Raw genomic sequence first — 57,671 nt, 5'->3', positions numbered from 1 at the left:
AAAGAACAATTTGAAACAGATTCAATGGAGGGCGTATTTCTCAAATTGGCTCGCCAAGCCAAGCGTGGGGAATAATTTTTTAATTAAAACTAACGGCTCATAAGTAGCTGTTTATAATTAGTTTATACCTTCAAAACCTTTGAAGTTTGACCCCATTCGGGGTCAGATATTGGTAGTAGTCAATATATTTTCTATCAATATTCGACCCCGAATAGGGTCGAACAAAACCACAAAATAATATAAACTATTTTTCACCATGTGCTTAGCTTTCAATATATGAAACTATTCTTCTCCTTCATACGCAAAGAATTTTGGCACGTATTACGTGATACCAGAAGTTTAGTCATTTTGCTCGGAATGCCTGTAATGATGATGCTTTTGTTTGGTTTTGCCTTATCAAATGAGGTTAAAAATTCAAATATTGGCATTTTAGATTTATCGCATGATGAAAGTACGCAATTATTAACCAACCGTTTCGACCAAAGTAGGTACTTTTCTGTTACAAAAAATCTAACTCATGAAAGTCAAATTGAAGAAGCATTCCGAAAAAATGAGTTAAGAATGGTCGTGATTTTTCCTCCGAAATTTCGAGAGAGTTTGTTGCATACAAATCAAGCACAAATTCGATTAGTGGGCGATGCAACTGACCCAAATACTTCAAACATCATGATTAATTATGCTTCGGCGATTCTTCGAGATTATCAGAACGAGATCTTTGGCGAGCAGAAATTTCCCTATCAAATTAATGTAGAAAGTAGTATGCTTTATAACCCCAAGTTAAGTAGCAGTTTCAACTTTGTGCCAGGAGTAATGACTTTGATTTTGATGTTGTTGGGAGCCATGATGACCTCTGTTTCGATTGTAAAAGAGAAAGAAAAAGGCACGATGGAAATCTTATTGGTTTCGCCTATGAGGCCTCTGATGGTGGTTATTACGAAGGCCATTCCATATCTTTTATTGTGCTTTATTGATGTACTTTTGATTTTAGTTTTGGCTTACACCGTGCTTGACATGCCACTTCGAGGGAATATTCTTTTGCTTTTGGCCGAGAGTATCTTATTTATTTTCACAACGCTTTCATTGGGCTTATTAATCTCAAATTTAGTAGATAAGCAACAAACAGCCATGTTTATTTCTTTGGTAGGTCTCATGATGCCCGCATTGATTTTCAGTGGATTTATGTTTCCGCTCGAAAATATGCCGCTTCCAATGCAAATTATTAGTAATCTGATTCCTACAAAATGGTATTACAGCATTGTAAGCAGTATCATGGTGAAAGGCTTAGGAATTAAATTTATCTGGAAACAAACCTTGATTTTAGTTGCCATGACGGTTTTCTATCTTGCGGTAGCGATGAAGAAATTTAAAATTAGATTGGAATAAACTTGAGGCGAAAATTTGATTCAATTACGGTTAGACTTCTAAAGCTTGCAAAACTTCCAAAGTCTTGGAAAACTAATTCAACATTAACATGAGAAATCTTTCATTCATATTACAAAAAGAATTTCGGCAGATTTTTAGAGATAAAACCATTCTTCGGATGATGTTTATCATGCCCATTCTACAATTAATTATCATTCCATTGGCAGCCGACTATGAGATAAAACACTTATCCATTAGTGTCATTGACCAAGACCATTCGACTTATTCGAAGCGATTGACTTCAAAACTTACGTCTTCGGGTTATTTTCGATTGGTGCAATATGATAATTCGTATAGCAAAGCTCTTGAAAATGTAGGAAATGGTAAAACCGATTTGATTCTTACGATTCCTGCCCACTTTGAGCGTGATTTAATCAAAGAAAATAAAGCCACTTTAGCTTTGGCCGCTGATGCCGTAAGTAATACAAAAGCAGGTTTGGGGTCCTCTTTTGCTACTCAAATTATTAACGATTTTAATAATGAGATTAGAGAAGAATGGATACGCTTGCCGAGGTTCAATGATTTGCCACAAATTCAGATTACGAATGTCAACTGGTATAATCCGCACATTGATTATCACCTGTTTATGGTTCCGGGAATCTTGGCCATTTTAGTTACTATGGTTGGAAGTTTTTTGGCAAGTTTGAATATTGTTTCTGAGAAAGAAATCGGTACAATTGAGCAAATAAACGTAACGCCCATCAAAAAACATGAATTTATATTAGGAAAACTCATTCCGTTTTGGGTTTTAGGTATGATTAGCGTTACGATGGGTATGCTGGTAGCTTTTGCTATTTTCAGAATCATTCCACAAGGTTCATATTTGTTAATTTACTTGTTTTCGGGAGTGTATTTGTTGAGCGTGCTTGGTATCGGGCTATTACTCAGCACATTCTCAGATTCGCAGCAACAAGCTACACTTTTTGCCTTTTTCTTTATGATGGTATTTGTATTAATGAGTGGTTTATATACGCCCATTGATAGTATGCCAACTTGGGCAAAAGTAATAGCCTATTGCAATCCGCCAATGTATTTTGTTAAAGTTATCCGTTCGATATTTATCAAAGGAAGTGGCTTTACTGATATGCTACCAGAATTTGGTGCAATCGTAGTTTTCGCTATTTTCTTTAATCTTTTAGCAATTCTGAATTACCGCAAACGTAGTGCGTAAACTTATTTCAGCGTAAAACTATTCAAAAATGGCTCGATAAAAGGCTGATAAGCAGGGTATTTAGAGGTTTCGGCAGAGAACGTAACAATATAAACCTTGCTTGATTTGACGTAGTAATATTGTCGCCAAGTTTGTTTATGGGTGTCTTTTTCGCCTGAGTACGTTACTCTGATTACATTCGATTTTAGCTTCTTTTTCTCAATAACTTTGAAGTTTTTGACGACCTTTGGCAAATAGCCAATCGAATAAGTGGCATATTGGTCGGCAGTGTAGCTTGCTGAAGGTAGGGGATTGAAAGTAAGATTAATACTTTCAGTATAGCCATCAGGCCATGAAAGTGTATCGGCTGGAGATAAAATCGAACATTCATTAACTGCACAGCCCGCCTTTAATCGCCAAGAGCTTGGATAGTCGATTTTATAAGGTTTAAAGTCTAATACTTTTATGCTATCCGTTAGTGATGAAGCATTGGCCGTAAATCCAATGAAGATAAAGAGTGAAATGAAAAGTTTTTTCATGTTTTAGAAAATAATAAAATTAAATTTCAAGTGTCTTTCTTTTTTGGGCCACTGATTTTATAAATCAAATAACCAAAGCCTACCAAGAAATGTAAAATAATCACCGCTCCGACTATGTAATATGTTGTCATTTTTGAAAATTTATTTTTTCAAAAATAGCTACTCTTTTTGCTTTGAAATATGATTTACATCACCCAATAAATTGGGGGGATATTAAGGAAGGCTTCATTTTTAGCGAAGTCTTCCTTTCTCTAAAACGGATATCCAATAGCAAAATGAAACACGGGGAAATATTCATTATTTCTACCCAGTTTCAGATTATCGAGTACAAATCTTTCTCCAGTTGCTTTTGCAGGGTCAAAAACTTTCACTCCCCAGTCGAAACGAGCAACAAAATAATCTAAGTCAAGGCGAATACCCGCACCAGTACCAACCGCAAATTCTTTATAAAATCGTGTCCAATCAAAATTTGCTTGGTTATATTTTGTGTCAATCTGATACCATTTCCAGACATTTCCCGCATCAACGAAAAAGCCAGCATTCCAGTTACCAATGAATCTGAACATATATTTGCGGTATTCGATGCTCGTTTCGAGCAGAATATCACCTGGTTGTTGCGAGAAACGGTTATTGATTGTTGTCCCCAAAGCCGAACCAGGCCCGAGTGTACGTGGTCGCCAAGCTCGAATACTGTTAGGCCCACCAATAAAGAAATTTTTCTCAAACGGCATTGCTTGGTTTTGTCCGTAGGGGTGTGCAACGCCCAAATTGAGGCGGTACGCCCACGAGTCACGCTTATTGATAGGAATGTATTTTCTGAAATCTACATTTAGTTTAATAAACCTAAAATATGCCCGTTTTACTGTATCCAAGGGGAAAATTTGGTCAATAAAATTGATTTTATCTTTGTTCGGGAAAAAGTTTAAAGCCGTACCACCCGACTCAACAAAAAAGCGTAAGTATCTGGCTCGAATATTTTTACCTTGTTCTTGATTATTAAATACATAAGTTGCATTGATACTTGATACAAACTGAGGGTCGTAAAGTACTTTCAGATTTGGATTATCTAATAAAACCTGCTCAAAACTTTCACTTTTGTAAGGAGTATTTATTAAGTTAATATCGAACGGAGAAATCAAAACCGTTTCATATTTTGAGCGTTGCCATGAGTAATTACCTGTCAGACGAAATACTTGTCGTTCAAATAATCTTTGTTTGGAATTATTAAAACTGACCGCCAGCTGTGTACGTGGACTTTTCAGACTTAAAAGATTTGAAAATTTACTCAAAAATATAATTTTAGGAATATTTAATGCCAGATTTGCCCCCAGTTCTCGGCTTCTTTGAGTCGTGGAATCCAACCCTGGTTGTCCTTCGAGATTGGCTCGAATCCCAAGTTCGGTAGTTTCCAAGATACTCAATAAATTTCTGGCACGTAACGACACACTTGCCCCTCCTCCCAAAATATTATTGATATTGTTAAGGTCGAAATTATAGGCCGTCGTATATTTCGGATTGGTCGGAGCAATAATATCGGCTCTTAGTTTATTATCAGGCAATTGTGTGAATTTTACATTGGCAAAAGCAAATTGGTCGAGGCCATAAAGTTGACGATTAGTTTCGTTGACCAACGAGGCTTTAAACAACTGATTGGGACGAATCAGAATTTTCTTATCAAGAATTTTAGCTGGAAATTTCTTGCCAATAAAAGTGTATCGAATACTGTTGAGTTCGACATTGGTTGTATCAATCTTTTGAGAATTATCAGTCGAAGCATCGGCCGAAATAAAGTTGATAGATTCGAGCGTAAATTGGTCGTGTTGGTCTTTCTGAGCTGGATTACGAATATTTACCGCCAAATTTACTTTAAAACCACGCTTGATATAGTCGGTCGTGTCAATTTGAATACTGATATAGTTTTTTGAAACAAAATTAAAGTAACCATTATCTTTCAATAAGCTCTCGATTCGTAATTTTTCAGCATCAATATTATTAAAATCTACGTTGTCATTTCGCTGTAAAAGACTTTTTCGAGCATGAATTTTCAAGAGCGAATCAACCTTTCTGTCTTCAACAATATAGCTAATTGTATCGAGCAAATATGGCCTTTTTTCATCGACCAAGTACGTGATTTTGATGCGTTTATTCGTGTTTACCGAGTCGATTTGATATTTCACTTTGCTATCAAAAAAGCCCTTACTGTATAAATATTCGTTGATACTTTTGCTTGTTCTGTTGATAGCACTTTCGGTAATGATGGCAGGTGCTTCGCCAATATTTTTCATCCACCAGTTTTCTTTGGTGTCGAGTCTATCACGGTAAACACTTACTTTGCTTTGATATTTCTTTCTTTTTCTCTCAATCTTTGCGTCATAATTTACTGGATTTGGTAAGTTATTGAGTTTTGCTTGCCATTTTTCGAGCCTTTCAGTTATTTTAGTTTCATTATACATTGATTTGCCAAGATTGTAAAATGCAACATAAGGCGTTACAGGAAGGTATAAAATGCGTCGATTGGGTTTTTGAGTAGGCGGAATGAGTAATTCGAGTTCTTCGGTTGAAATTTCTTTATTACCTTTGAATTCAAAATTATTTAAGCGGTATTCGTCCCTTTCCAACTGAACGGTGCGAGTACACGAACTGATGATAGAAATCAACACGCAAGCGTAAGAAATGTTATAAAACAGGTTTTTATTAAATATCAGTCTGAGACGTGATACTATCTTTCGAATCATAATTGATTGATTATCAGTTTTTCTATCTAAAATTTTTAGTTATAAATCGTAAATCTTTGAATAGATGTTTTCAAAACAACAGCAAAAGTACGTTCAATCCTTACAAATAAAAAAATATCGACAAGAACATCAACGATTTTTGGTTGAAGGTGCAAAAAGCGTACAAGAATTATTGAAGTCTGATTTAGAAACAGAGTTGTTGTTGTGTACGCCCAAATTCTATGCTGAAAACGAAAAAATCTTAAAAAAAATATCTGTTGAACAGATTCCGCAGACAGAACTCGAAAAGCTCGGAACACTTCAAAGCAATGATGCGGCTTTAGCAGTGGTAAAAATGAGAGAAAATGTCCCTTTAATTGCTGATGCCGATGAGTTTGCTTTAGTTTTAGACGACATCCGTGACCCTGGAAACCTCGGCACGATTCTACGTATTGCCGATTGGTACGGCATCAAAAAGGTAATTTGCTCGGAAACAACCGTCGATTTTTATAACCCAAAAGTAGTTTCAGCTTCGATGGGTTCGTTTACAAGAATAAGAGTTTATTATTCTGAAATTTCAAAATATTTTGAAAATTTTGTAAAAATAATCAATTCTAATAATTCAAGTAAAAAAGTAATTATTGAAAATATTGATAAAAATAATAATATTGAAATTATTGGAACTTTTTTGGATTCTGAAAATGTTCATCATTTTGATTTCCCGAGTAGTGGTTATATAGTTTTAGGAAATGAATCGAATGGAATAGGAGAGGAGGTTGAAAAATTGATTACTAAAAAAATAACAATTCCGAGATTTGGAGAGGCCGAGTCTCTGAATGTGGGAATTGCTACGGCGGTGGTTTTGGATAATTTGCGAAGACGAGAATAAAAAAGTAATGCAGAGAACCGCAGTTTTCTGCATTACTTTTTCTTAAGTTTAGTTACAAGTACCAATTTCAGCTTTAAAAACAGCACCGACATTCACCGAAAATCCAGCTTCTAAATTTATACTTCTTCCAGCACTGAAAGCTGTATTTCCACCAGTTTGTATTTTGTTAGTTGCGGTAATTTTCTCTCCTGCTTTTTTATTAATAAGTGCAGAAATATCATCGCTTGGACTTTGTAGCGTCATATTTCTTGGGTTAACCTTGAATCCTGTGCTACTCAAATTGCTCATTTGTGAAGGTTTCGTGGCAAAAATCCTTGTTTTATACCCACTTCCCGCTGGAATATTTGCGGGAATTTGACAACTTACGATGCCCGCACTTGTACTTTCACCGATTTTGATAGGAGTTTCGAACGAGCCATTGGCATCTGAAAGCTGAATTTCAAATACATTTCCAGTTATAAAATTACCAGTAGTTGTAAAACTCACATCAAGCGAACTTCCTGCACAAAGTTCGATGAAACTATTTTGAGTCATCGTAATTGAAGTGCTATTACCAACAATGGTAAAATGAATGGTTTGTGGACCAAACATGATATTTCCTTGAGCGTATTCTTGAGAGTAACCTGTTACAGTAAGGGTGTATTCCCCGACTGGGAAGATTGGACCAAAAATATGGAACCATCTATTTTCAAAAGGAGAGTATGGATATATATTTTCGATAATATCTCGGTTATAGAGTGGCTCGGGGCCAGTCATTTGTATGCGTACACTGGGCGTGTTTACAGTATCGAGTTGACAGATTGGTGTTACAATAATACCTGTATTGATACTCATAGCATTAATTGTCATACCATCAGTTATTGGGAAAAAATATTCAAAATTATCACCTGCCTTTACGTAATCATATTTGAACATTTGTGTACATGGATTAACCACGACATTGCTGATGGCCGTAGCCGTACAGCCATTTGTACTTGTTACTGTGACCGTATAAATGCCTCTATCATCTAAATTTGCATTAAGTATCGAGACATTAGCATTGGTAGAGAGAAAATCATTAGGTCCACGCCACAAATAGGTAATTCCACCAGAGGCTGACAATTGTATTTTCTGTCCAATTTCGTAAGGGCCAGTATTGGTGGTACTTGCGGTTGGGTTTGTTAGAAATTGGACGTTAAGGATATTTCCTCTTGGACTAAGACCGCAAATATTTTCACAAACAGCAGTGTAAGTACCAGCAGTTGTGACATTTAGTGTAGACCCAGTACTGTTAGTGTTCCATCTAACTTGACCATTACAACCAGTTGCGATTAAAGTTTTGGAGGTTTCGTTACAGAGAATTGGTGAAGATAAAATGATATTTGGAGTTATTGGGCTTCGACCAGCCCTTATGACTATACTATTAGAGTTTTGACTTTCTCCACATATATTTGAACAAGTAGCAGTATATGTTCCACCATTATTGACTTCAAGATAAACGCTTGATTCTCCAGTATTCCATTTTATTTGACCATTACAGCCAGATGCACTAAGAGTTGCTCTTTCTCCATCACAAATGATTGTTTTATTTGAAGTAATTATTGGTGCGGAAGGAGAAAATCCTTTAGTGATTGTCACTACGTTACTTCCGAGACTTGTTCCACAGAAATTACTACAAGTCGCTGAAAATGTTCCTGTCGAATTTACTTGGATAAATGAGCCAGTAGCACCATTACTCCAATTGATAGAGCCACTACAACCAACTGCTGTTAATCGTGCTATCTCAGTGTTGCAAATTGAGGTTTTATCAGTAGTTATTATTGGAGCAGACGGAGTTAAGTTTTTGGTAATAATAATTTGATTAGATGCAGTACTTGTACCGCAACTATTTAAACAGACGGCTGTATATGTACCATTTGAAGAAACAATCAGACTTGTTCCTGTTGAGTTATTGTTCCATAGAATGCTACCGTTGCAACCCGTTGCTGTCAATGTGGCGGTTTCAGAATCGCAAATAGAAGTTTTATCTGTGGTAATACTGGGTTTGGTTGGTAGTGGATTGATAATAACATTAATAGAAGTAGTAGCAGAACAGGCAAAATTATTTGAAACTGTAACAGTATATGAACCCATGTAGTCTGATTTTGCGTTTACTCTATCTAATTTAAGAGTTTCAGAGGGGGCATAGTTAGTAGAAGTGAATCCATTTGGGCCAGTCCAAGAATACAATACACCTCCACTAACAGTAATACTTAGAGTTTGTTCTTCACAGACTGGACTGTTTGATGAGATTGTTGTAATAGGAGTTGCTTTTACTTCGTACACTAAGCTTGTTCGCTCAGACTCACACCCAGTATTATTATCTTTCTTACTTACATAGTAATTTGTCGTTCCAACAGCGTTTGTCGGTGGAGTGGGTGCTATACTACTACCTATTCCTCCAGTAGAATTATTTCCATACCATAATATAGTAAAATTACTTCCTTGTGCATTGGCAGTTAAAGATTGTGTAGGCGTATTTTGGCATATACTAAGAGGAGTTGTTAGTGGGGGAACTGGCTTTGAATTTATAGTTACAATTATTTCAGCTCTACTGGATTCACAACCAGTAAGGTTATTGATTTGACTTACATAATATTTTTTTATGTCTGCAATTGTTGGGTTTATTGTAGGAGCAGTCGTTGAACTAACACCACCAGTAGAACTATTGCCGTACCAAATTAGTGTATGATTTATTAAAGCTGTTGCTGTTAATGTCGTATTTGGACCTTCAGCACATAAGACTTTGTTTTCTATTATTGGCTGAATAGGATTAGGATTTACAATTACACTAACTGTTGATGTTACAGAACAATTATACTGATTGGTAATTCTCACTGTATATGTGCCTTGATTAGCAATTTGAGCATTTTGAATGACAGGATTTGCGAGTGTTGATGCAAATCCTTGTGGGCCTTGCCATGAGTAACTTGTTCCTCCAGTGGATGCTAAATTAATATTTTGTTCTGCACAGACTGGACTATTTGAAACACTATTTGGAAGTGGGTAAGAAGCAATTTCAACAGTTTGTGAGGTTTTTGTACTAACACAATTTGGTGCCCCCCCCGATTCACAAGTTACGAAATAGGTAGTCGAAGCAGATAAATTTGGCGTTGTGAAAGTTCCAGAACCCAAGATGGTGGTTGAAGTACTTGATTCATACCATTTAGCCGTACCAGTTGAGCAAGAAGCTGTTAGTGAAGCGGTTGAGCCACTACAAATGGTTTGTCCCGCTACCATTGGTGGGTTAGGTAAGTCATTAACGGTAACATTTTGCGAAGTTCTTGCACTCACACAGTTCGGCGACCCACCTGATTCACAAGTTACGAAATAGGTAGTCGAAGCAGATAAATTTGGCGTTGTGAAAGTTCCAGCACCCAAAACGGTTGTTGAAGTACTCGACTCATACCATTTAGCCGTACCAGTTGAGCAAGAAGCTGTTAGTGAAGCGGTTGAGCCACTACAAATGGTTTGTCCCGCCGCCATTGGTGGGTTAGGTAAGTCATTTACGGTAACATTTTGCGAAGTTCTTGCACTCACACAATTGGGTATTCCCCCCGATTCACAAGCCACGAAATAGGTAGTCGAAGCAGATAAATTTGGCGTTGTGAAAGTTCCAGAACCCAAGATGGTGGTTGAAGTACTTGATTCATACCATTTAGCCGTACCAGTTGAGCAAGAAGCTGTTAGTGAAGCGGTTGAGCCACTACAAATGGTTTGTCCCGCTACCGTTGGTGGGTTAGGTAAGTTATTAACGGTAACATTTTGCGAAGTTCTTGCACTCACACAGTTCGGCGACCCACCTGATTCACAAGCTATGAAATAAGTAATCGAAGCAGATAAATTCGGAGTTGTGAAAGAACCGCTACCTAAGACGGTTGTGGAAGTATTCGATTCATACCATTTAGCCGTTCCAGTTGCACAAGAAGCTGTTAGTGAAGCGGTTGAGCCACTACAAATGGTTTGTCCCGCCGCCACTGGTGGGTTAGGTAAGTCATTTACGGTAACGGTTTGCGAGGTTCTTGTACTCACACAATTGGGTGTTCCCCCCGATTCACAAGCTACGAAATAGGTAGTTGGAGTAGTTAAATTTGGCGTTGTGAAAGTTCCAGCACCCAAAACGGTTGTTGAAGTACTCGATTCATACCATTTAGCTGTACCAGTTGAGCAAGAAGCTGTTAGTGAAGCAGTTGAGCCACTACAACTGGTTTGTCCCGCCGCCACTGGTGGGTTAGGTAAGTCATTAACGGTAACGGTTTGCGAGGTTCTTGTACTCACACAATTGGGTATTCCCCCCGATTCACAAGCCACGAAATAGGTAGTAGGAGTAGTTAAATTTGGCGTTGTGAAAGAACCGCTACCTAAGACGGTTGTAGAAGTATTCGATTCATACCATTTAGCCGTTCCAGTTGCACAAGAAGCTGTTAGTGAAGCGGTTGAGCCACTACAAATGGTTTGTCCCGCTACCGTTGGTGGATTTGGGATTTCAATGACTGTTATTGTTTGTTCAACTCTATTACTTACGCATGTTTCAGATATTTCACAAGATACACTGTAAGTTTTATTCGGAGAACTTACATTATTAACCACTAAACTTCCACTACCTAAAGGCGTAGAGGAAGTTACAGATTCATACCAATATGCCGTACCTGTTGCACATGTTGCTGCTAAGGTTACATTAGTTCCAGTACAGGCTATTACATTGCTTGCAGTTGGTACATCGGGTGTTACACAAGCAGGAGCTTCAATATTTAGTAGATAGTCATGCACTTCACCACCACAATACATACCACAAGCATTGTCTGGGTCTATGTTACAACCATCACCCAAATCATTCGCAGCCACTACTAAAACTCTAAATTTCAAATCTGTACCTGTAAGTGCATCAGTAGGAATCGTTATACTACCCGAAGCACTTTCGGGTGGGCCATAACCAGGTTTATAGATTTCAGTAGAGTTATTATAGTATAATCTTTCTCCTGTATCTGCAAAATCACCGTCATTATTTTTGTCGAGCCAAATTGAGAAAAAAGCACTTGTATTATCAGAGCCAGCAGAGCTATAAACTGTTAAATCGAAATTATAACTATTTCCTGCTGTAACATTTATTGCTGTACTACTTGATGGGCTTAAACAACCTGTTTCTAAATCATTTATTAAAGTTGTTACGGGAGAAACCGATGAAAGTGAAAAAGAATGAAGCGAAATCGAGCATCCATTTAAAAATATAAGTGGACATATCGGTACTGGTGAGACATTTAATGTATAATCATGTATTTCTCCACCGCAATAAGTACCGCAAGCATCTGATGGGTCTGTATTGCAACCGATTCCTAAGTCATTAGCGGCTACTACTAATACCCTAAATTTTAAATCAACTCCAGTAGTGGCATCTGCAGGAATGGTAATTACGTCAGATGCAAATTCATCAGGTCCAAAGCCAGGTTTAAATATTTCAATACTATTGTTGTAATAGAGTCTTTCGCCTGTATCAGCAAAATCACCATCGTTGTTTTTATCCAACCAAATAGAAAAGAAAGCACTTGTATTATCTGACCCTGCACTACTAAAAACACTTAAATCGAAATTATAGGTATAACCTGCAGTTACGTTAATAACACTACTGGTACTTGGCCCAAAACATTGGGTGTCGGTATCTTCAATCAGAATAGTGGAAGTAGGGCTATAGCGTAAACCAAAACTATGTAGTGCAATCGAACACTCATCATTGAAAGTTGGCGTACACTGCCCAAATGAATGTTGTAAACCCAAAATTGTGATGAGTACAGTGATGATGTGAATTGTAGTATATTTTTTTTTCATGGCTTTTAAGTAAGGGAAAAGATTGTGAATACTTGGCCTTGTGGTAAAATAATTTCTTTTGATGCGTAATTGTCTAAAAACTTGCTCTTACCTTATACACTTTAGTTGATTTTTAGCCATTATTGACTTCGAAAGCTTGTTGTAGAAAAGATAGTTTATCAAAATTATGCCGATAAAATACTATTGGCAAGAAAAGGGGAAATTACTTGCTCGTTTTTTTAGGCAATGAAATAAAGAGTCAATTTTTGAGGTTTTTCGGCAGTTGTCTGAAACATATATTTCAGATGTGAATGCACTTGTTTAATTATTACTAAGTAATTTCATTATATTTGGTTTCAAAAAATCAACTCTCAACCTTATACATCGAATGAAAAAAATAGTATTATTTGCTTGTGCTGTTCTGACGTTTTTTGTCACAAAAGCTCAAACCCAGCTTACTTCTTCTGTTTCATCAAAACCTCTCACGGTTGCATCCAGTCCCGAATCAGTTGGAATTTCTTCCGAAAGGCTTAAACGTATCGACAACGCTTTAAACCAACTTGTGGAGCAGAATAAATTACCAGGAATGGTAGCTTTGTTTACTAAAAATGGACAAATTGTTTATCAAAAAGCTTTTGGCTACTCTGATTTTCAGACCAAAAAGCCCATGAAAACTGACGATATTTTCAGAATAGCCTCAATGACCAAAGCTATTACCTCAACAGCCGTCATGATGCTTTATGAAGAAGGGAAATTTTCACTCGATGACCCCATTTCGAAGTTTATTTCCGAGTTCAAAAATCCTCGTGTATTGAAATCGTTCAAATTTGCCGATACTACTTATACGAGCGAGCCAGCAAAGTCAGAAATTACGATTCGTCATTTACTTACCCATACTTCTGGGCTGGGCTATGGCGTAATTGATGGCGATGAAAGTTTTAAGATGATGTATAAAAAAGCTGGGATTGTTGATTTGTTCACAACTAATCCTGTCAAGATTGGAGAAAATATCAAAAAATTGGCAAAACTTCCGTTGCATCATAACCCTGGCGAGAAGTTTACTTATAGTGAAGGACTTGATGTTTTAGGCTATTTCATTGAAATTGTTTCGGGACAGCCCTTTGATGAGTATTTGAAACAACACCTTTTCGAGCCACTCGGAATGCAGGATACTTATTTTTATATACCAGATGCAAAAAAAGACCGTTTGGTGTATATCCATAAACCCGATAGTGCCAAAACTTGGGTGCGTTATCCTGTTACGTTTTATGACCCAAATTATCCAATTTCGGGTGCTAAAATCTTCTTTTCGGGTGGAGCTGGGTTATCATCAACCGCTAAAGACTATGCTACTTTTCTCCAAATGTTGCTCAATGGCGGCACAATGAATGGTAAACGTTTCCTAAGCCGAACAACCGTAGAATTATTGACGGCTACCAATCAAACTGGCGAACTTTATGGTGGCCCAAAAGGTGAGAGTTTCTTTAGTTTGGGTTTTAGTGTTATTAGTCCAGTTGGGCAATTAAAAGGTAATGGAAGTGCAGGAAGATTTAACTGGGGAGGGTATTTTAATACCAATTATTGGGCAGACCCAAAAGAAAAAATCATCATGGTATTAATGAAGCAAACCCAAGCAGCAGCCGATGGTGGCTCTGAAGCCCTCTTTACTCGCATGATTTATCAATCAATTGATGATTAATCTCAGGATTTTAGCTTGTATTTATCTACACAACTTCCTTTTTGGTCGTTTATAGACAGATTTGAACTAAACTTTACTTAGTTTAAATCTGTCTAAATATCGTTAATAAAAAATCAAGGACGATATTGTCTTTAAACACCAAATCATATATGAAAAAGCTGCTACTTCAAACCTTCTTACTTATCTTTTCATTTATCGCTACTTTTGCTCAGACTGCTGAGCTTACTGGGGTCGTGCAAGACGCCCAAAGCAATGTTGGAATCTCAGGAGCGAGTGTATTATTGATAAATGCAAGAGATTCTACTCAAAGAAAAGGAATCTTAGCCGATGTTGATGGTAACTTTAAACTTACAAACGTAAAGTCGGGTAATTATCGTCTCAGGGTATCATCGATTGGCTACACAAATTTTGAAACAAGAGTTGCGGTCGGAAATTCTCCAAAAAATCTTGGAATTTTAAGACTAACCGAAAATGCCAACCAACTCGGCGAAGTTACGGTTCGTGAAAAACAAGTGCGTGTCGAGCAGAAAGGCGATACGATACAATATAATGCAGGGGCATTTAAGACAAATCCTGATGCTACGGTCGAAGACTTAGTAAAGAAAATGCCAGGCGTAACTATTGAAAACGGTGTTGTAAAAGCACAAGGCGAAGAAGTCAAAAAAGTGACTGTTGATGGCCAAGAATTCTTCGGCGATGATGCCGCATTGGCTCTAAAAAATCTACCTGCCGAAATTGTTGATAAAGTACAAGTCTTTGACCGCTTGAGCGAACAGTCTCAATTTACTGGCTTTGATGATGGCAATGCAGTAAAAACTATCAATATCACTACTCGACAAAATAAAAATAACGGTCAATTCGGAAAAGTATATGCAGGTGTTGGCGACGACCAACGTTATCAGTCTGGCGTGAGTGTTAATTTCTTCAAGAAAGACCAACGTCTAACAATTATTGGATTATCAAATAATATTAATCAACAAAACTTTTCGAATCAAGATATTCTTGGCGTACTTGGTAGCTCAGGTGGAGGCGGAGGTATGCAATTTGGCGGTGGCGGCGGAGGTGGTCGTCCACAAGGTGGTGGCGGTGGAGGAGGACCTCGTGGAGGCGGTGGTGGCGGAGGCGGTTTTGGTGGGGGCGGAGATGCCAGTAATTTTATGGTTGGTCAACAACCAGGCATTGCCAAAACGACTTCAATTGGCTTAAATTATAGCGATAATCTGGGCAAAAAAGTAAAACTCAGTACCAGTTATTTTTTCAATGCTGCTAATAATGGTAATCAAAGCATTACGTCTCGTGAGTATTTGGGTACAGTGCCACAAATGTATAACGATACCAGCACAACCCAAAATAAAAACTTGAATCACCGAGCCAACATTCGTTTAGAATACACGATTGATAAAAACAATTCAATCATTTTTACCCCTCGAATCAGCTGGCAAAATAATGATGCCTTATCGGGACTCACAAGCCAGACTTATTTAAGAACGCAACCGATAAATACGAACCTTACAAGCAGGAATTCTTCAAATAATGGGTTCAATTTTTCGGGAGAAGTATTGTTTCGTCACCGTTTTGCTAAAAATGGTAGAACTTTCTCGATAAATCTTGGTAATAATACGAGCGACCAAACTGGCTTGACTTCTCAATATTCTATTAGCCGATATTTCACGCCTAAAGACACCACACAGATTGTAAATCAACAAACACAGTCGCAGACAAATAGTAACCGTACATCATTGGGGCTGACTTACACAGAACCAGTTGGCAAGACTGGACAAATACAGCTCGACCACAACGTGAGTTATACACTCAGCATCTCTGACCGTGAAGTAAATGCCTATGATGAGAAACTATTGACCTACACAGTTTTGAAACCTTCATTAAGCAGTGTTTTTGATAATTCATATCTGACCAATCGTACGGGTGTAAGCTATCGTTTACGTGGAAAACAAGGAATGTTTACGATGGGAGCAACTTACCAAAACGCTCAACTCGCCAGCGAGCAGACATATCCGATTGCTCAAGACGTAAAATATTCATTCAATAGTATTTTACCCAATGCGATGTTTAATTACCGATTTGAAAATAAGGCCAACCTTCGCATATTTTACAGAACCAATACCAATGCTCCGTCGGTCAATCAGTTGCAAGGGGTGATTAATAATAGTAACCCAACCCAACTTTCGACTGGAAATCCGAATTTGAAGCAAGATTATAGCCACTCTTTATCACTTCGTTATGGCCTTACAAATGCCAAAACTGCCCAAAATGTCATGATGTTTTTGAACTTAGGCTATTCAAATAACGCCATTGTTCAATCGACATTCATTGCTGATAAAGATTATGAATTGGCCAAAGGTATCACCTTGTTCAAAGGCTCACAACTCACAAAACCAGTCAATCTCGATGGTTTGTTCAATGCTCGTGCATTTATCAGTTATGGTATTCCGATTTCAAAAATTAAATCAAACCTTAATTTTAATGCTGGCTTAAATTATGCCCAAAATCCAAATCTTATTAATGATATTAAGAGTTTCACAAATACCTATGGTATCAATGGAGGTTTAGTTTTGAGTAGTAATGTGAGCGAAAAAATTGACTTTACCGTTTCATATTCTCCTACATACAGCCTTGTGCGTAATAGTGTTCAGACTACGCTCAATACCAATTATCTATTCCAGAATACTTCAGTAAAAGTCAATTGGCTTTTCGGAAAAGGATTTCTATTACAGTCAGAAGTGCTTAATCAAGCTTATTCTGGTTTAGGGTCGGGCTTTAACCAAAACTTTACTTTGTGGAATGCAGGTTTTGGCTATAAATTCTTGAAAAAACAAGCTGGAGAGCTACGTCTGAATGTGTTTGATTTACTGAAACAAAATAATAGCATTGCTCGAAATGTCTCTACGGCTTATATCGAAGATGCTCGTAATCAAGTACTTACACGTTATTTTATGCTTACGTTTACCTATAATCTACGTAATTTTAGATTATAAGTCTATCATATTTCTCAATGTTTTAAGAAGTTTCATCGAGATTTTCTCGGTGAAACTTCTTGTTTTAAAAGCAGTATAGCACAGGCTTGTTCGTATCAGATAAATTTGTATTTTTACAGCACCATTTTCATATATCAAAACAAGAAACAAAGCTCCAAACCAATCTACATGAAAGTCTGTGCCGTTTTCGATATTGGTAAAACCAATAAAAAATTACTTCTTTTTGACGAAGATTATCAAATAGTAAAGGAAGAACAATCGCAATTTGAAGAAATTTTAGACGATGATGGCTTTCCATGTGACGACTTGATTCAGCTTAGTTCTTGGCTCAAATCTACGTTTGAACGTATCAAGCAAAATCCTGATTATGAAATAGTTGGACTTAATTTTTCGGCCTATGGTGCAAGCTTTGTTCACCTTAATTCAGAAGGTAAGCCACTCACACCACTATATAATTACCTCAAAGGTTTTACTCGTCAAATGAGTAAAGAGTTTGCCGAAAAATATTCTTCTAATGTTTATACCGAAACTGCTTCTCCCGAACTCGGAATGCTTAACTCTGGATTACAGTTGTATTGGTTGAAACAAACCAAACCAAGTATATTTCATCAAATCAAGTATTCGTTGCATTTGCCCCAATATTGCAGTTTTTTGTTTTCAAATAAGCCAGTTTCTGAAATCACAAGTGTTGGCTGTCATACCGCACTCTGGGACTTCCAGAAAAATGATTACCATGCGTGGGTCGAAGCCGAACATCTACATTCGGTTAAACAAAAACCTTTACTTTCGGATAATGTATCGAGTACGGCCGACGGCATTGCAATCGGAATAGGTATCCATGATAGTTCATCGGCACTCGTTCCTTATTTGAAATCTTTCGATGAAAAGTTTATTTTGCTTTCAACGGGTACTTGGGCTATTAGTATCAACCCGTTTAATGACGAACCATTGACTGATAACGAGTTACAAAAGGACTGTTTGTGTTTTCTGAACTATGGCGGACACCCCGTAAAAGCTTCGAGGCTTTTTGCGGGTAATGAACACGAACGTCAGACAAAGCATTTGGCCGAATATTTTGGGAAAGAAGTTGATTACTACAAACAAGTAAAGTATGACCAAGATATGATTTGGTTTTTACGTAATAAATTCAAACAAGCAACTCCCGATACAGCCGATGTTGGCTTATTGAAAGATTGTCCGTTTGTAGAACGAAACCTCAATTTGTTTAAGACTTACGAAGAAGCCTATCATCAATTTATGCTTGATTTGGTTGCTCAGCAAGTTGCATCGCTCAATTTGGTAATGGGTTGGAGCAAACCAAAACAGATTTTTGTTGATGGTGGATTCTCAAAAAATGATATTTATATGAGTCTTTTGGCCGAAACCTATTTCAATAAGCAAGTTTTTGCGTCCGAAATAGCCCAAGCCTCAGCGTTGGGAGCTGCACTTGTGATTCATGAGCATTGGAATTCTAAGCCTGTTCCGCAGCAATTAATTGCCTTAAAAAGGTATTTTTGATAATATTTTATACAGAAGCCAAAAAGCTGTGTTCTTGAACACAGCTTTTTTTGTGCGTTTCAGTTAGCACATTACTGAACTTTATTTGCTGAAAGAATCTTTAGTAATAAGCAGTCCACAGTCAATGGTCGGCTGTCAACAGTAGTATAAAGTATTCATTATTAGTGTTTTACATAAAATAAGATTCCTAAATTCATGCAAGAAAAGAAAAAAATATTGGCAATTTCGGGCAGCACAAGAAATGGTTCTACAAATCATAAAATCTTGAAACTGATTGCCGAATTAGTCAGCGATAACTTTGAATTAACTTTGTTTGATGGCTTAGCGACACTGCCACATTTCAATCCTGACTTAGATAACGTTGATTCTTTACCTAAAGAAGTAGAAGCCTTCAGAAGCCAAGTTTCAGAACCAGATGGTATTATTATTTGTACTCCCGAATACATCTTTAGTTTGCCGGGTAGCCTAAAAAATGCTTTTGAGTGGTGTGTCTCGACAACCATTTTTTCTGATAAAAAAGTAGCTCTTATTACTGCATCAGCATCAGGTCAGAAAGGTCATGAAGAATTGAATTTAATCATGAAAACACTCGGTGCGGTTTTTAATGATGAAACCTCTATTTTGATTAGTGGCGTAAGAGGAAAAATTGATGTTGATGGTAAAATTATCCATGAAGAGACATTGGAGAAAGTCACGAATTTAGTTAAAAAACTACTGGAAGATTTGGCAGTTGGTGGTAGCTAAAGCATATTTTTATGAGAATAACTTAGCCTGATATACGTTTGTTGGTTGCCTATTAAGTTATTTTTAAATACTTGATTACCAAATAATTATAAAAACTAAAAAGACATTTGCAATGAATGTCTTTTTTTTTATATTTGTTCTACCGTAACCCTTAAAATATATACTTAAATTTTGAAAACGCTCAGTTTTGTTAACAACAAAGGTGGCGTCGGAAAAACAACTTCTGCTCAGAATGTTGGCGTAGCCCTTCATCGTTTTGCCAAAAGCAAAGTGTTGTTTATCGACCTTGACGCCCAAGCAAGTCTCACTCGCTGTTTTGGTTATCATAATTTACATTTCTTCAATGCCGATAGTGGCAGTTTTATTTTAAACGATAAAACATTTGATGAAGTAGTAATTTCGACAGATGTCGGTGATTTGCTACCCGCCTCAATGGGCTTTTTAGCCGCCGAAGAAAGAATCAGAGCCAGTGCTGTTTTTCCCTTCAACCTCAAAATAGCCCTTGATAAAATCAAACACCGCTACGATTTTATCATCATTGATTGCCCCCCAAGTTTATCCACCTCCGCCCGAATCGCCTTAGTTGCCTCCGACCTATATTTTGTTCCACTTCAAGCCGAATATCTGAGCTACGAAGGACTCCGAAATTTTTTAGCCTTTGCCAACCAGCTTTCTATGATTTGTCCGCATCTCCAGCTCGGTGGGGTATTTGCAACCCGATATAACCCAAAATTGAAACGTCGATTGAGTATTGATTTAGTGAAATCAACAAAAAAACAGCTCAATGAACAATTTTTAGATACATATATTCGTGATAATATAGCCATCCCCGAAGCCCAAGCCAGTGGTAAGGACATCTTCTTGTATGACCCCGAATCAAATGGGGCGATTGATTATTATAAACTCACTCGTGAATTGATAAATAAACGCTTTACCAAAAATTTGATGGAGCAATTAATGAGAGCATAATTAGAAATCATATAAATTATCTAAGAAATATTACTTTTTTTATAAAAAATTGTAAAAATAAATTGTTTTTGAGTAGATTTGTTTTTACCTAAACCTATAACCACTAAATGCAACCCGCCAAGTACGCTAAAGTAAAGTTTCTGAATAGAGACAAGTCATTGTTTTTTTCAGCACTACGTGAAAACATTGATTGTTATTTTGAAACTAACTGCATTGAAAAAACAGGCGGCTCAAGATTACTCTTCAAAGCAGTTTTCATGTTGAGTCTTTATCTGATTCCCTTCGCCCTTATTCTGACTGGTCAATTCTCAAATCTTCAAATGCTTGTCCTCACAATTTTGATGGGCTTGGGTGTTGCTGGAGTTGGAATGTCGGTTATGCACGATGCTATTCACGGCTCTTTTTCTTCTTCTTCCAAAGTGAATAAGTTTTTTGGAGCATCAATTTATTTGCTTGGAGGCAATGTTTATAATTGGGATGTACAGCATAATAAACTTCATCATACATATACTAACTTACATGACATCGACGAAGACATTACGGGCAAGTTTATGTTGCGTCTATCATGTGGTGATAAGTTGAAAGCTGTCCATCGTTTTCAGCATATTTATGCCTTCTTTTTGTACAGCCTCATGACCATTTCGTTTTTGTGGAAAGACTTCAAAGAGATTTCTTTATATAATAAAATGGCCAAAACTGGTTTGGTGAAACCATTCCCGAAGAAAGAACTATTTACTTTAATTGTGAGTAAAATAGCTTACGCCTTATTCATTTTCGCTTTACCAATGCTTGTACTTGATATTTCCTTCGGGCAATGGTTTATTGGATTTATGGCCATGCACTGCACAGCAGGTATTATTCTAAGTACAGTTTTTCAGTTGGCACACGTTGTGGAAGGTGCAGCTCAACCTGCTGTTGATGATAGAGGAAATATCGAAAATGCTTGGGCAATACATCAGCTTAATACAACTGCTAATTTTGCAGGTAGTAATAAAGCTATATCATGGTATATTGGTGGGCTTGACTATCAAGTTGAGCATCATTTGTTTCCGAATATCTCGCATGTTCATTATCCTGCCATTGCATCAATCGTAAAAGCTACTGCCGAGGATTTTGGAATTGTTTATAACAACAAACACTCTTTTACTAAAGGCTTACAGTCGCATATCAGAATGCTACATAACTTAGGTCATGGCGTAATTTAGTAGAGATGGGTAAAGAAAGTTTGATAAATTTCATTCAGCAAATCCTACCGATGCCTGCCGAAAAAGCAGCCTTGATTTCGACTTTTTTTACGCCTAAATCTTATTACAAGAATGATTTTTTGTTGAAAGAAGGCAAAATATGCACAGAATCTCATTTTGTAGAATCTGGTTTTTTGCGTTCGTATGTAGTTGACATTGAAGGCAATGAGGTTACTACTGATTTTTATGGTAGTAATATATTTGCCAATGATTTCTTATCGTTTTTTAAAAGAATTCCCTCCAATGAAAATATACAAGTATTGGCAGATTGCCAGACTTGGGTTATTAACTACGAAGATTTACAGACCTGTTTTCATACAATTCCTGAATTTAGAGAATTCGGTCGGATGATGCTTATCAATAATTATTCGAGACTGAAAGAACGAATGCTCGGCATGATTCAACTTACTGCCGAGCAACGCTACGAGAAATTGATAGCTTCGCATACTGAAGTTTTTCAGAATGCTCCACTCAAATATATTGCCTCTTATTTAGGTATTACTGATACCTCACTCAGTAGAATTCGTAAAGAAATTGCACGTGGTAAATGAGATAGTTATTGGTTATCTGTTAATTGTTACTGGTTTTTGCTTACTATAAAATGTTTAAAGTATTGATAATCATAAGATTAGTTAGTATTTTTAACCAATTACAAGTACACAGATAACCAGTAACTATTTCCTAATCACAATAATGTACTTGGGTCGAGTAAGTTATTTTTGATTGAAAAAACCACCAATCCTGCAGTGTTTCGCATGCCAGTTTTTTCAAGTAAATTATTGCGATGCCCATCGACAGTACGAACACTAATAAAGAGTTTATTGGCAATTTCTTGAGCTGTATGTTGCTTACAAATCAAATCAAGTACGTCAAGCTCTCGTTGGGTTAGGGTAGAAGGAATATCATCTTGAATCAACAAACGGGGTTTTTTGCCAGTAAGCCTGTTTTTCATGGCGGCCAAAAATGCTTCATTGAAATAAAAGTCTTTTTCAATAACTGCCCAAATGGCTTTTTCTACTTCGGCGGGTTCAACGTTTTTAAATAGATAAGCATTTACACCCAATTCCATAAGGTGAGTAACGAAACGGTCTTCACTATACACCGATAATATAATGATTTTTATATCGGGAAATTTCTGATGAAGAATCTTGGTTGTATCAACTCCGTTGAGTTCGGGCATTGAAAGGTCAAGAAGGACGATGTCTGGCTTAATTTCGGCTGCTTCAATAGCCTCTATGAGAGCTTTTCCATTATCAACTTCAAGAATAATCTTTATATTTTCAAATGAGTTAACGATTGAAATCATACCTTTGCGAAACAACACTTGGTCGTCGGCAATGGCTACGTTTATGGTTTTCATGGTTATTGGAAATGGTTTTGAATCTGTAAACTGTGATATAACATACTAATAATAGGCTTGTTAGATGTATAAAGTTTTTAGTTCAAAGGGATGCTTACGATGAGCTTTAGCCCTTCATTGGGTTTTGTTTCAAATTTTGTTGTGCCGTTTATCATTTTAGTTCGAGTTTCGATATTTTTTAAGCCTAAACTGCGTTTTTGATAGGCTTCAGCAAAGTCAAAACCTTTACCATTATCTTTGTATTCTATTTCGAGGCCATTATTCTCGGTCTTTAATGTAAGTAATACAGTTCCTGCTTCTGAGTGTTTAACTGCATTATTGAGTAATTCTTGAATGAGTCGATATACAACTAAGCTTACTTTAGTGTCGATTTGTGGTAGATTTTCGGCTTTCAGATAAATATTAATATCCGAAAGTTCCATGGTTTTTTCGCACAGACCCTCTACAGCATACGGCAGCCCGAATTCTTCCAATCCTTGAGGTAGTAAATCGTTAGATATACGTCTTACATTATCAATCGTATTGTCGATTAAGGTTTTAGATTTTGTACTAATGCTTTCAATAAGGCTATTTTCAGTTGGGGCTTGTTGCATTTGTCCAACCAGTAATCTCAGTGCCGATAGTGATGCCCCGACTTCATCGTGGAGGTCACGGGCAAGCCTTTTTCGTTCCGTTTCGATAGCTTCGAGTGTCCCGTGATAAAGTTCACGTTGGTGTTTTGCTTCGGCCTCTTTAAAGGCAAGGTCTTGTCTAATGATTCGGCGTTGATACAACAAGATAAACCCTACAACCCCCGATGCCAAAAGCATCATGGCTATAGTGCCTCCAAATAATAAAACGTACAAATCTACCGACGATGACTGTGCCATAGTCCAATTCCTAAAAATAAGTGTAAGATTAACATCAAAAAGGCGTGCATACCCCATGCAAGCGATAGCAAATAATTGTCTTTCATAATGAAATTACTCAGAATAAAGACGAAAAGACTACCTGCAAAGTAAAACAAAAAACCCGAGTTAATCCAAAAAATTGGTTGTTTTGTTGGTTCACGAGTATCTAATTCTATCAACATTTTGTAAAAGCACAATAAGGATAGGAAAATGACGATAATGCCCTCTAAACCGCTGGCATAAGTATTAAAATTGAAGATACCTTGAACATAAAAAGCATTGATTAGTGCTAATAAAATAAAACCAATAATGATATAAGGTAAGATTTTTCGATTGAAAAAATTACCGAAAAATTGATGATAGAATAATCCAATAAACAGAAACTCTAAAATAGTATAAAGATGTAAGCCTGGTAGGGTATTAAGTTTTGGGTAGTAGTAAGAAAGTGAGCGAGTTGAAATCTCAGAGAAAGCTCCTAAAAGGAGAAAATACCAAATAAATTTTAACTCATTTGTTAAATATTTATATCTGATAAGGGCAATAGTTATAGAAAAAATTAGTACATATTGTACATAATCCAACAGCCATATTAAAATTGAATTTACCATCTGAATGAATAGGTATAAAGCAAGTGAAGGGAGATACCCCAACACTTGCTTATTTTAAGATTGAGTGGATTTATTACTCGCCCGGATATGGTGGAACTGGATGACTGTAATCATAAATCTCATCTCCTTCCCCTAAGAGCTTAATTTTTTGAGGATTCTCTTCGTCGATTACTAAAGTAGCATTCGACATCATCACACAGCCATAAAGTCTTCCTTTTTCACCAATATGGTCTAAATATTTCATGCCTAAAGTAAACTTGATGTATTCTTTGTCAGGATTCTTGTCTAATACTATTTGTATTTCATCACGATGGAAGTAAAAAGCTGTAAAGTCTTCTGGCTTGAAATGTTTATTGTATAAATAATTTTCTGCATAATTTTTTGCCAATTCTGGGTCTATTGGCTCATCGTAAATAGGGGGCTTTTGCTGTGACATAGTATGTAAATTTTTTATTAGAGTGAAACAATACAAATATAGAATTTTTTGGTAGTGCTACAATACGTAAAAATACCTGTTTTGTCAAATAGGCGTTTATACCCTTATTCGTAGGATTGATTATCAATTACTTTGTAATAATAAAGATTTAGTAGTTCAAATTTGAAATATCGAAATTGTTTAATTTAGCCTTGTTTTAATTTCTTCAATACCTAACACTATTATATCATGAAAACATACCCTTATAAAAATCTCGTCTTTAAAGGTGGTGGCGTAAAAGGAATTGCTTATGTAGGAGCATTGAAGGCCCTCGAAGAGGCAAATGTTATTTCTCAAATTACTCGTTTTGCAGGAACATCGGCAGGGGCAATTACGGCGGCATTAGCAGCTTGTCGGATTAGTTCGGATGCTCTAAAAACTTTTCTAAGTACAACCAACTACAATGATTTTAAAGATAAAGGAGGCGTTTTCAATTTCTTAAATGACCTTGCCAACCATTTTGGGCCTTACGAAGGAGATTATTTTTTAGATGATTGGTTTAAGGTTTTTCTTACAAAGCAGGGAATCGACCCAAATATCACTTTTAAAGGTGTAAATGATAAATTTGGGACAACCTTAAAGGTGTTTTCAACTGATTTGAATTTACAACAGATTCAAGTTTTTTCAGTAAAAACTACTCCCGATGTAAAAATTGCCGAAGCAGTACGTGCTTCGATGTCGATTCCGATGTTTTTTAGAGCTTGGAAGTTTCCTGACGGAAATCCCAATAATCACATCTATGTCGATGGGGGGGTAATGTATAATTATCCAATTGATACTTTCGATTCGGTAGATTCCCCTGATGCAACGCTTGGTTTTTTCTTGACTGATTTGAACCCTAATGATGATAAACCCAATGACTTAACATTTGGTATTTCTCATCTTGAATTATACATTAAGTCAGTTTTTGAGTCATTGATGAACTCGCAAAATGTGATGGTAAACGAAAATAAATTTGAAGAATCTCGAACCATCAAAATTGATGATTTAGGTATTGCGGCAACTGATTTTGATATTACTCAAGCCCAAGCACAACAGCTATATGATTCTGGATTGAAAGCCACTCAAGTTTTTTTGAATAAAGTAAGTTAAAATGTTTTGGAGTTTATATACTAAAAAGGCCACTTTTGATGATAAGAGTGGCCTTTTTTTGATATTTATGTAAAATTAATGGCCTTTTCCGCCACTTTTTACTACTTCTTTATCAAAGTCAATTCCTTGTTTACGTAAAACTCCTTGCACAACAATTCCAAAAATAAATAAGTAAACAAAACAACCTGCTGCCAAAAGGTATGATTGCTGAATACCGAATGAATCGGCAACTTTTCCTTGCACAACAGGGATAATTGAACCTCCGAGAATCATCATAATCAAGAAAGCTGCCCCTTGATTAGTGAATTTACCAAGTCCAGCAGTTCCCAATGAGAAAATACTTGGCCATAAAACCGAGCAGAATAGACCTCCCGAAATCAGTGAGAAAAGAGCAATTTTACCAGTTGTCATTACCCCGATAATCGACATAATTGCTCCAAGTGCCGTAAATATCAATAATAGACGTACGGGTTTTTCTTGGCTGGCAAAGTATGCCAAAATCATGATTGCTACACATGCAGCATAAGGGAATAAATCGCTTACATCGCCACTATACAATGAATTAACAATCAAAACAATTGCAAATGCCACAAATGGTACGATAACCGTAAGGATTTTTTTCATTGATTCTGATGGATTGAAGTTTCCGATTGAGGCTGTCCAGCGGCCAATCATCATACTTCCCCAAAAGAGCGAAACATATTTTGAGATTTGTGAAGAATCTAAGTTCTGCGTTTCCTTTAAATATTCGCCTAGATTTGAGCCAATCGTTACTTCAACACCCACATAAACAAAGATAGCGGTCATACCTAAAACTGCTTGTGGGTAGCTAAGTACCGAACCTGCATTTTGAACTGCCCCCGATTTTCCTGCCAACGAATAAATCATGTAGCCAATCATCAAGACTGTCATGAGTACGAATGTAAATGTGATGGCTATTTCGATTGAAAATGCAACTGCAACACCCACACACAAGACCAAAAATGCCAAAGGAAGTCCGATTACGATATTACTTACTTGAACGTCTTCGTCGTTTTTGATGCGAGGAAGTTTTGAAACCCAGAAAAACAATGCCATCAAAGCAAACAAAACACCTAAGATAAGATACGGCACTTTCACGTCTTCGATTGAAGCATTTGCTGCGGCATCTTTTGAAATTGAACCAAAGATGGCATACGAAACTAAAGCTGGCCCGATGGTACCTCCTAAGTTATTGACTGCACCACCTAAATTGATACGTTGAGCACCTGTTTCTGGCGGCCCAAGGGCAATCATAAAAGGTTGGGTAGCAGTTTGTTGTAGCGAAAAACCTAATCCTACGATAAATAATCCCGAAAGAAGCAAATTGTATGAAGCTGTTTGGGCGGCTGGATAAAAAAGGAGCGTACCAACGGCCGAAATCAAAAGACCAATTACGATACCATTTTTATAGCCTATTTTATTGAGAATATCGCCACCCATGATGCGTGAAAATATCAAATAAAGTACCGAGCCAATGAAGTATGCTGCATAAAATGCAAAGTCAACGAGTTGGGCTTGTGTCTGCGTAAGTGTGAATTTTTCTTTGAATAAGGGTATCAAAATTCCGTTTGATGCAGCTACAAAACTCCAAAAGAACCAAACGGTCATGAGGGTGTAAAGATGAGAACGATTATTTTGCATAAGTAGTAAGGTTAAAATGGAATTGCAAATAAGTAAATATATGCTCTATTTCCAAAAGTATTTGTTTTGAGAAATACAAACTTTGTCTTTCGCTTCGGCAATGTTCGTTCCTTGAATATGGAATTTTATTGTTACTTAATTTTACATTTATACTAAGCAAAATATTCTTAAACTTAAATGAGGCTTCTTGCAAAACCTTCATTTGTATTTTACTCATTAAACTGTACAGGCTTTTTATTTGCCCAAAGATTACTAATTTTGCTCATGTGTATTGTAACCGTTAAGTAAATAAGATATTTATTTTAGTGTAAACTAAACCTAACTACTTAATTTTAACACAATTCAAGCTATATGTTCAGCTGATTGAACTCCAAAATCGCTAATTTGATATGAAAAAGATTTTTCTTCTGTTTTTTTCTGTAATATGTATGATGGCTTTTGGCCAACAAAAACCATCGAATATCCTTACAGGTAAACTCGTTAGGGTATCGCCTAAATTAAGAGATATTAAAGCTCCTGAGCCAATTAATACTAAAAGAAAGCCCGACCGTAATCCAAAATACCAAGAATTACGAGCCAAAATTAATAAAAGAGTAAGATTCCCTGTTGAAAACCCATTAGCCAATAGTGCTGATGAGGCTCTTCAAAAATCGGCTAAGACCTTGAGTAATAATTTAAGAACTAATGCTCTCATCACTTCTTTCGATGGAGCTGGTACTTCTGATAATATTGCGGTTGGATTTGGCCAGTTATCACCTCCTGACCCTGTTTTGAGTGTTGGCCCAAATCATGTAGTGCAAATGATTAATTTAGTGCATAAAGTTTATGATAAATCAGGTAATTTACTTGTTGGACCTCTAAAGTTTAGCCAGATTGCATCTACTTCAACTGATGATGGTGACCCGATTACGCTTTATGACCACATTGCCGACCGCTGGATTTTATTACAATTCAGTAGTTTGTTTACTGCTGGTAGAGAATCTTTAATTTTCTGTGTCTCACAAACCAATGACCCAACAGGTGCTTATAATATTTATGAGTTTCAGACTACTGGAGTATTCCCTGATTATCCGCACGTAGGTATCTGGAATAATAGTTATATAGTTACTACTCACAATTTTAATGTGTCAGGAACGGCCTATGTTGGACAAGGATTTTGGGCTTTTGATAGAAATAAAATGGTCAACGGTGAAGCTACCGCTACGGCTGTGGCATTTAATGACCCTTCGAGTGGAGGTTTTTTGCCAGTGAGTTTAGAAGGGTTCAAAATGCCTGAGTCAAACTCAAAACCAACATTTGTTACTTATAATGCTGATGAATTTGGCGGAACTGATGAATTGCAGATTCGCACACTAAATCTTGATTTTAATAATCCATCGAATTCAACCCTAAATAGTTTAACAACTATTCCCGTGGCAGCTTTTGATGGAAGGGCTCCATCATCAAATCCTATCGAACAGCAAGGTACAACTGCTATGTTAGATGCCATAGCTGACCGCATGATGAGTCGGATTGTTTATCGAAGGTTCGATGATTATGAATCATTGGTAATGAATTATCCTGTGAATGTGAGTGGTTCAAATCCAACCTCGGCATCAACTTATCAAGCCTCAACCCGATGGTATGAACTTACAAGAGCAACACCAACAAGCCCTTGGACGGTCAATCAACAATCAACATACTCTCCAACAGCTATTAGTGGTACTACTGGCATTAATCGGTGGATGGGCAGTGCAGGAATTGACCAAAAAGGAAATATCGCATTGGCGTATAGTAGGTCAAGCTCAACTAATTATCCTGATATTTACTACGCCGAAAGAAAGAAATCAGACCCAGTAGGTACACTTGGTGCCGAACAATTATTTCATGCTTCGGGTGGCTCACAAACAAGCACTTCGGGAAGATGGGGTGATTATTCGGCTATGACCACTGACCCATCAGATGAAGAAACGCTATGGTTTACTGCCGAATACTATGCTGCTACCGCAACTGTTGATTTTAAGACTCGTATAGGGAGTTTTAAAGTAAATGATCCCGTAACAACTCCGACAGTACATTTTAAATTTGGAGGAACGATAGCTCGTCAGAAAGAGTCGATTTTTCCGATAAATACCAATCAATATTATAAAGATTATCCGATTACGTTGGTTGTTGACCAAGCTCCTTCACAACCTGTGAGTGTAAATATCTCCAAGACAGGTACTGCCATCGAAGGAGTCGATTATGATTTAATCAATGTTGCACCAATTACATTAAATGCTTCAAACTTATCTCAATCATTTACTTTGCGTGTTTATGATGATTCATTCAACGAAGCAGACGAGTTTATAGATTTATCTTACACACTCAATGTAAATGGCGGAAATGCGGTAGCAGGTACATATAACCAAAAACATCGCATAACGATTATTGGGACTACAAGTTGTCCTACTGCTAATATTTCGGTAAGCCGTCCAACTACTTTTTGTGAGGGCGATTCTGCTATTCTTGTAGCAAATACTGGTGTTGATAACACATATCAATGGTATAAAAATGATGTGATGATTTCGGGAGCAACTCAATCGCAGTATGTTGCTAAGGCTTCGGGAAGCTATAAAGTTGCCGTAAGCCGCTTGGGTTGTACAGTTTCATCATCACCTGTGGCCATAAATGTAAAAGTAGGTACACCTGCTCCTACAACCGTTAGTCGTGCTATCACGGTAGGTACTACCATCACAGCAGGAAATGGTTTACAAGCAAGTGCCATTTGTCCAGGCTCTAAAACTGAAACTTACGCTGGGCCAGTAATAGGTTATGATGGAGGAACAAAGAGTGGTACAGACCCTCAAGTGACTATCTCGGGTGCTGGAACAAGTATTGGAAGTACAAAAGTTTCTATAACTTGGAGAAAACGAAGTGGTGGTTCGATAAATGATTGTGGAACAGTTGGTGGTACAGGGAAACCTTATTACGATGAGGTTTCATTTAAAATTCAAGCACCTAATGGTTCCATTATTAACTTGGTTGATACTGATACTTATGGAGTTGGAACGACTCCGCTGGGCAGCTTAACAACAGTTTTTGAAGATGGAGGAACAGCTTTGGGTTCTCTGCCTGCCAATGGTACTTTTGCTCCATTACAGTCACTGTCAACATTGAATGGTTCTAACCCTAATGGTACTTGGACTTTAATTGCTGCCGATGCTGCCAGTATTGACCCTCTTTGTGTTGAAAGTTTTTCGGTGACTGTACTTACACCTGGTTCGGGAGCAAACAGTACAATAACATGGTATAGTAGTGCAACTGGAACGACTGCCGTCGGTACAGGTTCGGAATATATCCCGACAGATACAGCCCCAGGCACTTATATTTATTATGCAGAAGCAAGTTGTAGCGGCCTTGTTGGATGTGCCACAAGTATCAGAAAACCCGCATCGCTCACCATTTCTCCTCTAAATTGCTTATCAGTTGGTGGTTCGGTATCGTCAGACGCCAGCGTATGTACGGGTGCTAATGCAGGAACATTAACCCTAAGCGGACACACGGGAACAATTGTACGTTGGGAATCTTCTACTGATAATTTTGTAAATACAAGCTCAATTAGTAATACAACTACTTCATTGTCATACAATAATCTTACACAAACAACTAAGTATCGAGCAGTTGTGAAAGATGGAGCATGTCCAGAAGCTATCTCATCGGTTGCCACGATTACAGTTACCACAGTAGCTGCAACAGCAAGTAATACAGGGCCTTATTTAACTGGGCAAACTATTCAGTTAACTGCTACTGGCGGAAGCTCATATAGCTGGACTGGCCCAAATGGTTTTTCAAGTACAATCAACCCAATTAGTCGCACGAATGCTACTTTGGCTATGTCGGGTGTTTACACAGTAGTTGTGACTCAAAATTCATGTACTGCAACTGCTACGACTGCCGTAATTGTAACTGAAAATAATCCTTGTTTGTCGCTCGTAGAATATGACTATGTTCAAGCAGGAAATCCTTTTGTTTATAAATTTCCATTGGTAAATAATATGGTGATTGCCGAAGTGCCAGAACAAACTTCCGTACTTGTCAATCCTATTTGCCCATCAGTTCCGATAGAAAGTTTCAGAATGAAAATTACTGGTTTACCATATTTACACGAAGTCATTGAAAATATACCATTATTTGCCTTGTTTAATAATACAGGAAATGATGTATTGGGAAGAAACCTAAGCCCAGGAAGCTACACTTTAACTATAACAGGATACAGTCAAGATAACGGACAAGGAAGTGTAGTTTATGGGCCAGTTGACACACAGTTTACGGTTGTAGCCAATAATGCCAGTATTTCTACACCGACTTTCACAATTAATTCGCTATGTGCAGGAAGTACTTTTAATGTGAATTTTACGACGGTAGGGGCGTTTAATCCAGCCAATCAGTTTGATGTACAACTGTCAGATGCCAATGGCACATTTGATAATCCTGTAATTATTGGTAGTACACCAGCGGCTGGGGTTGCAGTTTGTACGATACCGATGAATATTGCCGTTGGCTCAAATTATAGAATTCGGGTGGTTTCTACAAACCAAACCTTGACTGGGACAACAAATGGCTCAAACTTAAATGCAGTTTCGGCTTCTTTAAATTTAGTTAGCCCGACGAATGATATTTCGAGTGGTACAACAACTAATCAAGCGACACAAACAATAACTGCCACTAATAAAATTTCATCGCCTGCCAATACGATTTACAAAGCAGGAAATTCGATTTTATTGAATGCAGGATTTCAAGCAAATTCAAGCTCAGTTTTCAAGGCTGAAATAGGAGGATGTAATTGATAGTCAGTATTTTGGGCAAAATAAAAAGGTTTGATGCTTCAAAACATCAAACCTTTTTTAGTGAATATGGTTTCAAAAATCAAACGCCCCATTTCTCAGGATTGCGTCTCCATTTTTTCAATGATTCTAATGAGTCAGCTGAGATATAATTTTGAGTAATCGCTTGGTCGATAAGAGCATTATAATGACTCAAAGTAACCAATTTTACACCTTTATCGGCAAAGTTTTTATCAGCAATTTTAAAACCATAAGTGAAAATTGCCACCATTCCCACAACCTCAATTCCTGCCTCACGAAGAGCGTCAACGGCTTTTAGCGAACTTCCTCCTGTTGAAATCAAATCTTCGATAACAACCACTTTTTGGCCTTTTTCGATGCGTCCTTCAATCTGATTTCCCATGCCATGCTCTTTTGGTTTCGGACGTACATAAGCAAATGGCAAACCCAACGCATCGGCAACTAATGCTCCTTGCGGAATACCCGCCGTAGCAACACCAGCCACAAGTTCGGCATCTGGAAAGTGTTTTTTAATAGCTTTGGCCAATGATTTCTTGATAAAAGTACGTCCTTCGGCAAACGAAAGGGTTACACGATTATCACAATAGATTGGCGAATTCCAACCCGAACTCCACTTAAATGGTTGTGTTGGACTTAACTTTACTGCTTTTGTTTCTAATAATAAAGAAGCAATTTTTTGAGATACGGTCATGAATATCAACGCCCCCCCGCCCCTGAAGGGGAGCTAAAATATAAGTAATCCTAACAGAGGCAATTTAAAGAGGAATTAAACTTCCATACTCACAAGAATATGTTTTAGTTCCCCTTTAGGGGTTAGGGGTTTTCTTTTTTCTTCAATAAAATCTTATCAATACGGTTTTTATCCATATCGACAATTTCAAATTCGTAGTCTTCCCATTCAAACTTATCGCCTGTGTCAGGAATTTCCTGTAAGATATGTAGAGCAAAGCCACCCAATGTATCAAAACCTGTGTATTCTTTGCGATTATTGATTACGACTTCAAATTGATTCAAGAAATCATCGAATGGGAGTGAAGCATCAACCAAGAAACTACCATCTTCACGCTCAACTACTTCATATTCAAATTCATCATCCATCGAAATATCGCCTACCAACGCATCTAAAATATCATTGAGGGTAATAATTCCCATTACACTTCCGTATTCGTCTAATATAATACCCATGTGGATACGTTCTTCACGGAATTTCTCGAGTGCTTGATAAGCTTGGTTGTTTTCTGGAATAAATAATGGTTCTTTGCCAAGGTCATCGAGGTGTTCTAATTCAGTGGCTAAATCTTTGCCAAGTAAATCTTTGATGTATAAAAGCCCCGTGATATTATCAATACCATCTTTACAAATCGGGTAAACCGAATGTTTGGTTTCGATGATTTTCTCAATATTTTCTTGTACCGAGTCTTCTAAATCAAGATAAGTCAAATCACTTCTGTTAGTCATCAATGACGTGATTTTTCTATCTCCCAAATGAAATACATTTTGTACTATTTCTTGTTCGATTTCATCAATTGCTCCGCCAGTTGTACCTTCTTGAATCATCGACTTGATTTCTTCTTCCGTAACTGAACTATCTGAGATTTCTATGCCTAAAATCTTGATTATCAAATCACTACACTGAGTTAAGAGCCAAATGAAAGGTGAAGTTACTTTTGATAGAATATTCATCGGAGCTACCATCACCTTCGCAATTGCTTCGGGGTTTGACATTCCGATGCGTTTTGGTACCAACTCGCCCAAAACTAATTGAATGAAACCGATGATTAATACTACCAAACCGACTGCAATATTATCGGCGTATTTTAACTCAAGGCCAAGACCAGTTAGAAAATTTTGAATACCAATTGTGAGAGTGTCACCCGAAAAGATACCCGTTAAGATACTGATGAGTGTGATGCCGATTTGAACGGTTGAAAGAAAGCGATTAGGAGAGTTTGCGAGTTCGAGAGCGGCTGCTGCTCGGCGGTCACCGTTTTTGCTGGCTATTTCAAGTTTAGTTTTTCGGGAGGAGATTAGGGCAATCTCCGACATGGAGAAAATACCATTAAGAATTACTAAAAAAAGGATTATTAAAATTTCCATTTAAAGTTTTAAACCCTCAATTACTGGGGTTTGGATGATTATTAAGATGCAAAATAAAATATTTTAATCAGAATTTATGCAAAAACATTATTATAATTTTTTTATCTCTCTAATTACTTCCGAAAAAATTCCGAACTTTGCCCCTTAATCAATCTTTTTCTGAAAACCTCATGGTTATTTTTATTGACGACAAATTAGTTAGGATAATAAGTGCTAAAAAATTTAAGCATCTGCACGGGAATGATTTTGATACAATGATTGATGCTCGTTTGGAAACTTTGAGTCCGAAAAAACTTCAAGGTCATGTCATAATTTTGAATGCTACCGAAGCCACAGTTGATAAGTTTTTTAAATTAATTCAGCAATCGAAAGATATTGTTTATCAATCAGTTACCTTAGTTGTTGAAAATAAAGATGCTATCGAAACACAGATAAAGAATTTTTATAAAGTAGTAAGAGCGGCAGGCGGGGTTGTTTTCAATGAAGAACAAAAGATTTTAATGATGTATCGACTCGGGAAATGGGATTTGCCCAAAGGGAAAAGAGACGATAACGAAAAAGCAAAACAAACCGCTGTGCGTGAAGTAGAGGAGGAGTGCGGCATAAAAGTAAAATTGAGCGGAAAACTCTGCACAACGTGGCACACCTATACAATGGGGACTCGCAAGATTTTGAAGCGGACGAAATGGTACAGAATGAATTGCATCGACGAGTCGAAGATGCAGCCACAAACTGAAGAGGGTATTGAAAAATTAGAGTGGATGACCGAAAAAGAGGTGCAAACCGCTTTATTAAATTCTTATAGTTCAATCCGTTATGTGATTGACCAACTCAAAGTAAGTAGTCCAAAGTCAATAGTCAATGAGTCCACAGAAAGGTAATAGAACATGTTATACTATTTCCCAAAATCATGAAACTAACATACAATAAATACGTTTTCGGGCTGCTTTTTTTATTTGGTTTTGAATCAGAAGTTTTTGCCCAAAATTCTTGTCAGCCGAGTTCGTTTTTATTGACCCCAACTACCCAAAATCGCACGATTGAATGGCAGAAATTTCCTGAATTTAGCTTGCCTTTTTCAGTTGTTTACGGTGGCCCACGCTTTGGCGATTCTCAGAAACAACCTCTTAAACATGGCTTTAGTCATTTAGCTACTTCTGATGGTAATGATACCGATATACCAAGAAATCAGCGAGCGGCGGTTTGGTATGGAACGGGTTATCCATCGGCCAATCAGCCGTGGGAAACCATCAAAAGCCCGTGGGGAAATAATATAGAATTGTACAAAAATAAGTGGCGAAACGATATGTCAGATTTCGCAAATGCCTTTTCGAGTTCGAGAGGAACTGGCATCGCCGATATTGATTTGTTTGTGCCTGATATTGAACTTCAAATAAAGTCGAATGATTCGATTCTGAATCTAAAAAATCACCCAACAACACCAGTTGCTTTTAGAAGTCTTGATAATCAATCTTTTATTAGTCAATATAAAAAAGATATTCAAGCATTATACGGTCAGGCATTTGCCGAAACCAAGAGATATGCAACGACAAATACTAAAATTGGCGGTTATTCCGATGCTCCGGTTTTGAATACTTACATTAACATTGCAGGAAATTCTTGGCAAAAATGGACTTCTGATGTTTCGTTGCTGAATTATATCAATTATGATTTTTCTAAGAATGCTCTTGGAGGAACTGCCTACGATAATCAAGATTTTTATAGTCCAGCTGCTTATTATTATTACGATTTTCCGAGTCCGCTTGCACCTGATTATTTAGCCTATCTTCTATTTCAAATTGAAGTAAACCGTGCTTGGACGAACAAACCAATTATTCCATTTGTTTGGCTTCGATTTAGTTATACAACGCAGTTTGTTAAGAAGTTTATTCGTCCATTTATGGCTGAGGCGACTGCGATTTTTCCATTTTTTTCGGGAGCAAAAGGTTTGTGGCTTTGGGACGACCCTGGTACTTTTAGCAATAATGAAAACTATGCCACGTACGAGTATTTTATCAATGGTTTATACCGACTTTCGCAGTATAAAGAGATGTTTACGGGTAATTATGAGTTGGTGATTCAGACAACCGCCCGTGATTATGTAGATACCCGAAAACCAATTTGGCGAGCCGTTGCCAAAGGCAATGAATTGCTGGTTGCCGCCCATAACCCTTACGCCAAAGATGAAAACGAAGTTGTGACGATAGAAGTAGCCTACAAAAACTACCGCCAAAATATCACCTTGAAGGGCTACGAGGTTTTTTTATGTAAGTTTGATATGACCTTGCTCGGAAGCGAACCAACAATTACCAATTTTGAAGTCTCACCCAACCCAGTTTCTGACCAAATTCAACTCAAAATTTTTAGCACAAAAGAACAACAAATTCCAGTTGAGATTTTTGATGTAAATGGCAAAAAAGTACTGCAAGAAAAAGTGATTTTATTGCAAGGTGAGAATGCCAAAGTGTTGAATGTGAGTAGTTTATCGGCTGGATTTTATTTTTTGAGAGTTTTGGGTGGTAGTAAGAAGATTGTGGTGGATTGAGTTATTTTATTCTCTCTGTTTCGTACTGAAATAGGTTTATGTAAATTTATGTAAACCTATTTTCAATACAAAATAATCAATTTTTTAATATATATTCCAATGGTTTGCAACAGTTAGTGTCATTACCTTTTTCTATGATGAATGGACAACAACTTTGAATTGGACAGATGAAGTTTTGAGTACTATAACTGTATGACCCAAACTGAGTTACTTGAAGTGAGTTTCCTGTATTGCTAATTTTTACATTATCTTTATACCAAGCATTTATATCAATATTTGGGTCTTCAACAATTAGCTGCATACCAAATGGCTCGCTGGCAAATTTAATTGGAATACTAAAACAATTTCTTGTAAAGTCATCTTCCATTTGATTTTGATTATTTGTTTTAGAATCTACATCTTCTTGGTCGGCACTAATGACTTCGGCTTCTACATACCAAACTCCATCATTGACTGGTTTATAATCAACGTACAGCGTACAACTATCTCCTTTTGCAAGTGAACGGATATTCCAAATATTCTGTTCAAATGTGCCGTTGGTACATTTTTGGCTTTCTCTCATTACAAATGGGGGGGAATAAGGTATATTTATTGCTACTTTTATGTTTGTAGCATTTTCTCCGCTATTTTTTAATTTCAAAATCCATTGACTTGTACTATCTTTTTCAACTATTCGTTTTGTAAATGATGATGTTAAAGATAAGTCTATTTTGTTGGGATTTATACTTATAGAGTCTTTCTCTTCCAGTTTAATTAGAAATGTTTCAGGATATGAAAAACCTTCAATATTTGCACATTGCCCTGTTTCAGTACTTCCTCCTACAGAGCCAACGTCCCAAACTTCATTCAAATTTTGAAGTTTGAATGGCTTTTCATAAATTATATATGGTGATTTATCTGTTCTGAACATCATATTTTGAAAAACAAAATTCCATGGTCCTTGTTCAGTAATATCAATTTTAAAGATTAAGCTATCCTTTCTTGAAATTTTTATTGTATCAACATTGCCATAGTATGGGATTGTTGATAGTGTGAATTTAGGTTTAGCATGAATCTCAATTGGACCCAATAAATTACTTTCAGATTTTGGATTCTCTGAAAATGCCTTAAAATAGTATTTTCCAGTTTTTATTTCTGCTTGCTGCTTAATCTCCAAACTAAATTGGTCAGGTGTACTAAAATAATAATTTTCAACTACATCATAACTTTTTTCTAAATTTTCATCCAATAACTTTATTGTAATTTTTGTACTATCATCGAAACTTCCAGTTTTATTTAAAAATCCATTAATGATTTTATTAACACATATTAATGTATCTGTATCTTCTAATTGGTTTCCCCATATCATTGTGTTTTCGAGAGTTTTTGTTTTTATTACAACTCTACCGCTAATATCAATATTTTCCAATCGACAGTTAGCATCTAAATCTGCAACTTGAATTTCATATACATTTGCATAATTAATTACAAACTTATGCTCATAAAAACCGTTTGTTGCAGGTATAGTTATTCGGTCAAATCCATTAATTAAAACTGAAATTGGATATTTTGCATTGTTAGTGCTAAATCTAAGAGAGATGGAATCTCCAATGTCCACTGTTTTTGTATAACTCTCTAAGGTTAATTTATGATTTTTGATATAGCTATTTACATCTATCATTTCAAATTCTTCTTGAGAAATAGAGCCTTCAATTACAGGATTTGTGGAGGAAATTGAAAATTTATATTTCCCGATTGGCAATGACTGATTTGATGGAACTGCAAACTGTAATCTTTGATAATCGAAATTAGATAGTTCGAAACTTCTCTTTTTATTGTTAATATCTATAAAGTTGATAAAAAACTTATTATTTGGGTTGAATTCAGTTACTGAGCTACTGTAACGAATTAGAAAATATGAACCTGAACATGATACCGTTTTCATTTCGGTAATTATTAATTCTTGCCCCAATGCAAAAAAAGGTGCTAAAAGTAAGGCAATTAGTAGTCTTTTCATAGTAAGCTGAATGGGCCTTTTGAGTTGTTGTTCATAATTTTGTCGCAAAAATAATACCAATAAAATTTTAAGCGGTATCAATAATGACTATTTATGGCTTATGAAAGCTTGTAGAGAAGTTTTTTGAGATTTAGACAATCCTTTTTAGTTTATTTGTAATGAAATAATCACTTGCTCATTTCCCTCATGCAAAATAAACTCATCAACGAAACAAGTCCATATTTACTTCAACACGCCCATAATCCCGTTGAGTGGTATCCGTGGGGAGAAGAAGCCCTGCAAAAAGCCAAAGCCGAAGACAAGCCAATTTTGGTAAGTATTGGTTATTCGGCTTGCCATTGGTGCCACGTCATGGAGCGAGAATCTTTCGAGAACGAACAGATTGCCGAAATCATGAATAAGCATTTGGTCTGCATCAAAGTTGACCGTGAAGAACGTCCCGATGTCGATGCAATTTATATGGATGCTCTGCAAGCAATGGGGCTGCGTGGCGGTTGGCCGCTCAATGTTTTTTTGATGCCCGATGCCAAACCTTTTTACGGTGGCACGTATTTTCCAGCACCTAATTGGGCAAATTTGGTCGAAAGTATCAGCAATGCCTTCAAAAATGACCGTGAGAAACTGCAAAAATCGGCCGAAGGTTTCACACAAAATATGCACAGCAAAGAGAGCGACAAATATCAAATGGATATTTCGGACGATGGACTAAAGATTTCGGAAGAAGAACTCACCACGATTTTTAATCGCCTCCACAAAGATTTTGATTTCGAGAAAGGAGGTATGAATCGCAGTCCAAAATTCCCGATGCCGAGTATTTGGAAGTTTTTGCTCAGATATTATACCATTACCAAAGACAAACGTGCGTATCAGCACCTCATTCACACACTCGATAGAGTAGCTTTGGGCGGAATTTACGATACAATCGGTGGCGGTTGGACTCGCTACTCAACCGATGAAGATTGGAAAGTGCCGCACTTTGAGAAAATGCTTTATGATAACGGACAATTGGTTTCGCTCTACGCCGAAGCCTACGCCCTAACAAAATCAGAAGGTCAACCCGACGAATTTTATAAAGCCAAAATAACTGAAACCATCGAATGGCTCGAACGAGAAATGATGAGCCAAGAAGGAGGTTTTTATTCGGCCTTAGATGCTGATAGTGAGGGCGAAGAAGGAAAGTTTTATATTTGGAAGAAATCAGAAATTGAAGCCATTCTGGGAGAAGATGCCGCTCCATTCTGTGAAACTTTTGAGTTTTCGGAACATGGAAACTGGGAACACGGCAATAATGTAGTGCATCTCGAAGAGCGTGATTTCATGGAAAATGGTTTTCCGTTGAGCAAAGAAATCAAGCAAAAACTTTTTGATTATCGAGCAAAAAGAATCCGTCCAGGGCTTGATGATAAAATCTTATGTTCGTGGAATGGCCTGATGCTCAAAGGTTTAGTTGATGCTTATCGTTATCTCGATACGCCAAAGTTTTTGGAATTGGCTCTACAAAATGCTCAGTTCATCAAAGAAAAAATGAGTATCAAAGTCACAACCGAAGATGGGGCGGAAGGGCGTGGACTTTGGCACAATTATAAAAATGGCAAGGCAAATATCGTGGCCTATCTCGAAGATTACGCCAGTGTAATTGATGCTTACACAGCTCTCTATCAAGTTACTTTCGATGAAATTTGGTTAGATGAAGCCGAACTATTGGCCGACTATACGATTGCCAATTTCTATGATGCCGAAGATGAGTTTTTCTACTTCACTGATAGTCAAGGCGAAGAATTGATTGCTCGAAAAAAAGAAATTTTTGATAATGTGATTCCTGCCTCAAACTCAATGATGGCCAGCAATCTTTATAACTTAGGGCTGTTGTTGGGTAGAAATGATTTCATCGAAATCAGTAATTTAATGTTAGCAAAAATGAAACGCATCGTCCTGACCGACCCTCAGTGGGTAACACAATGGGCGTGTTTAGCAACGCAACACACCAACCCAACGGCCGAAGTAGCGATTGTTGGCAGTAATCTAAAAGAAATCAGAAAGCAAATTGATGCCGATTTTATGCTCAATAAAGTTTTTGTAGGAACTGAAACCGCATCAAAATTGCCTTTATTACAAAATCGAACAGCAAAAAATGGCGAAACCACCATTTATGTATGTTTCGATAAAACTTGCCAATTACCAACAACCGAAGTAGCTAAGGCTTTAGCACTAATGTGGGGCGAAGTTTAATTTCGCCTAATTTTAAATAAATAATCAATAACAAAATGAAAATCAAACATCTATTACTTCTCCTAACCATTATTATTTTCGGAGCAAATGCACAAAAAATAAGCAAGCTACCCGAATACAAATTATCAAAAAAAGAAATCGAGTCTCATATCCGTTTTATTGCTTCGGATGAAATGTTGGGACGTCGAACTGGCGAAATTACCAATAATGTAGCTGCCCGATACGTAGCCGAAAACTTCCGTTTACAAGGTTTAAAAACACCAAACGGACAAAAAGATTATTTGCAACCAGTCCCTTTTGAAATGGTAAAACCCACAAAAAAAGGAGAAGTTTTGGTTGGAACAGACTCATTAAAATGGACAAAAGATTTTATTATGTTGAGCGGAAAAGCCACAAAACTCGAAAATGTTCCAGTAGTTTTTGTTGGCTATGGCTGGGTCGATGAAAAACAAGATGATTACAAAGGCATTGATGTAAAAGGCAAAATCGTAGTTGCTCAATTTGGTATTCCAAACAGCGATGACCCGAACGAAAACCTCAGAGGTTCATCAAAAAAAGTAGATTTTGCCGCCAAAAATGGTGCAGCTGCTTTTATCCAGTTATATAATTTGAAATATCCGTGGGCGGCAATTACCAATTATATGGGCGGTGAAAAACTTACGTTAGCTCCTGATAATGCTTCAAGTTCAGACATTCCGCATATTTGGGTAAGTAACACGCATATTAAAAAGTTTGCTAAAGAAACGCTTTCTACACTTAGTTTGAATGTGGCTGAGGTGTCGAAAAAGACCGTGATGTCGTACAATGTTTTAGGTGTTTTGGAAGGGTCTGACCCTGTTTTGAAAAACGAATATTTGGTATTAACTGCACACTTCGACCACGTTGGCACTGGACGAAAAGGTGGTCGAGTAACTGAAAGTGATACAATTTTCAATGGAGCAAGAGATAATGCTTTCGGAACAACTGCCATTTTATCAGCAGTAAAAGCATTTACACAAAAACCAGCCAAGCGTTCGATTTTATTCATTGCTTATACTGGCGAAGAAATCGGGCTTTTAGGAAGTAAATATTACGCTGAGCATCCACTCGTGCCGTTGAAACAATGTGTTTATAGTCTTGATTGCGATGGTGCGGGCTACAACGACACAACTAAAGTAACCATTATTGGGCTTGACCGCACTGATGCCCAACCACAAATCGAAGCAGGAGCAAAGGCGTATGGGCTAACTGCCATTTCCGACCCAGCTCCCGAACAAAATCTTTTCGACCGCTCGGATAATGTGAATTTAGCCGCCAAAGGCATTCCTTCGCCCGATTTCGCCCCAGGTTTTACAGCTTTTGATGCAGAAATCAATAAGTTTTATCACCAAGTTTCAGATAGTCCAGAATCTGTAAACTATAATTATTTATTGAAGTTTTGTCAAGCTTATATTTATTCTGCTCGTTTGATTGCCGACCGCCCAACTGCTCCAAAATGGAAAGCGGGCGATAAATACGAAAAAGCATTTAATGAATTATATGGCAAGTAGTACAAGTTTTCAACTTACCAATTGTAGAGAAATAGAATAGTGTTATTCTACTTCTCTCTAAACTTTTTATATGCACGAGCCGCAAAAAACAAAGTAAAACCGAAAGCCAAAACCCCTAAAAATAAATAAACGAAGTTTAATAAATCTTTCACAACGGCCAAAAGCACAATTGCCACCAAAAATAAGGTGGGAAGCTCATTCAACAACCTAAATTGAAAAGAAGTATAAGTGCTTCTATCTGCCTCTTGCTTTTTTATGATTCCCTTACAGTAAAGATGATAGCCAGTCAGCAACACGAGTAATACCAACTTTGTTTGTAACCAACCTTGTTCTAAAAACGCAGGTGTATTTACAAGCATTAATATTCCGCAAGTCCACGTAATCATCATGGCTGGGTTACAGATAATTTTATATACTCGCCATTGCATAGCTGTATATTGTTTTTTCCAATCTTCACGCAAAGCCTCGGGTTTATCGGCGGCTTCAGCATGATACACAAACATTCTGACCAAATAAAACAAGCCAGCAAACCACGAGACAAATCCTATAATATGTAGCGATTTTAAATATAAATGAAGCATCTTTTATAATTGAGAATGTAGAATTAAGAATTATGAATGTTTCTTCAACGAAAATTTATATACAGAAACTTTCAATTAATTGACTGCAAAGATAACAATGAAATGCAGTCGAACGTTTTAAAATAAATTTTTACAACAAAATTTATGATAAGATATTTTACAGTTCTGCTGCTTACACTTTCATTCAATATATCTGCCCAAGTTCCCAACCCAAAAGCAAAAGAATTTTACGATAAAGCCTTAAAGAATATTTCTGAAAGAAAATCAGTAGATGCGATTGAAAATCTACAAAAAGCCATTGAAAAAGATTCTACTTTCGCTGACCCATACTTCAAACTTGGTCAAATCAACGAAGCAGCTCGAAATCAAGAAAATGCCATCAAATTCTACAAAAAAGCTATCGAATTACGCCCCAATGACCCACTTCTTACGCAAGGATACACATACATTGGTACACGGCTCATAAAAGCTGGCGAATACGCAAAAGCCAAAGAATACTTGAGTTTTTCGGTAAGAAATGTACCGCAGAACAGCCCAGTAATGAAGCAACTTACACGCCAGTTGGAACAATGTAAGTTTGGAGAAGAAGCCAAAAGTGCTGCAATGCCTTTCAAAGCTGCCGAAATGGGCTCAACTATCAATTTTAAAAACAAACAATATTTTCCTGTTCTGACTGCCGATAACGAAACCCTTATTTTTACGGCTCGCTCAGATGATGGCGACGAAAATTTATATATTTCTCAACTCACAAACAGCACCTGGTCTGCTCCCAAAAGTATATCTGAAAAAATCAATACAACTGCCAACGAAGGTACATGCAGTATCTCGGCCGATGGCCGTACACTTGTGTTTACAAGTTGCGATGGCAAAAATAGTCTGGGAAGTTGCGATTTGTATATTTCCAAGAAAGTAGGCGAAGAGTGGACCACTCCCGAAAATTTAGGAGGTAGTGTAAACACCCCATTTTGGGAAGCACAACCCAGTCTATCAAACGATGGAAGAGTCTTGTATTTTTCTTCTGACCGACAAGGAGGTTACGGACGTAAAGACTTATGGGTAAGTGAATTAAAAGAAAATAACACTTGGACAAAAGCCATAAATCTCGGCGATGTAATTAATACAGCAAACGACGAAATTTCGCCTTTCGTACACGCCAATGGGCATACTTTGTTTTTCGCTTCGGATGGGCATTTGGGAATGGGCGGATTAGATTTATTCATGACCGAATCTAAAATTGGCATTTACTCCAAACCCGAAAATTTGGGTTTTCCAATCAATACCCATGAAGACCAAGTGGCTCTATTTATTTCGGCTGATGGCTCAAAAGGCTATTATTCATCTGATGTGAAACCTGACATAAAACTTTTTCAGTTTGATATTCCAGCCAAACTTTCCGAAAAATTCAAGCGAGCGAGCTACGTAAAAGGCACAGTAAAAGATGCTAATAACAATCAAAACCTTTCGGCTGAAATCGAATTGGTTGATTTGAAAACTAACAAAATTATAGAAAAAACAACTTCTGATGCTGTCACGGGGCAATATACCGCAGTTTTGCCCAACGGAAGTCAGTACGGACTTTTCATCAATAAAAAAGATTATTTTTTCAAGAGTTTAACTTTCAATTTTTCAGAAAAAACCGAAGCCGATGGAAAAAGTATTGATATTCTGCTCGACCCAATCAAAAAAGATGTTAAAACTGTGCTAAATAATATCTTTTTCGATTCTGGAAAAGCCGAACTTCGTCCCGAATCATTTACCGAACTCGATAAACTGCAACTATTATTGGCCCAAAATCCGTCTTTGCAAGTAGAGATTTCAGGGCATACCGACGATGTGGGAAAAGATGCCGAAAATCAAGCACTTTCCGAAAAAAGAGCATTTTCAGTGGCTGATTATCTCATAAAAAAAGGCGTCAATCCACAGAACATTAAAGTTAAAGGTTACGGAAAAACCAAACCACTTGTACCGAATACTTCGGAGGAAAATCGCCAAATCAACCGCAGAATCGAAATGAGTATTTTGTAAACTTGCCGTTTAAGGCTTTTTTGCCGAACTTTGCAATTAAGAATTGATGTTACTCATACATAAACAAGAAATTTTAAATAATAAAACTCCCCTTTAGGGGATGGGGGCATATGGCACAAGAACAAGTAGATGTTTTAATTTTGGGTTCGGGCCCAGCGGGTTATACAGCAGCAATTTATGCAGCACGTGCGGGTCTAAAACCATTGATGTATCAAGGTGGACAACCTGGCGGACAATTAACAATTACGACAGATGTAGAAAACTTCCCGGGCTATCCTGATGGTATTCAAGGCCCTGAAATGATGGAAGATTTCAGAAAGCAAGCAGAAAGATTTGGACTGGATAATCGCTACGGAATGGCAACTAAAGTTGATTTTTCAACACCCGGTGCTCATAAAGTAACGATTGATGATAATATTGAAATTACCGCAAAAACTGTTATCATCGCCACTGGAGCTTCGGCCAAATGGCTTGGTTTAGAATCAGAGCAACGCCTCAACGGATACGGAGTTTCTGCTTGTGCGGTGTGTGATGGATTCTTTTTCCGTAAACAAGATGTCGCAATCGTAGGTGCAGGTGATACTGCTTGCGAAGAGGCACATTATTTGTCAAAACTTTGTAATAAAGTATATATGTTGGTGCGTCGTGATGAATTCCGTGCATCGCAAATCATGCAAAACCGTGTAAAAAACACACCAAACATCGAAATCTTATTCAATACCGAAACGCTTGAAGTTTTAGGAGAAGATGGCGTAACGGGAGCAAGATTGAAAAACACCAAAACCAATGAAGAAAGTACGATTGACGTAACTGGATTCTTTGTTGCAATTGGTCATCAACCAAACACCCAAATTTTCGCAGATTATTTGACGCTTGATGATGCGGGCTACATCGAAACTGAAAAAGGTAGCAGCCGAACTAACATCGAAGGTGTGTTTGCATGTGGTGATGCACAAGATAAAATCTACCGTCAGGCGGTTACAGCAGCAGGAAGTGGCTGTATGGCAGCCCTTGACGCTGAGAGATATTTAGCCGCTCAAGGCTTGCATTAATCAGATATTATACTTAAACTTGTTATTAATTGTATCCATTTAATTATTTTTGGCATACTTTTAGTAACAAGTTTGGTGCTGCCTTATAACCAAAACAACTAAAACATGAAAAAGGCTATATTACCAATTATCTTAGCTGTGGCTATTTCCACGACAACGTTTGCTCAACAACGTGAGCGAGGTTTAAAGTTGAATAAGCCCAATATTCCTTCTAAGCAGAAAGATTCTAACGCAAAAGATAAAAACTTCAATAAAGACAAAAAAGAAGATGATGAGTTTAGCTTTGAAGAAGAACCAAAACTCCGCTTCGTAAATGAGTTTGAAACTCCAAAGGTAGTCGAATCAGCACCTGCGGTTAAAATCGAACCTGTAAAAGAGCTCAATACAGCAGTTCACGAAGATACTTCAACAATTGACGAAGGGCAAGTACAGATTGTAGAAATCGAAGACGAAGCTCAGTTTGTTGGTAGTGATGAAATGGTGAAAATCGCCAGTTACTTCTCTGTTTGGGATACTGATTCGGTTGACCCTTATGGTATTGACGCCAAAGAGTTTGACGATGTAGTCCCAATTCAATTATATGATATTTCACAAGGACGCTATTGGTCTGGCCCAATGGCTAAAGGTGTAACTAACTCTCAGTTTGGTTGGAGATGGCGTCGTTGGCACACTGGAACAGACCTTGATTTGGATACTGGTGAACCTATCTTAGCTGCCTTTGATGGTATCATCAGAGTTGCCAGTACCCGTGGAGGCTATGGTAGATGTGTTGTGATTCGCCATTATAATGGTCTCGAAACACTTTATGGTCACTTATCGAAAATCAATTTTGAGCCAAATACAATCGTAAAAGCTGGAGATGAAATAGGTAAAGGTGGAAATACAGGACGCAGTTCTGGCCCACACTTACACTTTGAAACTCGCTACGAAGGGAATCCATTTGACGCAAGAAATATTTTCAATTTCAGTCCTGGGCAAATCAATATCATTTCTCAAGACTTTTTACTTACCTCTCGAGTTTATGATTATCTCAGAGGAGGAGCAAGTAAAGGTGACTTTGAATTTGATGAACCAGTTGCAGTAAGCCGTAAGGTATGGTACAGAGTTCGTACTGGAGAAAATCTTAGTGAGATTGCTGGTAAATTCAACACAACAGTTGCCGAGATTTGTAAATTAAATAAAATACGTTCTTCTGCCCGCTTGCGTGCAGGTTATCGTCTGCGTGTGAAGTAAGGCTTTGCAGAAAATATTACTGAAAATCAGCGACGTGAAACTTTTTACGTCGCTTTTTTTTTATATCATAATACAGTTCAACAATATCACGTAGCAAATGAAATTAGATTTAGTTGTTATGGCCGCTCACCCAGACGATGCAGAAATGTCGTGTGGAGGAACTATCGCCTCAGCAATTGCCCAAGGCAAAAAAGTTGGCATAATTGATTTTACCAGAGGCGAACTCGGCACTCGTGGAACACCCGAAATCAGAGCCGCCGAAGCTGCGGCAGCATCTAAGATTTTGAATATCTCAGCCAGAGAAAATCTTGGATTCAGAGATGGATTCTTCAAAAATGACGAAGAACATCAAATGAAATTAATTGCAGCTATTCGTCGTTATCAACCAGATGTAGTGTTAGCTAATGCCATTGAAGACCGCCACCCCGACCACGGTAAAGGGGCTGCTTTGGCAGTTGATGCTTGTTTTTATTCGGGTTTAAGAATGATTCAAACATTCGATTTTGACGGTACGTCACAGCAAGCATGGCGTCCGAAAGCTCTATATCATTATATTCAAGATAGATTTATAAAGCCTGACTTAGTAGTTGATATTTCAAAATATTGGGATAGTAAAGAAGCTTCAATCAGAGCATATAAAAGCCAGTTTTATGACCCAAATAGTACTGAACCAGAATCTTATTTAACGAGTCCAGAATTCTTAGAGTTCTTAAAAGCTCGTTCACAAGAAATGGGGCACATGATTGGTGCAAAGTTTGGTGAAGGATACACAAAAACCAAGATGATTGGTATCAATGATTTTTTTAGTTTGATATGATAATTCTGAGATTTAGCATATAATTTTATTACAATTTCATACTTATTTACATCAATATAAAAATCAATAGTTTCGTGATTTTGTATTAATACTTACACCAAATGGTATAATTTATTAAAACAATAGACTTATTAGTAAATACTTTTCATGTATATTGTTTTATTCAGTTTAGATTCATTAAATTTGTACTTTATTTAGAATTAAATAGTTTTCATTTCGATAATTAAATTATATGAAAAGAGCATTAGTATGTGGTGCAGGTGGTTTTATTGGAGGCCATTTAGTAAACCGCTTAAAAAGTGAGGGGTACTGGGTAAGAGGCGTTGATTTGAAATATAATGAGTATGGTAACGGAAATGCTGATGAGTTTGTAATTGGTGACTTAACAGACCCAGTTATCTGCCGTCAAGTGGTTGAAGGTGGTTTTGATGAGGTATATCAATTGGCTGCTGATATGGGTGGTGCTGGATATATTTTTACAGGTGAGAATGACGCTGCCGTAATGCATAATTCGGCTCTTTGTAACCTAAATATGTTACACGCAGCACAACAAGCTGGCGTAAAGAAAATATTCTATTCTTCATCGGCTTGTATGTATCCTGAGTATAATCAACTTGACCCTGATAATCCTAAATGTTCTGAAGAATCGGCCTATCCTGCTGCTCCAGATAGCGAATATGGTTGGGAGAAATTATTTAGTGAGCGTTTATACTTAACTTACCAACGTAACTTGGGTATCACTGTAAAAGTGGCTCGTTTCCATAATATCTTCGGGCCTCAAGGCACTTGGAAAGGTGGACGTGAGAAAGCTCCAGCTGCAATCTGCCGTAAAGTAATTGAAGCAGAAGATGGCGGAACTATCGAAATTTGGGGTGATGGAAAGCAAACTCGTTCGTTCTTGTACGTAGAAGAATGTGTTGAAGGAGTACGTCGTTTAATGGAATCTGATTTCTCTGGTCCAGTAAATATTGGTTCGGAAGAAATGATTTCAATCAATGATTTCGCAAAATTAATTGCTGAAATTTCTGGCAAAAAAATTACTATCAAGAATATCCCTGGACCAGAAGGTGTTCGTGGAAGAAATTCTGATAATGCCTTGATTCAAGAAAAATTGGGTTGGGCTCCATCTCACTCATTGAGAGAAGGAATCACCAAAACATATCATTGGATTGCTGAACAAGCAGCCAAAGAAGTTGAATTAGCTTAATTCAACTCAAGTAGGGTCTTAATAAAATTGTCACTACTATGATTTTGTACAAAAACGCTTGCTCTTTCGGGGTAAGCGTTTTTCGTTTTCAAGAAGGTCAAAACTGCTTGTTTGATTTCCTCAGGATTAAATCCATCAACCGTTATTCCTAAATTATACTCACGAGTGAGGTCGCCTACAACACCAAATTTTGTGGCCAAAACTGGTTTGTTATGCCTTGCCGCCAAACCAATAACACCACTCGATGAAAAGAAATTGATATAAGCAACCGAAACTATATCGCTCTGCCCAACATAAGCCTCCATTTCATCATCATCAACAAATCTGCTTTCAAACTCAATTTGGAGTTCGGGGCGAGTTTTCTTGGCTTCTTCAAAAGCTTCCATTAATGTTGCTTGATGCTCTCCGTGAATTTTTCCCACTACCAGCAAGCAAATATTTGCTGCATCTTCTGCACTCAGTTGTTGTAAAGCTTTCAATAAGTTTACAACATTCTTTTTGGCATCAATAAAACCAAAGGCTAAAAGAATCTTTTTGTGAGTAGCAATTTTATATTTTTCTCTGATAATCAACCCTTCACGAGTTGGGTAGTCATACACAGGGTCAGGCAAATACGTAAAAACCTTTGTTCCAAGTGTTTCATTCATATTTTTGATAGTTTCTCTATCATTAAATATAAAAACCTTTTTTAATTGCGTATTCCGACACATCCACCATGTTGTGAATAATTTGCGGGCCTTTGTTATGGTTGATTTCTGTTTGGCTCGTAGTGTAGAGTCTTGGGCAATTACTCGTGGATATGGATTAAACATAATTCCAGTGAGTTGGCAAGGAAAACGGCTACTTCCGATGGTATGTTGAAACATATCAAGCATCATCATTATCACTTTATTCGCTTGATATTCAGTGGCATAACGACTAATGTGTTTCCAAATTATCTGAGTAGATTTTATGATACTCATACCCGAATTGAATGGAGCAAACTCTTCTTCGGTGAAGAAAATTATCTTCACGTTCAGAGCAGTCGTTTTTACTGAAGGAATTGTTTGTGCATCTGGATTTAACAGAAATATGTATTCATCATTCGATGGGTTTTTCTCTAAAAATCGTAGTATGTTTTGAATATGACCCAAATTATGTCCAACTAACCTAACATATATATCACAAATAATAATTCTCATACTTAAAAGAATTTAGGCCATCGAATGGCCTTTTATAAACGATGAAGGGTAAAATTAACTATAAAACACTTTTATATACATCAAGTGTTTTTTGAGCCGTGATGGTTGGCGAAAAATCTTGTAAACGTATTTTGCCTTTTTGAATTAATTCGGTGCGGAGGGCAGCATTATCTAAAACTTTTTCAATTTGGAAAGCGATATTTTCCTTGTCGTCTGGGTTAAAATATAAAGCAGCATCTTGACCAACTTCTGGAAAACATGAACGGTCGCTTAGAATAACGGGGCAATCGCATGCAAAAGCTTCAATAACTGGTATGCCAAAACCTTCGTACAAAGATGGATAAACAAAAACTGTAGCATTTTTATATAACTGATAAAGCACATCGTCGCTATCAATTCCATGATGAAGGATTTGCTTTTCAACTTTTAATCTTGAAAACAATTGTTGTTCAGTAGATGAAAAACTACCATTTCCTGCACAAATTAGATACAAATCATCTTGTTTTTGGAGAATTGGGGCGATTGCCTCTACATAAACATCAAAGTTTTTATAGTTATCTCGATTTCCGACATAGAGTAAATATCTTTTCGGTGTCGAAATCTTGACTTCTGGATTTGGCTGAAAAGTTGCGAAATGCGTAGAGTGATAAATTACTTCAACTTTTTCGGGAGCGATATTGAAAATATCCAAAATATCCTGCTTTGTATTTTCTGAAACCGCAATTATTTTTGAGGATTTATCCAAGATTTTCTTTTTCTGATTTTTATCAAAACCATCTAAAGCGGCATATTGGGTAGAAAATTTTTCGGGAATTACGTCGTGGTGGGTAAGTACAAAAGGTTTTTTTCCGAGAAATGGCAAGAAATAATCTTTGAAATAAGTCGGGTGAAAAACGTCATAATTCTGTCGAGCAATTTGGATAGCACTATTCAGTCGATTTATATGCGAAAAAAGCATATTAGTTTTGGCATATCCTAAGAAAAAGCTGAAAGGAGCCACATGCTTTATGTCACCGTTTTTTAGATAATCATTGTTCGAGAACTTGAGGGCTAACTCAACATCTACTCCTTGTTCGTATTTTAGATTATACATCAAGTCATAGAAATATCTTGCTACTCCGCCGTATTTTGCACCCGAAAACGATTGGTGGTCATAAAGAACTTTCATAAAGAGAAAAAGTAGGACGTATCGGGCTCGAACCGATGACCTTCGCCTTGTCGAGGCGACACTCTAAACCAACTGAGCTAACATCCTGTTTTTGAATAAGTTAGTAGTACATAATTAATCTAAATTTTTTGATATTCTTAATAAATATCAAATATTCTGATACTATTATAACTGTACTGCAAAAATTGTATCACAAATATATACCTAAATCTCTTTTGTAGCAATTTTTAGTGATAAACTTTCTTTGATGGTACTCTCATTAAAAGTAAAAAACCTACAATAAAAAACACCAATATTGTTAAGACTGAGTTTCGCATATTACCAGTTATTTGTCCGACAAAACCAAAAATCAGCGTTCCGAGTGTAATAGCGACTTTTTCTACAATATCATAAAAACCAAAATACGAGGCCGTATCTGTGGTATCATCTGGAATAAGTTTGGCAAATGTTGAGCGTGAAAGCGATTGGATTCCGCCCATAACCAAGCCAACAATGGCCGCAATTACATAAAATTCGTTTTGAGTAGTTGTAAAATAGGCTGCCAAAGGCATGAACGACCAAATGAAAATAAATACCAAAAGACCTTTTGTATTACCAAACTTGCTGGATAGCCAAGATGCTAAGTATGAACCAGGAATTGCAATCAACTGAATTAGCAGAAGTGTGATGATAAGGCCTTGTTTTTCGATGTGAAGCTCTTTATCAGCGAAAATTGTAGCTACATAAATAACTGTCATTACTCCCATGTCGTAAAATAAGAACGCCATCAAAAACTTCGTTATAAGTTTATTCTTTCTGACTTCTTTAAGCACCTTCACTAATTCTTGAACGCCTGTCGTTAAACGCCCAGTTTTAAAAGATTTTGGCTCGTCTTTTGGCAGATAATAAAATGGTATTTGAGCAAACAAAGCCCACCAAAGTCCAACGGTAAGGAATGAAATTCGGGCCGTAAATCCAGAATCAGAATCGGCCTGAGTTAGGCCAAATAATGTTGGCTGCATTATCATCAAAAGGTTTACTATCAGTAAAATAACGCTGCCAATATAGCCCATAGTGAAACCTTTTGCACTTAGGTTGTCGAAACGGTCTTCGGTGGCAATTACTGGTAAAAATGAATTATAGAAAACGATACTTCCACCCCAACCAACAATTGAAAGTCCGAATGCAATAACAGCAGGATTTACATTCCCTCTCGTAAAAAAGTAAAAATATGCACAACTTGCTGCACCGAGATAGCAGAAAATTTTCATGAAAAATTTACGTCGTCCGCTTGAATCGGCCAATGGTGTAAGAATTGGATTGAGAATAACCAGCAAGAGTGTAGCAGCTGAAATTGTGTATGAATACAAAACCGAGTTTTGAATTTGAATTCCGAAGAAATCAACAATATCATTAATGACTTTACCATTGGCATCTTTTTCGGAAGTAGTTGCCAAAAAGTACATCGGAAAAACAACAGTCGTTATCACGAGGTTATGCACCGAATTTGCCCAGTCATACATTGTCCAAGCATTCAGTACTTTCTTTTGGTTTTTTTCAAACATAGCAGTTTAGGGTTAATGTGTTTCAAACTTATGGTTTAGGTCTTTCTTTTAATGCTATAAATTCTCTTTCGTAATTTTTATCTAAAGTTCCCATCGCTCTATCCCAAAAACTAAAATATAGGCCGTAGTTATTTTTGAAATAATGATGGTGCTGATTGTGCATCAACGAGCTGTTGAGCCATTTCCAAAACCAATGTTTATGTCCATCTTTCGGAAGCCATTCCCAGCCTAAATGCCCATAAACATTGTAAGCAGTCATAAAAATGAGGAATGAAAGCATGATGATTGGGTGCAAAGGTAGCACAAAAGCGAAAACGACAAAAATTCCTGCTTCAACAAAGCCTTCGAGTGGTTGAAATGAAAATGAAGTCCACGGACTGGGATTGGTTGATTGATGATGGACTTTATGAAAATACTTAAATAGTTTCGGATGGTGCATCAGTCGGTGCATCCAATAAAAATAAGTATCATGAATGAGTAGTGTCAGGAAAAAGGAGAATATAAAATAAGGCCAACCGTAGTCAGAAATCTTGTAATAAGTTAAGGTATATGGCCTTACACTTGGATTGTAGAGTAAAACACCGACTATTCCAAAAATCAAAAAAGTTAGTAAAGAATAAAGTATTTCACGTTGATAATCAGTGGCTTTAGGGAATTTTAACTGTATTTTCTTGTAGGATACTTTGTTTTTCAAACCAATGTAATATATCAAAAAAGCCAATCCTGCAATAACGAAATAGCGGATGAGGCTTGCAATAAAAATTACAGAAAAAAGATGAGATATATTTTCAGGAAGTAACATGGTCTATTTGATAGTTTCGATAAAAATATTCCTACCTAACAGAGTATTTCTCAATTCTCTCGCAAACTCAACAGCGTGTATTCCATCTCCATGAATACAGACGGTATCAGCTTTTAGCCCGACTTCTCTGCCTTCAGTAGATATAACAACTTGTTTTTCAATCATCATCATTACTTGATTGACAGCTTCTTGTGAGCTTTCAATCATAGCATTAGCTTGTGTACGAGGAGTTAGATTCCCATCGTTTTGATAGGTGCGGTCGGCAAAAACTTCAGATGCGGTGCGTAAACCGATTTTTTCGGCCTCTGTAATTAAATGACTGCCTGATAAACCATACAAAATCAAATCTGGATGAATAGCTTTTGTTGCTTGGGCAATTGCTTTGGCTAATGCAGCATCTTTAGCAGCCATATTGTATAAAGCCCCATGCGGTTTTACGTGGTGAAGTTTACCACCTAATGCTCTTACTGTACCGAACATCGCCCCAATCTGATACACGCAAATATCATAGACCTCTTGCGGTGAAAGCTGCATATTTCGACGACCAAAACCTTGTAAATCTGGAAAAGCAGGATGAGCTCCAACAGCAACATTTTTTTCGATAGCCAATTGAGCCGTTTTCCGCATGATGGTGGCATCGCCCGCATGAAAACCACAAGCAACATTAGCCGACGAAATCAATTCCATTAAAGCACTATCGTTTCCCATTGGCCAAGCACCGAATGCTTCGCCCATGTCGCAGTTGAGGTCAATTTTTTTGTTTATCATTGAAAAATCTGATGCTTGCTTTTAGTTTTTGAAGTTCGAGTTCTTGCTGAATCAGTAAGTCTTCTGCTTCCTGAATCGAAATCTTTTTAAATAATATACTATCATTTACATTACATTGAGCCAATTTTGGTAAATCAACCGACACAATATTGCCCAATCGTGGGTATCCACCGCTGGTTTGATGGTCGGCCATTAAAACTATTATTTGTCCACTTGGCAAAAGCTGCATTGTTCCAAAATCTACGGCCGAGCTGACCAATTCTTTTTTAGCGTTTACTTCCAAAGTTTCAGCATTCATTCGATACCCCATTCGGTTTGAAGCATTGGAGACTGTAAATACTTGATTTTCAAACGCTTGCTTACTTATTTCGGTCAGTAAATCAAACTCGTTGCCTTCGGTGAAACGGATTGTTTTTTTTTGAGACAGGTTGCAAACCTGTCCTACATACGGCAAAAAATTACAATTTCCCTCCTTTACTGCCAAATATGCCCGACTGCCAACAATTAATTTCTTAAATCTAAGTACACTATCTGTTTTAACCAAAATTGTTTTCCAATTTTCTATAGGTTTATTATTGATGGTCGGCGAGAAATCGGCTCCGCCAATGATTATGGTACAATCTTCTTCAAATAATATTTCAGGAGCAGGAAAGTGCATTTCCAACACTGGTTGGTCTTCGGTATTTTGTAAAGCAATGTTGAGTATTCTTGCCGAAAGTCTGTCCATTGCTCCACTTGGGTTTACACCCAAATGTCGAAGTCCATTTTTTCCTAAATTTTGATAGCTTGTAAGAATCCCTTGCTTTAAATATTTCACTTTTGGGCTATTATTTTTCCTAAAATTAATGATTTTATCTTAAAGATGATTCTCTGATGACTAATTGTGTATCAAGAACAACCGTTTCGGGTTCAATCTTATCGGCTTCGAGTTGTTTGAGTAATAACCTGACAGCCTGAGTTCCCATTTCTCGAATCGGTTGACTAATACTTGTAAGCGATGGAGTAAGGTATAAGCACGTAGGTTCGTTATTAAAACTAACCATAGCCACATCTTCAGGTATTCGTAAGCCACGTTGTTTGAGAGCATACATTGTAGAAAAGGCAATATTATCGCTCATCGTCAAAATTCCGTCGGGTGGATTGCTTTGACTCATCATATTATTGGCTTGTATGATGGTGTTTTCCTGCGTAAAATCACTGTGGCTTACGTACTGTTCTTCATATTGTAGGCCATTTGTCAAGATAGCTTCCCGAAACCCATCTAAACGTTGGTTACTGATTTCGAGATGCGGAGGCCCAGCCAAACAAGCTAAACGACGGCACCCTTTTTCAATCATGTGTACAGTTGCTTTAAAAGCCGCTTGTTTGTTATCGACTATTACTTTTGAACTTTCGATTTTATCAGTATATCTATCAAACAAAACCAATGGAATTTGCTTTTTGATTAACCTATTAATATGCTCATAGTCGAGCGAATCACGAGCCAATGAAATAATAAAACCCTCTACTTGGGAGTTGAGCATATTTTGAATCTGGGCTAATTCTCTCAGATAAGATTCGTTGGTTTGGCAAACCATTACACTATACCCCGCTTGCATGGCTGCCTCCTCGATACTATTGAGCATTGAAGCAAAGAAATAATAACTCAATGATGGCACAATTACCCCGATTGTCTTGGTACTGTTTCCTACCAAATTCTTGGCAAGTTGATTGGGCTGATAGTCCATTTCTTCGGCCAATTTAAGAATGGCGTTTTTGGTATCTGGATGAATTTCGGGCATACCACGCAATGCCCTCGAAACCGTTGATACCGATATGTTGAGGGTTTGTGCTATATCTTTAATCGTAACTGGGGTTCTGCGGTGCATAAAATATAACTTTTACAATATTTAAAGCGATAGACTTAGACAATCAAAAATAAATAAAAAATTTGACAAGCGAAGTTAATATAAATTTTTAAAGAGATATTATAAAAATTAAAATATATGCAAACGTTTGCGGTTACGTTTGCGGTTACGTTTGCAAAAAACAGTAAAATAATAAACGATTATTCTTCAATTTTTTCTTTGATAATTAATAATCGCACTATATATTTATAAAAATTACTCAAATCTATTTATGAATAGATAATTAAATTGACTTAAAGTGATAAATAAAAAAATATTTATTTATTGTATTTTTCTAATAAATCTAACTTTCAAACAAATGATTAAAATCTACCTTAAAAAGTATTATTTCTCATTACTATTGCTCTTGTCTTTCACATCATTTGGTCAGTCG

Annotated in this window: 42 protein-coding genes and 1 tRNA gene (2 of these 43 cut by a window edge); 23 read left to right on the top strand and 20 right to left on the bottom strand. The window is 37.0% G+C overall.

Going from position 1 to position 57,671, the window contains the following annotated elements; translation table 11 throughout:
• The 3 genes from IEX65_RS25775 to IEX65_RS25765 form a co-directional block, all read left to right on the top strand.
• A protein-coding gene (locus tag IEX65_RS25775) for an ABC transporter ATP-binding protein (protein WP_188770877.1) crosses the window boundary here: on the top strand, positions 1–75 show its 3' end. It extends 672 nt beyond the left edge of the window; only the last 75 of its 747 coding nucleotides appear in the window; its start codon lies off the left edge, out of view; it ends in the stop codon at positions 73–75.
• Positions 76–276: 201 nt separating this feature from the next.
• Positions 277–1,383 (top strand): ABC transporter permease, encoded by a 1,107-nt coding sequence (locus tag IEX65_RS25770; RefSeq protein ID WP_188770875.1) that lies wholly within the window; start codon positions 277–279, stop codon positions 1,381–1,383.
• An 88-nt stretch (positions 1,384–1,471) separates the two neighbouring features.
• Entirely contained in the window at positions 1,472–2,593 is a 1,122-nt protein-coding gene (locus IEX65_RS25765) for an ABC transporter permease (RefSeq protein ID WP_188770874.1), read from the top strand.
• A 2-nt stretch (positions 2,594–2,595) separates the two neighbouring features.
• Here IEX65_RS25765 and IEX65_RS25760 read toward each other — a convergent pair whose 3' ends face one another.
• Both IEX65_RS25760 and tamL read right to left on the bottom strand, forming a co-directional pair.
• A complete protein-coding gene (locus IEX65_RS25760) occupies positions 2,596–3,111 on the bottom strand; it encodes a hypothetical protein (RefSeq protein WP_188770872.1) in 516 nt (171 codons plus the stop codon).
• Positions 3,112–3,362: 251 nt separating this feature from the next.
• Positions 3,363–5,846: a translocation and assembly module lipoprotein TamL gene (gene tamL, locus IEX65_RS25755; protein WP_188770871.1), complete on the bottom strand. Its 2,484-nt coding sequence runs from the start codon at positions 5,844–5,846 to the stop codon at positions 3,363–3,365.
• 64 nt (positions 5,847–5,910) lie between these two features.
• Here tamL and IEX65_RS25750 point away from each other — a divergent pair, with 64 nt between their 5' ends.
• Positions 5,911–6,714 carry a TrmH family RNA methyltransferase gene (locus tag IEX65_RS25750; protein WP_188770869.1) on the top strand — a complete coding sequence of 268 codons (804 nt, stop codon included), beginning with the start codon at positions 5,911–5,913 and terminating at the stop codon, positions 6,712–6,714.
• Positions 6,715–6,762: 48 nt separating this feature from the next.
• Here IEX65_RS25750 and IEX65_RS25745 read toward each other — a convergent pair whose 3' ends face one another.
• The gene (locus IEX65_RS25745; RefSeq protein ID WP_188770867.1) at positions 6,763–12,555 is read right to left on the bottom strand and encodes an Ig-like domain-containing protein; all 5,793 of its coding nucleotides are present in this window, start codon (positions 12,553–12,555) and stop codon (positions 6,763–6,765) included.
• A gap of 367 nt (positions 12,556–12,922) precedes the next feature.
• Here IEX65_RS25745 and IEX65_RS25740 point away from each other — a divergent pair, with 367 nt between their 5' ends.
• The 7 genes from IEX65_RS25740 to IEX65_RS25710 all read left to right on the top strand — a co-directional run bounded on the left by IEX65_RS25740 (position 12,923) and on the right by IEX65_RS25710 (position 22,255).
• Positions 12,923–14,233 (top strand): serine hydrolase domain-containing protein, encoded by a 1,311-nt coding sequence (locus IEX65_RS25740; protein WP_188770865.1) that lies wholly within the window; start codon positions 12,923–12,925, stop codon positions 14,231–14,233.
• Positions 14,234–14,382: 149 nt separating this feature from the next.
• A complete protein-coding gene (locus tag IEX65_RS25735; RefSeq protein WP_188770863.1) occupies positions 14,383–17,229 on the top strand; it encodes a TonB-dependent receptor in 2,847 nt (948 codons plus the stop codon).
• 168 nt (positions 17,230–17,397) lie between these two features.
• The gene (locus IEX65_RS25730) at positions 17,398–18,747 is read left to right on the top strand and encodes an FGGY-family carbohydrate kinase (protein WP_188770861.1); all 1,350 of its coding nucleotides are present in this window, start codon (positions 17,398–17,400) and stop codon (positions 18,745–18,747) included.
• Between the two features lie 195 nt (positions 18,748–18,942).
• The gene (locus IEX65_RS25725; RefSeq protein ID WP_188770859.1) at positions 18,943–19,491 is read left to right on the top strand and encodes an NADPH-dependent FMN reductase; all 549 of its coding nucleotides are present in this window, start codon (positions 18,943–18,945) and stop codon (positions 19,489–19,491) included.
• 171 nt (positions 19,492–19,662) lie between these two features.
• Positions 19,663–20,460: a ParA family protein gene (locus IEX65_RS25720; protein ID WP_188770857.1), complete on the top strand. Its 798-nt coding sequence runs from the start codon at positions 19,663–19,665 to the stop codon at positions 20,458–20,460.
• A 107-nt stretch (positions 20,461–20,567) separates the two neighbouring features.
• A complete protein-coding gene (locus IEX65_RS25715) occupies positions 20,568–21,665 on the top strand; it encodes a fatty acid desaturase family protein (protein ID WP_188770855.1) in 1,098 nt (365 codons plus the stop codon).
• Positions 21,666–21,670: 5 nt separating this feature from the next.
• Positions 21,671–22,255: a Crp/Fnr family transcriptional regulator gene (locus IEX65_RS25710; RefSeq protein ID WP_188770853.1), complete on the top strand. Its 585-nt coding sequence runs from the start codon at positions 21,671–21,673 to the stop codon at positions 22,253–22,255.
• Between the two features lie 134 nt (positions 22,256–22,389).
• Here IEX65_RS25710 and IEX65_RS25705 read toward each other — a convergent pair whose 3' ends face one another.
• The 4 genes from IEX65_RS25705 to IEX65_RS25690 all read right to left on the bottom strand — a co-directional run bounded on the left by IEX65_RS25705 (position 22,390) and on the right by IEX65_RS25690 (position 24,998).
• Complete coding sequence (locus IEX65_RS25705; protein WP_188770851.1) at positions 22,390–23,064, bottom strand: response regulator; 675 nt, start codon at positions 23,062–23,064, stop codon at positions 22,390–22,392.
• 77 nt (positions 23,065–23,141) lie between these two features.
• Positions 23,142–23,933: a sensor histidine kinase gene (locus IEX65_RS25700; RefSeq protein ID WP_188770849.1), complete on the bottom strand. Its 792-nt coding sequence runs from the start codon at positions 23,931–23,933 to the stop codon at positions 23,142–23,144.
• Positions 23,912–24,562 (bottom strand): hypothetical protein, encoded by a 651-nt coding sequence (locus IEX65_RS25695; RefSeq protein ID WP_188770847.1) that lies wholly within the window; start codon positions 24,560–24,562, stop codon positions 23,912–23,914. Before IEX65_RS25695 ends, IEX65_RS25700 begins: the two co-directional genes overlap by 22 nt.
• A 73-nt stretch (positions 24,563–24,635) precedes the next feature.
• Positions 24,636–24,998, bottom strand: a complete 363-nt coding sequence (locus IEX65_RS25690) for a hypothetical protein (RefSeq protein ID WP_188770845.1) — start codon at positions 24,996–24,998, stop codon at positions 24,636–24,638.
• 228 nt (positions 24,999–25,226) lie between these two features.
• Between IEX65_RS25690 and IEX65_RS25685 the strand changes: the two genes are divergently transcribed.
• Positions 25,227–26,129 (top strand): patatin-like phospholipase family protein, encoded by a 903-nt coding sequence (locus tag IEX65_RS25685; RefSeq protein WP_188770843.1) that lies wholly within the window; start codon positions 25,227–25,229, stop codon positions 26,127–26,129.
• Positions 26,130–26,204: 75 nt separating this feature from the next.
• On the opposite strand, the gene IEX65_RS25680 is transcribed toward IEX65_RS25685, so the two are convergent.
• A complete protein-coding gene (locus IEX65_RS25680; RefSeq protein ID WP_188770841.1) occupies positions 26,205–27,791 on the bottom strand; it encodes an MFS transporter in 1,587 nt (528 codons plus the stop codon).
• A 389-nt stretch (positions 27,792–28,180) separates the two neighbouring features.
• Between IEX65_RS25680 and IEX65_RS25675 the strand changes: the two genes are divergently transcribed.
• Complete coding sequence (locus tag IEX65_RS25675) at positions 28,181–32,599, top strand: DUF8696 domain-containing protein (RefSeq protein ID WP_188770839.1); 4,419 nt, start codon at positions 28,181–28,183, stop codon at positions 32,597–32,599.
• 79 nt (positions 32,600–32,678) lie between these two features.
• Here IEX65_RS25675 and pyrE read toward each other — a convergent pair whose 3' ends face one another.
• Both pyrE and IEX65_RS25665 read right to left on the bottom strand, forming a co-directional pair.
• Positions 32,679–33,308, bottom strand: coding sequence for an orotate phosphoribosyltransferase (gene pyrE / locus IEX65_RS25670; protein WP_188770838.1), 630 nt, complete (start codon positions 33,306–33,308; stop codon positions 32,679–32,681).
• Between the two features lie 122 nt (positions 33,309–33,430).
• Positions 33,431–34,714 carry a hemolysin family protein gene (locus IEX65_RS25665; RefSeq protein ID WP_188770835.1) on the bottom strand — a complete coding sequence of 428 codons (1,284 nt, stop codon included), beginning with the start codon at positions 34,712–34,714 and terminating at the stop codon, positions 33,431–33,433.
• A gap of 170 nt (positions 34,715–34,884) precedes the next feature.
• Here IEX65_RS25665 and IEX65_RS25660 point away from each other — a divergent pair, with 170 nt between their 5' ends.
• Both IEX65_RS25660 and IEX65_RS25655 read left to right on the top strand, forming a co-directional pair.
• Entirely contained in the window at positions 34,885–35,595 is a 711-nt protein-coding gene (locus tag IEX65_RS25660) for an NUDIX hydrolase (protein WP_188770833.1), read from the top strand.
• 29 nt (positions 35,596–35,624) lie between these two features.
• Entirely contained in the window at positions 35,625–37,259 is a 1,635-nt protein-coding gene (locus IEX65_RS25655) for a T9SS type A sorting domain-containing protein (protein WP_188770831.1), read from the top strand.
• Between the two features lie 76 nt (positions 37,260–37,335).
• Here the strand turns inward: IEX65_RS25655 and IEX65_RS25650 are convergent, their stop codons facing one another.
• The gene (locus IEX65_RS25650) at positions 37,336–39,255 is read right to left on the bottom strand and encodes a DUF11 domain-containing protein (protein ID WP_188770829.1); all 1,920 of its coding nucleotides are present in this window, start codon (positions 39,253–39,255) and stop codon (positions 37,336–37,338) included.
• Positions 39,256–39,441: 186 nt separating this feature from the next.
• Between IEX65_RS25650 and IEX65_RS25645 the strand changes: the two genes are divergently transcribed.
• Together IEX65_RS25645 and IEX65_RS25640 are read left to right on the top strand one after the other, a co-directional pair.
• Positions 39,442–41,484 carry a thioredoxin domain-containing protein gene (locus IEX65_RS25645; RefSeq protein WP_188770827.1) on the top strand — a complete coding sequence of 681 codons (2,043 nt, stop codon included), beginning with the start codon at positions 39,442–39,444 and terminating at the stop codon, positions 41,482–41,484.
• A gap of 35 nt (positions 41,485–41,519) precedes the next feature.
• Positions 41,520–43,013 (top strand): M28 family peptidase, encoded by a 1,494-nt coding sequence (locus IEX65_RS25640; protein WP_188770825.1) that lies wholly within the window; start codon positions 41,520–41,522, stop codon positions 43,011–43,013.
• A gap of 47 nt (positions 43,014–43,060) precedes the next feature.
• Here the strand turns inward: IEX65_RS25640 and hemJ are convergent, their stop codons facing one another.
• The gene (gene hemJ / locus IEX65_RS25635; protein WP_188770823.1) at positions 43,061–43,594 is read right to left on the bottom strand and encodes a protoporphyrinogen oxidase HemJ; all 534 of its coding nucleotides are present in this window, start codon (positions 43,592–43,594) and stop codon (positions 43,061–43,063) included.
• Between the two features lie 144 nt (positions 43,595–43,738).
• Between hemJ and IEX65_RS25630 the strand changes: the two genes are divergently transcribed.
• The 5 genes from IEX65_RS25630 (at position 43,739) to IEX65_RS25610 (ending at position 49,928) form a co-directional block, all read left to right on the top strand.
• Entirely contained in the window at positions 43,739–45,619 is a 1,881-nt protein-coding gene (locus IEX65_RS25630; protein WP_188770821.1) for an OmpA family protein, read from the top strand.
• A 110-nt stretch (positions 45,620–45,729) separates the two neighbouring features.
• Positions 45,730–46,671 (top strand): thioredoxin-disulfide reductase, encoded by a 942-nt coding sequence (gene trxB, locus IEX65_RS25625; RefSeq protein WP_188770819.1) that lies wholly within the window; start codon positions 45,730–45,732, stop codon positions 46,669–46,671.
• A 105-nt stretch (positions 46,672–46,776) separates the two neighbouring features.
• Positions 46,777–47,904 (top strand): M23 family metallopeptidase, encoded by a 1,128-nt coding sequence (locus IEX65_RS25620; protein ID WP_188770817.1) that lies wholly within the window; start codon positions 46,777–46,779, stop codon positions 47,902–47,904.
• 97 nt (positions 47,905–48,001) lie between these two features.
• The gene (gene bshB1, locus IEX65_RS25615) at positions 48,002–48,721 is read left to right on the top strand and encodes a bacillithiol biosynthesis deacetylase BshB1 (protein ID WP_188770815.1); all 720 of its coding nucleotides are present in this window, start codon (positions 48,002–48,004) and stop codon (positions 48,719–48,721) included.
• A 232-nt stretch (positions 48,722–48,953) separates the two neighbouring features.
• The gene (locus IEX65_RS25610) at positions 48,954–49,928 is read left to right on the top strand and encodes an NAD-dependent epimerase/dehydratase family protein (protein ID WP_188770813.1); all 975 of its coding nucleotides are present in this window, start codon (positions 48,954–48,956) and stop codon (positions 49,926–49,928) included.
• On the opposite strand, the gene IEX65_RS25605 is transcribed toward IEX65_RS25610, so the two are convergent.
• The 8 genes from IEX65_RS25605 to IEX65_RS25570 all read right to left on the bottom strand — a co-directional run bounded on the left by IEX65_RS25605 (position 49,925) and on the right by IEX65_RS25570 (position 57,259).
• Entirely contained in the window at positions 49,925–51,109 is a 1,185-nt protein-coding gene (locus tag IEX65_RS25605; RefSeq protein WP_188770811.1) for a glycosyltransferase, read from the bottom strand. The genes IEX65_RS25610 and IEX65_RS25605 overlap by 4 nt on opposite strands.
• Positions 51,110–51,167: 58 nt before the next feature.
• Entirely contained in the window at positions 51,168–52,277 is a 1,110-nt protein-coding gene (locus IEX65_RS25600) for a glycosyltransferase family 4 protein (protein ID WP_188770809.1), read from the bottom strand.
• Positions 52,278–52,289: 12 nt separating this feature from the next.
• Positions 52,290–52,364, bottom strand: a tRNA-Val gene (locus tag IEX65_RS25595).
• Between the two features lie 140 nt (positions 52,365–52,504).
• Positions 52,505–53,821, bottom strand: a complete 1,317-nt coding sequence (locus tag IEX65_RS25590) for an MFS transporter (protein ID WP_188770807.1) — start codon at positions 53,819–53,821, stop codon at positions 52,505–52,507.
• A gap of 28 nt (positions 53,822–53,849) precedes the next feature.
• Complete coding sequence (locus tag IEX65_RS25585) at positions 53,850–54,623, bottom strand: sterol desaturase family protein (protein ID WP_188770805.1); 774 nt, start codon at positions 54,621–54,623, stop codon at positions 53,850–53,852.
• Between the two features lie 3 nt (positions 54,624–54,626).
• Complete coding sequence (locus tag IEX65_RS25580) at positions 54,627–55,391, bottom strand: LamB/YcsF family protein (RefSeq protein ID WP_188770803.1); 765 nt, start codon at positions 55,389–55,391, stop codon at positions 54,627–54,629.
• The gene (locus IEX65_RS25575; protein ID WP_188770798.1) at positions 55,372–56,208 is read right to left on the bottom strand and encodes a 5-oxoprolinase subunit C family protein; all 837 of its coding nucleotides are present in this window, start codon (positions 56,206–56,208) and stop codon (positions 55,372–55,374) included. The genes IEX65_RS25580 and IEX65_RS25575 overlap by 20 nt, the downstream gene beginning before the upstream one ends.
• Positions 56,209–56,242: 34 nt before the next feature.
• Positions 56,243–57,259 carry a LacI family DNA-binding transcriptional regulator gene (locus IEX65_RS25570; protein WP_188770796.1) on the bottom strand — a complete coding sequence of 339 codons (1,017 nt, stop codon included), beginning with the start codon at positions 57,257–57,259 and terminating at the stop codon, positions 56,243–56,245.
• Positions 57,260–57,596: 337 nt separating this feature from the next.
• On the opposite strand from IEX65_RS25570, the gene IEX65_RS25565 reads away from it, so the two are divergent.
• Positions 57,597–57,671, top strand: the beginning of a protein-coding gene (locus IEX65_RS25565; protein WP_188770794.1) for a glycoside hydrolase family protein. 1,113 nt of this gene lie beyond the right edge of the window; only the first 75 of its 1,188 coding nucleotides appear in the window; its start codon is at positions 57,597–57,599; its stop codon lies off the right edge, out of view.

The sequence above is a fragment of the Emticicia aquatilis genome (assembly GCF_014644295.1).
Taxonomy (GTDB): domain Bacteria; phylum Bacteroidota; class Bacteroidia; order Cytophagales; family Spirosomataceae; genus Emticicia; species Emticicia aquatilis.
This window is presented reverse-complemented; position numbering and strand designations above follow the sequence as displayed.

What these genes read in the sequence shown, in the direction of transcription:
- trxB (WP_188770819.1), top strand. Translation starts at nt 45,730, where the DNA reads ATGGCACAAGAACAAGTAGATGTTTTAATTTTGGGTTCGGGCCCAGCG.
- IEX65_RS25660 (WP_188770833.1), top strand. Translation starts at nt 34,885, where the DNA reads ATGGTTATTTTTATTGACGACAAATTAGTTAGGATAATAAGTGCTAAA.
- IEX65_RS25630 (WP_188770821.1), top strand. Translation starts at nt 43,739, where the DNA reads ATGATAAGATATTTTACAGTTCTGCTGCTTACACTTTCATTCAATATA.
- IEX65_RS25600 (WP_188770809.1), bottom strand. Translation starts at nt 52,277, where the DNA reads ATGAAAGTTCTTTATGACCACCAATCGTTTTCGGGTGCAAAATACGGC.
- bshB1 (WP_188770815.1), top strand. Translation starts at nt 48,002, where the DNA reads ATGAAATTAGATTTAGTTGTTATGGCCGCTCACCCAGACGATGCAGAA.
- IEX65_RS25685 (WP_188770843.1), top strand. Translation starts at nt 25,227, where the DNA reads ATGAAAACATACCCTTATAAAAATCTCGTCTTTAAAGGTGGTGGCGTA.
- IEX65_RS25705 (WP_188770851.1), bottom strand. Translation starts at nt 23,064, where the DNA reads ATGAAAACCATAAACGTAGCCATTGCCGACGACCAAGTGTTGTTTCGC.
- IEX65_RS25690 (WP_188770845.1), bottom strand. Translation starts at nt 24,998, where the DNA reads ATGTCACAGCAAAAGCCCCCTATTTACGATGAGCCAATAGACCCAGAA.
- IEX65_RS25655 (WP_188770831.1), top strand. Translation starts at nt 35,625, where the DNA reads ATGAAACTAACATACAATAAATACGTTTTCGGGCTGCTTTTTTTATTT.
- IEX65_RS25570 (WP_188770796.1), bottom strand. Translation starts at nt 57,259, where the DNA reads ATGCACCGCAGAACCCCAGTTACGATTAAAGATATAGCACAAACCCTC.
- hemJ (WP_188770823.1), bottom strand. Translation starts at nt 43,594, where the DNA reads ATGCTTCATTTATATTTAAAATCGCTACATATTATAGGATTTGTCTCG.
- IEX65_RS25695 (WP_188770847.1), bottom strand. Translation starts at nt 24,562, where the DNA reads ATGGTAAATTCAATTTTAATATGGCTGTTGGATTATGTACAATATGTA.
- IEX65_RS25765 (WP_188770874.1), top strand. Translation starts at nt 1,472, where the DNA reads ATGAGAAATCTTTCATTCATATTACAAAAAGAATTTCGGCAGATTTTT.
- tamL (WP_188770871.1), bottom strand. Translation starts at nt 5,846, where the DNA reads ATGATTCGAAAGATAGTATCACGTCTCAGACTGATATTTAATAAAAAC.
- IEX65_RS25700 (WP_188770849.1), bottom strand. Translation starts at nt 23,933, where the DNA reads ATGGCACAGTCATCGTCGGTAGATTTGTACGTTTTATTATTTGGAGGC.
- IEX65_RS25710 (WP_188770853.1), top strand. Translation starts at nt 21,671, where the DNA reads ATGGGTAAAGAAAGTTTGATAAATTTCATTCAGCAAATCCTACCGATG.
- IEX65_RS25650 (WP_188770829.1), bottom strand. Translation starts at nt 39,255, where the DNA reads ATGAAAAGACTACTAATTGCCTTACTTTTAGCACCTTTTTTTGCATTG.
- IEX65_RS25605 (WP_188770811.1), bottom strand. Translation starts at nt 51,109, where the DNA reads ATGAGAATTATTATTTGTGATATATATGTTAGGTTAGTTGGACATAAT.
- IEX65_RS25610 (WP_188770813.1), top strand. Translation starts at nt 48,954, where the DNA reads ATGAAAAGAGCATTAGTATGTGGTGCAGGTGGTTTTATTGGAGGCCAT.
- IEX65_RS25760 (WP_188770872.1), bottom strand. Translation starts at nt 3,111, where the DNA reads ATGAAAAAACTTTTCATTTCACTCTTTATCTTCATTGGATTTACGGCC.
- IEX65_RS25640 (WP_188770825.1), top strand. Translation starts at nt 41,520, where the DNA reads ATGAAAATCAAACATCTATTACTTCTCCTAACCATTATTATTTTCGGA.
- IEX65_RS25770 (WP_188770875.1), top strand. Translation starts at nt 277, where the DNA reads ATGAAACTATTCTTCTCCTTCATACGCAAAGAATTTTGGCACGTATTA.
- IEX65_RS25590 (WP_188770807.1), bottom strand. Translation starts at nt 53,821, where the DNA reads ATGTTTGAAAAAAACCAAAAGAAAGTACTGAATGCTTGGACAATGTAT.
- IEX65_RS25675 (WP_188770839.1), top strand. Translation starts at nt 28,181, where the DNA reads ATGAAAAAGATTTTTCTTCTGTTTTTTTCTGTAATATGTATGATGGCT.
- IEX65_RS25620 (WP_188770817.1), top strand. Translation starts at nt 46,777, where the DNA reads ATGAAAAAGGCTATATTACCAATTATCTTAGCTGTGGCTATTTCCACG.
- IEX65_RS25580 (WP_188770803.1), bottom strand. Translation starts at nt 55,391, where the DNA reads ATGATAAACAAAAAAATTGACCTCAACTGCGACATGGGCGAAGCATTC.
- IEX65_RS25665 (WP_188770835.1), bottom strand. Translation starts at nt 34,714, where the DNA reads ATGGAAATTTTAATAATCCTTTTTTTAGTAATTCTTAATGGTATTTTC.
- IEX65_RS25735 (WP_188770863.1), top strand. Translation starts at nt 14,383, where the DNA reads ATGAAAAAGCTGCTACTTCAAACCTTCTTACTTATCTTTTCATTTATC.
- IEX65_RS25585 (WP_188770805.1), bottom strand. Translation starts at nt 54,623, where the DNA reads ATGTTACTTCCTGAAAATATATCTCATCTTTTTTCTGTAATTTTTATT.
- IEX65_RS25680 (WP_188770841.1), bottom strand. Translation starts at nt 27,791, where the DNA reads ATGCAAAATAATCGTTCTCATCTTTACACCCTCATGACCGTTTGGTTC.
- pyrE (WP_188770838.1), bottom strand. Translation starts at nt 33,308, where the DNA reads ATGACCGTATCTCAAAAAATTGCTTCTTTATTATTAGAAACAAAAGCA.
- IEX65_RS25740 (WP_188770865.1), top strand. Translation starts at nt 12,923, where the DNA reads ATGAAAAAAATAGTATTATTTGCTTGTGCTGTTCTGACGTTTTTTGTC.
- IEX65_RS25750 (WP_188770869.1), top strand. Translation starts at nt 5,911, where the DNA reads ATGTTTTCAAAACAACAGCAAAAGTACGTTCAATCCTTACAAATAAAA.
- IEX65_RS25645 (WP_188770827.1), top strand. Translation starts at nt 39,442, where the DNA reads ATGCAAAATAAACTCATCAACGAAACAAGTCCATATTTACTTCAACAC.
- IEX65_RS25730 (WP_188770861.1), top strand. Translation starts at nt 17,398, where the DNA reads ATGAAAGTCTGTGCCGTTTTCGATATTGGTAAAACCAATAAAAAATTA.
- IEX65_RS25725 (WP_188770859.1), top strand. Translation starts at nt 18,943, where the DNA reads ATGCAAGAAAAGAAAAAAATATTGGCAATTTCGGGCAGCACAAGAAAT.
- IEX65_RS25715 (WP_188770855.1), top strand. Translation starts at nt 20,568, where the DNA reads ATGCAACCCGCCAAGTACGCTAAAGTAAAGTTTCTGAATAGAGACAAG.
- IEX65_RS25745 (WP_188770867.1), bottom strand. Translation starts at nt 12,555, where the DNA reads ATGAAAAAAAAATATACTACAATTCACATCATCACTGTACTCATCACA.